Genomic DNA, 48198 nt, shown 5'->3' with positions numbered 1-48198 from the left:
GGTTACATTCCGAACCCGGAAGCTAAGCCTCACAGCGCCGATGGTACTGCAGGGGGGACCCTGTGGGAGAGTAGGACACCGCCGAACAAATATTGGGAAAAGGGTTGGATCCTGAACTTCGGTTCGGGGTCCAACCCTTTTTTGTTGTGCGTCACTTGACGTTCACGTCACGAGCCCAACATCCAGAGCATGGGTACTGCTGAAATGCTCAGGGCCGCCGGAGTCGGAATCGGCGACGAGGTCGTCGTGTCGGCCTTCGGGAACGTCGAAGTCACCGAGGCGGTGATCATGGCCGGTGGGACGCCGGTGTTCGCCGACATAGATCCTCTGACGTACTGCCTTGACCCGGCAGCTGTCGAGGCGGCCACAACTGCGCGGACCGCGGCGGTCGTTGTCGTACACCGCTTTGGCCGGCCGGCCGACATGGGACGGTTGCTCGAGGTCGGGCAGCGGCACGGGCTGTTGGTGTTGCAGCACGGGGAGTCCGAGGCGCCGTACGACGAGATCGCTCAGCGGCGGCAGCGCGCGGCGTTTCTCGATCTGCGGCTGCGGGGTGTGCGTACGCCTGATGACGGGGACGGGCACACCTATCAGCAGTACGTGGTGCGGGTGCCCGGCAATGGGCGGCCTGATCGGGATGCCTTCGCTCGTGCCTTGCGGGCCAGGGGAGTTGACTGCCGGGTGCCGGTGAAGGCGCCGGTGCATCGCATGCCGGTGTTCCGCTCCTGTGTCGCGCTGCCCGAGACCGAGCTGGCTGTCGACGAGACGCTGGCACTGCCGGTGGACGCCTCGTTGACCAAGCGGGAGATGCAGCGGATCGTGTCGGCGTGCAACTCTCTCGGGGGACTGTTGCAGCCCGCGTTCTGATTGCGCGGGCGTAGTTGGGAGCACGGGCCTGTTAGGGGTATGATCTATTTCGTTGCCGCGGGGGAAACCCCGAAGAGGTAACCGGCCCCCCTAGCTCAGTCGGCAGAGCGTCTCCATGGTAAGGAGAAGGTCAACGGTTCGATTCCGTTGGGGGGCTCCACACAGAAGGCCCCGCCCAATTGGGCGGGGCCTTCTGCATGTCCGCGGTCAGTTCTTCTGCAGGCCCGGCACGCGCATCGCGAGGATCGCCATGTCGTCGGACGGCGCGTCGGAGGCGAAGCGTTCGACTGCTCGCATGATGCGGGCCGCGACCGCGCCGGCCGTCAGACCCGTACATGTCGTCAGGACGTCCGTCAGGCCGTCGTCGCCCAGCATGCGGGTGCCCTCGCGGCGTTCCGTGACGCCGTCCGTGACGCAGAGGAGGACGTCGCCGGGGTCGAGGGTGATCGTCTGCTCGTACAGCTCCAGGTCCTCCAGAACACCCAGGAGCGGCTGGGGTTCGGCTGCCGGTTCCACCGTGCCGTCCTGGCGCAGGCGGAGCGGGAGGGGGTGACCGGCGCAGACGATCTTGAGTACGGCGCTGCCGTCCTCCTGCGGCCACAGTTCGCCGTACAGGAGGGTCAGGAAGCGGCTGCGGGCGCCCTCGTCGAGGATCGCCGAGTTCAGGCGCTCCAGGACCGCCGGGCCGCCGAAGCCCTCCCTGGCGAGCAGGCGGAGGGCGTGGCGGGCCAGGCCTGTCACCGCCGCGGCCTCCGGGCCCGTACCGCAGACGTCGCCGATGGCGAAGCCGTAGGCGCCGTCGCGGATGGGGAAGAGGTCGTAGAAGTCGCCGCCGACCTCGTTGCCCTCGCCGGCCGCTCGGTAGATGACCTCCACCTCCACGCCGTCGATCTCCGGCAACTCCGGGGGGAGGAGGCTGCGTTGGAGGGACTGGCTGATGGCGGTGCGTTCCGAGTAGAGGCGGGCGTTGTCCAGGGCGAGGGCTGCTCGGCGGCTCAGATCCTCGGCCAGTTCCAGGATTTCCTGGCGGAAGTGTTCGTCGGTCGGCTTGCCGAGGGTGAGCATGCCGATCACGCGGTTGCGGGCGACCAGGGGGAGGACGACCGTCTCGCCACCGACTGCCGCCGCCGTGGCGAGAGTCGTGCCGATGCCCGAGCTGACCGTGGTGGTGGGCGAGTTGAGGCCCAGGCTGCGCATGGACGTACGCAGGGCTGCCTGGTGGGCGGCTGCCGCGGGGGCCGACCAGACGCGGGCGCCCGGTGTGGGGACCGGGTCCGGCGGGGCGATCTTCGACAGGAGGGCCTTGAGGCCGTCGATGCGGTCCTCGTCCTCGTGCAGGACGTACGAGAGGTAGGGCTCCGAGGCCTGGTCGGCGATCGTGTAGACCGCGCACCAGGTGGCCAGGGTCGGGACGGTCATCTGGGCCATGAGGGCCAGGGTCTGGTCGCGGTCGAGCGTGCCCGCGAGGAGATCGGAGGCCTCCACCAGGAAGCTGAGGGAGCCTCGGCGCAGTCGTTCCAGTTCGCCCAGGCGGGCCGACTCCACCGCCAACGCGATGCGGTCGGCGGCGAACTGGAGACGGAGGGCCTCCTCGTTCGTGTAGCGGCCGGGGGACTCGGCGGCGACGCCCAGGGCGCCGGTGAGGCGGCCCTCCACCTTCAGGGGGACGGTGACGACCGAGCGCATGCCCGTGCCGCTCAGGAGAGGGACGGCACCGGGGACGGCCGAGAGGTCGTCGTGGACGGCCGGCATACGGGCCGAGCCGTAGCGGCCGGGGCCCGCCTCGACCGGGACGCGGGCGAAGCGCTGGCGGGCGGAGGGCAGGCCGGTGGAAGCCCGTACCTCCAGCTCTGTTTCGTCGTCGGTGGCGAGGAGGAGGAAGGCGGAGTCCGCGTCGAGCATGTCGCGGGCGCGCTCCACCGTGCGCTGGAGGAGGCCGTCGAGGTCGTCCGGTGCCGGGGAGCCGATGAACACCTCGAAGGGGTCGGTGTTCGGGCCCTCCGAGCTTGACGTCGTGTCGGACGAGCTGCCGCGCAGCGGGGTCTGCAGGACGGCCCGTTCGTGGTCGCGTACGAGGAGGCAGACCGTGGAGGGCTCGCCGTCCGTGTCGCGGACGCGGAGGTGGGAGGCGTACACCGGGGTGACGCGGCCGTTGGCGCCCCTTATGCCGTAGCTGCCTTCCCAGCGGGAGAGCTGGAGGGCTTCGGCGATGCCGGTGCTGGTGCCGGGGGTGTGCGGCCAGGCGGCGAGGTCGGTGAGGGGCTTGCCGATGACGGACTCGGGCGCGTACCCGAAGAGTTCCTCGGCGTCCTCGTTCCACGCGGCGATGGATCCGGTGCGGTCGATCTGGATGACCGCGACCCTGACGCGGCCGTCGGCCAGCGGGAGGAGCGCGGCCGGCAGGGAGGGGCCGGCGGAGCGGGTGCCCACCGCGCGTTCGGGAAGGTCGAGTTGGAACCAGACCTGTTTCTGTGTGGGCGTGTACTCGACGCCCCAGCGGCCGGCCAGCGCCGCGCACAGCTGGAGGCCGCGGCCTCCCTCCCGGTCGGGGCTGCCCATGTTGACGGGCGAACCCTGGAGGGGGATCTCCCGCTCCGGGTAGCGGTCGGCCACCTCGACACGTACGCCGTCGTCACTGCGTAGACACAGGACGTCCGCGGAGGTGCCCGCGTGGATCACCGCGTTGGTGACCAGTTCGCTCGTGAGGACCACGGCGTCGTCGACGATGTCGGCGAAGCCCCAGCCCTGCAGGGTGTCGCGGACGAAGGAGCGGGCGGTCGCGACCGATCGCCCCACGGGGTCGAAGCTGGCTGCCGCGCGCGCGGTGATCACAGAACTCCTCGTCCGGTTGTCGGCATGCGGCGTGCCGGGGCTGTTCCGCTCCTGCCTGGGCAGAGACGGGTTCCCCGTCGCCCGGGGATCCTGGGGGGATTCCCCGGGACGCAGTCCGGTGGTCATGGTGCGGTGCCCCTCCGATGCCTGCCCGCTCGTGGTCGTGCCACCGCCCAGACCGGACGGACCGGTGTGGCTGGACAGCCGTATGCAAGGTTACTTACCTTCGCGGTCCCTGAGGATGCAGGTCTGCAGTGTTTACGTCCCGAGAGTGTGCGGACGGTGTGCGAAGGTGCCGAACTGTTATGGCCGGGTTCGGACGGGGTGAAACACTGGGCAGGCTCCAGGAGAAGGTCCGAGCACGGCTGGCAGTATCCGGGTACGCCCGGGTGATGGCAGAGCACACAGAGCAGAAACGGTCGACCCCTTCGGGAGGGACACAGTGGAGTCTGGCGCAGCGACGCGGGGCACTAAGGCGCGCGCGAAAGGCGGACAGTCCCCCAGTAACCGGCGTAAACCACGCAATGGGACGATCGAGGTGGACACGGCCTCCCTGGATCGGTTGCTGTCGGCGCTGGAGTCGATGCGCGACGGGAACTTCCGGAAGCGGCTCACGGTGTCCGGCGACGGCGTCATGTCGGAGATCGCGGCGGTCTTCAACGAGGTTGCCGACCGCAATCTCCATGTGACGGGTGAACTGTCGCGCGTACGGCGCATGGTGGGGCGCGAGGGGAAGTTGACCGAGCGGCTGGAGGTGGGGGTCAGCGAGGGTTCGTGGGCCGCCGCGATCGAGGCCTCGAACGCGCTCGTGGACGATCTCGTGCGGCCGGTCTCCGAGGTCGGGCGGGTGCTGAGCGCCGTCGCGGAGGGGGACCTCTCCCCGCGTATGGAGCTGCGGACGCATGCCGCTGACGGCAACGGGCATCCGCTGCGCGGGGAGTTCCTCAAGGTCGGGCGTACGGTCAACAACCTGGTCGACCAGTTGTCGACGTTCACCGACGAGGTCACGCGTGTGGCCAGCGAGGTCGGTACGGAGGGCAAGCTGGGCGGGCAGGCCCAGGTGCGCGGGATGTCCGGTTCGTGGCGAGATCTCACGGATTCCGTCAACACGATGGCGTACCGGCTGACGGCGCAGGTGCGGGACATCGCGCTGGTGACGACCGCGGTCGCCAAGGGTGATCTGTCGCGGAAGGTCACGGTTCACGTGGCCGGCGAGATGCTGGAGCTGAAGAACACCGTCAACACGATGGTGGATCAGCTGTCCTCTTTCTCCTCCGAGGTGACGCGAGTCGCGCGCGAGGTGGGTACGGAGGGCGAGCTCGGCGGGCAGGCGCAGGTGCCCGGCGTGGACGGGGTGTGGAAGGACCTCACCGATTCGGTGAACCTCATGGCCGGCAACCTGACGGCCCAGGTGCGGGGGATCGCGCAGGTGACGACGGCGGTCGCCAATGGTGATCTGTCGCAGAAGGTGACCGTTTCGGCGCGCGGTGAGATGGCGCAGCTCGCCGAGACGATCAACCAGATGACCGAGACGCTGCGCACGTTCGCGGACGAGGTGACCCGGGTCGCCAACGAGGTCGGCGGCGAGGGGCGGCTCGGCGGTCAGGCGAATGTGCCGGGTGCGGCGGGAACGTGGAAGGACCTCACCGATTCGGTGAACACGGTTTTCCGCAACATCACCACCCAGGTGCGGGACATCGCGTCGGTGACGACGGCTGTGGCCAGCGGTGACCTGTCGCAGAAGGTCACCGTCGATGTGGCCGGCGAGATGCTGGAGATGAAGAACACCGTCAACACGATGGTGGACCAGTTGTCCTCCTTCGGTGACGAAGTCACGCGGGTGGCGCGGGAGATCGGTGTCGAGGGTGAGCTGGGCGGCCAGGCTCAGGTGCCCGGTGCGGCCGGTACCTGGAAGGACCTGACGGACTCCGTCAACACCGCGTTCCGCAACCTCACCGGTCAGGTGCGCAACATCGCGCAGGTGACGACGGCGGTGGCCAACGGTGATCTGTCGCAGAAGGTCACCGTGGACGTCTCCGGCGAGATGCTGGAGCTGAAGAACACCGTTAACACGATGGTGGACCAGCTGTCGACCTTCGCCGACCAGGTGACGCGTATGGCGCGTGACGTGGGTACGGAGGGCCGGCTCGGCGGTCAGGCGCGCGTGGACGGCGTCAGCGGCACCTGGAAGGACCTCACCGACTCCGTCAACTTCATGGCGGGCAACCTGACGTCCCAGGTGCGGCAGATCGCCCAGGTGACGACGGCGGTGGCGCGGGGCGACCTGTCGCAGAAGATCGAGGTCGACGCGCGCGGCGAGATCCTCGAACTGAAGAACACCATCAACACCATGGTCGATCAGCTCAGCGCCTTCGCCGAGCAGGTGACCCGGGTGGCCCGTGACGTGGGTACGGAGGGCCGGCTCGGCGGGCAGGCGCAGGTGCCCGGCGTCGCCGGTGTGTGGCGCGACCTGACCGACTCCGTGAACGGCATGGCGGGCAACCTCACCTCCCAGGTGCGCAACATCGCGCAGGTCGCGACGGCGGTGGCTCGGGGTGACCTGTCGCAGAAGATCGGTGTGGACGCGCGGGGCGAGATCCTGGAGCTGAAGAACACCCTCAACACGATGGTGGACCAGCTGTCGAACTTCGCCGAGCAGGTCACGCGGGTGGCGCGTGAGGTGGGTACGGAGGGCATCCTCGGCGGTCAGGCCGAGGTGCAGGGTGTCTCCGGCACCTGGAAGGACCTCACGCAGTCCGTGAACTTCATGGCGAACAACCTGACCATCCAGGTGCGCAACATCGCCGAGGTGACGACCGCCGTCGCCAAGGGCGATCTGTCGAAGAAGATCACTGTTGACGCGAAGGGCGAGATCCTCGAGCTCGTCACGACGGTCAACACAATGGTGGATCAGCTGTCGTCGTTCGCCGAGCAGGTGACCCGGGTGGCCCGCGAGGTGGGTACGGAGGGCATCCTCGGTGGTCAGGCCCATGCGTCGGGCGTGACGGGCATCTGGAAGGACCTCACCGACAACGTCAACTTGATGGCCAACAACCTGACCGTGCAGGTGCGGAACATCTCCCAGGTCGCGGCGGCCGTCGCCAACGGCGATCTGACGCGGACGGTGACCATCGAGGCGCGCGGCGAGGTCGCGCAGCTCGCCGACACCTTCAACACCATGGTGAAGACGCTGAGTTCGTTCGCCGACCAGGTCACCAAGGTGGCCCGTGAGGTGGGTACGGACGGCATCCTGGGCGGGCAGGCGCGGGTGCCGGGTGTGGCCGGCACCTGGAAGGACCTCACCGAGTCGGTGAACGGGATGGCGTCCAACCTGACCGGTCAGGTGCGGAACATCGCCATGGTGACGACGGCCATCGCCAAGGGTGACCTGACGAAGAAGATCGACATTGACGCTCGTGGCGAGATCCTTGAGCTCAAGACGACGATCAACACCATGGTCGACCAGCTGTCGTCCTTCGCCGAGGAGGTCACCCGGGTCGCCCGTGAGGTGGGTACGGAGGGTCAGCTCGGCGGCCAGGCACGCGTGCGTGACGTCGACGGCACCTGGCGCGACCTCACCGAGTCGGTGAACGAGATGGCCGGGAACCTCACCCGGCAGGTGCGTGCCATCGCGCGCGTGGCGACCGCGGTGACCCGCGGTGACCTCAACCTGAAGATCGACGTTGACGCGGCCGGCGAGATCCAGGAGCTGCAGGACTACATCAACAAGATGATCGCCAACCTGCGTGACACCACGATCGCCAACAAGGAACAGGACTGGCTCAAGGGCAACCTGGCCCGTATCTCGGCCCTGATGCAGGGCCGCCGGGACCTGGACGACGTGGCCTCGCTGATCATGAGCGAGCTGACGCCGGTGGTGACCGCCCAGCACGGCGCGTTCTTCCTGGCGATGCAGACGGTCGAGGGCAAGGACGCGGCCAGCGCTCCGGAGAACGCGTACGAACTGCGCATGCTCGGGTCGTACGGCTACTCCATGGGCTCCATGCCGACCTCGTTCAGGCCCGGTGAGGCGCTGGTCGGGACGGCCGCCCAGGAGAAGCGCACGATCCTGGTGGAGAACGCGCCGAGCGGTTATCTGAAGATCTCCTCGGGGCTCGGCGAGGCGCCGCCCGCGCAGGTGATCGTGCTGCCGCTGCTGTTCGAGGGCAAGGTGCTTGGGGTCATCGAACTGGCGTCGTTCACGCCGTTCACGCAGATCCAGAAGGACTTCCTCAACCAGATCGCCGAGATGATCGCGACCAGCGTCAACACGATCTCCGTCAACACCAAGACGGAGGTGCTGCTGAAGCAGTCGCAGGAGCTGACCGAGCAGCTCAGGGAGCGTTCGGCCGAGCTGGAGAACCGGCAGAAGGCGCTTCAGTCGTCCAACGCGGAGCTGGAGGAGAAGGCCGAACTGCTGGCGCAGCAGAACCGCGACATCGAGGTCAAGAACACGGAGATCGAGGAGGCGCGGCAGGTCCTGGAGGAGCGCGCCGAGCAACTCGCGGTGTCGATGCGCTACAAGAGCGAGTTCCTCGCCAACATGTCACACGAACTGCGTACGCCGCTCAACTCGCTGCTGATCCTGGCCAAACTGCTCGCCGACAACGCGGACACCAACCTCACCCCGAAGCAGGTGGAGTTCGCCGAGACGATCCACGGGGCGGGCTCGGACCTGCTCCAGCTGATCAACGACATCCTCGACCTGTCGAAGGTCGAGGCGGGCAAGATGGACGTCTCCCCGACGCGTATCGCCCTTGTCCAGCTTGTCGACTACGTGGAGGCCACCTTCCGGCCGCTGACCGCGGAGAAGCGCCTCGACTTCTCCGTGCGGGTCTCGCCGGATCTGCCCGCCACGCTGCACACCGACGAGCAGCGGCTGCTCCAGGTGCTGCGCAACCTGCTGTCCAACGCGGTGAAGTTCACCGACTCGGGAGCGGTGGAGCTGGTGATCCGGCCGGCCGGCGCGGAGGTTCCGGTGGCCATCCGGGAGCAGTTGCTCGAGGCGGGCTCGCTGCGGGACGCGGACGCGGACATGATCGCGTTCTCGGTGACCGACACCGGTATCGGGATCGCCGCGAGCAAGATGCGGGTGATCTTCGAGGCGTTCAAGCAGGCGGACGGCACGACCAGCCGCAAGTACGGCGGTACGGGCCTGGGGTTGTCCATCTCGCGGGAGATCGCGCGGCTGCTCGGCGGTGAGATCCATGCGCAGAGCGAGCCGGGCCGTGGCTCGACGTTCACGCTGTATTTGCCGCTGCACCCGAGTGAACTGCCCCCGCAGGGCTATGGGCAGCTGGCGCCCTCCCTCGAGGTCGGCGAGTTGCTGGCCTCCGACGCGGAGCTTGCCGGGGCGGACGTCGAGACGCCGGCCGAGGTGAAGTCGTACCAGGAGGCGCAGAACGGGCCCGCCGCGCTCTTCAGGCGGCGCCGCAGGGCGGTGTCGGTGGCTGATCTGAACGCTTCCTCCCGGGCGAACGGCCATTGGGCGGGCGGCGAGCAGGAGGTGGCGCAGCAGCCGCGCCCGGGGATCAGGTTCGAGGGCGAGAAGGTGCTGATCGTTGACGACGACATCCGTAACGTGTTCGCGCTGACGAGTGTTCTGGAGCAGCACGGGCTGTCGGTGCTGTACGCCGAGAACGGCCGGGAAGGCATCGAAGTCCTGGAACAGCACGACGATGTGACGGTCGTACTGATGGACATCATGATGCCCGAGATGGACGGCTACGCGACGACCACGGCGATCCGCAGGATGCCGCAGTTCGCCGGACTGCCGATCATCGCGCTGACGGCCAAGGCGATGAAGGGCGACCGGGAGAAGGCGATCGAGTCGGGCGCCTCCGACTATGTGACCAAGCCGGTCGATCCCGACCACCTGCTGACGGTGATGCAGCAGTGGATGCGGGCGGAGTGACGGTTGAGCTGGGTGTTTCCGTCCCGAGGACGGGAACCCCGGTGTTCACACGGAGTTGCTGACTCAGTGTGGCCGAAGCCGTGTAGAAGCACGGGATTCGGGGAACCTTCTGGTCTCCCGCTACGTTTCTGCTACGTGCACAGTGACATCGCGGTGACAGGGTGTGGCGACAGGCAGGGTGCGGCTACCATGACCGGCACGAGGACGGACGGCGCAAGGGAGCCGTCCGCTGGGGCGGTACCCGGTGGTGCCGCCTCAAGTCCTGAGGACAGGGGAGGCCCCAAGCCGGGGCGAGGAGGGCGGGCCATGGTGCAGAAGGCCAAGATCCTCCTGGTCGATGACCGGCCGGAGAATCTGCTGGCGCTGGAGGCCATCCTCTCTGCGTTGGATCAGACACTGGTGCGGGCATCGTCCGGGGAGGAAGCGCTCAAGGCGCTTCTGACGGACGACTTCGCGGTCATTCTGCTGGACGTGCAGATGCCGGGCATGGACGGTTTCGAGACGGCCGCGCACATCAAGCGGAGGGAGCGGACCCGGGACATCCCGATCATCTTCCTCACCGCGATCAACCACGGTCCGCACCACACCTTCCGGGGGTACGCGGCCGGTGCGGTGGACTACATCTCCAAGCCGTTCGACCCGTGGGTGCTGCGGGCGAAGGTCTCGGTGTTCGTCGAGCTGTATATGAAGAACTGCCAACTCCGTGAGCAGGCAGCCCTGTTGCGGCTCCAGCTGGAGGGCGGTGGAGGCAAGACGGCGGTCGGCGCGGCCAAGGAGCCGGCGGGTCTGCTCGCTGAGCTGTCCGCGCGGCTCGCGGCCGTCGAGGAACAGGCCGAGGCGCTGTCCAAGCAGCTGGACGACGAGTCGGCGGACGCGGCGGCGGTGGCCACGGCGGCCCATCTCGAACGCAAACTGACCGGTCTGCGCCGGGCACTGGACGCGCTCGAACCAGGCACCGGCAGCGGGGCGCCCGCGCTCCCGTCGCAGAACTGAGCCAGAACTCACCCGGACCTCGAACGTAGTTGCGCGTGAGCGCGCGTCAGTTTCGTGCTCACGCAACGGCGACACGAACGGGTGAAGCAGTAGGCACACGTGTCCGCTGTCGTCTCCACCGGTAACCTCACACCCATGGCCTCACGTCCTTCCGCAGCCAAGAAGCCGCCCGCGAAGAAGGCGGCCGCGCCCGCGAAGGCTCCGGCGAAGAAGGCCGCGGCGAAAAAAGCCCCCGCGAAGAAGGCCCCCGCGAAGAACGCGCCCGCCAGGAAGGCCGCGGCGAAGAAGGTCGCGCCCCCTCCGGCCCCCAGTCCCACCGGCGGTATCTACCGCCTCGTCCGCGCACTGTGGCTGGGCATCGCGCACGGCGTCGGTGCCGTGTTCCGGGGCATAGGACAAGGTGCGAAGAACCTCGACCCGGCCCATCGGAAGGACGGCGTGGCACTGCTGTTGCTCGCCCTCGCGCTGATCGTCGCCGCGGGTACCTGGTCCAGCCTGCGCGGGCCCGTGGGTGACCTCGTCGAGATGCTGGTCACCGGCGCGTTCGGACGGCTCGACCTGCTCGTGCCGATACTGCTGGCGGTCATCGCCGTCCGGTTCATCAGACATCCTGAGCAGCCGGATGCCAACGGCCGGATCGTGATCGGCCTGTCCGCGCTCGTCATCGGTGTGCTCGGGCAGGTCCACATCGCGTGCGGCGCCCCCGCGCGCAGCGACGGCATGCAGGCCATAAGGGACGCCGGCGGGCTCATCGGCTGGGGAGCGGCGACCCCGCTGACGTACACCATGGGCGAGGTCCTGGCCGTACCGCTGCTGGTGCTGCTCACCGTGTTCGGGCTGCTCGTCGTCACCGCGACGCCCGTCAACGCGATTCCGCAGCGGTTGCGGCAGCTCGGGATCCGGCTCGGGATCCTCCGCGACCCGGAGGAGGACGCTCTCTCCGAGGACGACGAGCGGTACGACGACCAGTGGCGCGAGTCGCTGCCCGCGGGCCCCCGCAGGCGCGGGCCCGCCCCCGAGGGGTACGACCCGGACGTGGCCGAGCAGGAGGCGCTCTCCAAGCGCCGGAGCCGCCCCAGGCGCTCCGCTGTGCGGCAGCCCGACCCCGGGCGGCCCATGGACGCCGTGGACGTCGCCGCGGCCGCCGCTGCGGCCCTCGACGGGGCCGTCCTGCACGGCATGCCGCCGTCGCCGATCGTCGCCGATCTCACCCAGGGGGTGACCTCGGCCGGAGACCGCGAGGAGACGGCCCAGACGCCCACTCCCGTTCCGGCGGCGCGGCCCAAGCAGGAGAAGCTCAAGGCGGAGCCGGTCAAGGCGGCCGTGCAGGACCTCACGAAGGCGCCGCCGGAGGTGATGCGCGACCTGCCGCCGCGTGCCGAGCAGCTGCAGCTCTCCGGGGACATCACCTACTCGTTGCCGTCCCTCGATCTGCTGGAGCGGGGTGGCCCGGGCAAGACCCGCAGCGCGGCCAACGACGCCGTGGTGGCCTCCCTCTCGAACGTGTTCATGGAGTTCAAGGTCGACGCCGCGGTCACCGGCTTCACCCGTGGCCCGACGGTCACGCGGTACGAGGTCGAACTGGGCCCCGCGGTGAAGGTCGAGCGCATCACCGCCCTCACCAAGAACATCGCGTACGCCGTCGCCAGCCCCGACGTCCGGATCATCAGCCCGATCCCCGGGAAGTCGGCGGTCGGCATCGAGATCCCCAACACCGACCGCGAGATGGTCAACCTGGGGGACGTGCTCCGGCTGGCCGACGCCGCCGAGGACGACCACCCGATGCTGGTCGCGCTCGGCAAGGACGTCGAGGGCGGCTATGTGATGGCCAACCTGGCGAAGATGCCGCACATGCTCGTCGCAGGTGCGACCGGTTCGGGTAAATCGTCCTGTATCAACTGTCTGATCACCTCGATCATGGTCAGGGCGACCCCGGAGGACGTCCGTATGGTCCTCGTCGACCCCAAGCGCGTCGAGCTGACCGCCTACGAGGGCATCCCGCACCTGATCACGCCGATCATCACCAACCCGAAGCGGGCCGCGGAGGCGCTCCAGTGGGTCGTACGGGAGATGGATCTGCGGTACGACGATCTGGCCGCGTTCGGATACCGGCACATCGACGACTTCAACGAGGCCATCAGGAACGGCAAGGTCAAGCTGCCCGAGGGCAGTGCGCGCGAACTCCAGCCGTACCCGTACCTGCTGGTGATCGTCGACGAGCTCGCCGACCTGATGATGGTGGCCCCGAGGGACGTGGAGGACGCCATCGTGCGCATCACGCAGCTCGCGCGCGCGGCCGGCATCCACCTCGTCCTCGCCACGCAGCGGCCGTCCGTCGACGTGGTGACCGGGTTGATCAAGGCGAACGTGCCGTCGAGGCTCGCCTTCGCCACCTCCTCCCTGGCCGACTCGCGGGTCATCCTCGACCAGCCCGGCGCCGAGAAGCTGATCGGCAAGGGAGACGGCCTGTTCCTGCCGATGGGCGCCAACAAGCCCACCCGTATGCAGGGTGCCTTCGTGACCGAGGACGAGGTCGCGGCGATCGTGCAGCACTGCAAGGACCAGATGGCGCCGGTCTTCCGGGACGACGTCACCGTGGGCACCAAGCAGAAGAAGGAGATCGACGAGGAGATCGGCGACGACCTCGAGCTGCTCTGTGCGGCGGCCGAACTGGTCGTCAGCAGTCAGTTCGGATCCACCTCGATGCTCCAGCGCAAGCTGCGGGTCGGGTTCGCCAAGGCGGGACGGCTGATGGACCTCATGGAGACGCGGGGGATCGTCGGGCCGAGCGAGGGGTCCAAGGCGCGTGACGTTCTTGTGAAGGCTGACGGGCTGGACGAGATGCTCGCGGTGATTCGTGGGGAGACTGAGGCGTAGGAGGCCGTCCGGCGTGTCGGCTTCCGTGTGTGCGGCAACCGGGTGGTCGAAAGTGACTCACTCGTAAGGGATCATTGAGCAACCGTTTCCCTTCCTCGTACGTCAAGTTGAGGGAGGCAACAGATCCTTGCCTCTCCAATGACCTCACCATCAGCGTGTCCTGGCCATTCTGATGGCGTACAAAGTCCCTCCGCCCGGTTGCCCGACCCCTCCCGAATCCCCCTAAACTGAACCTCCAGCACAGGTGGCTAAACGCTCGAAAGGCGCCCCCGTGTCCATCGGCAACTCTCCACAAGACGAGCGTCCGTTCGAAGAAGACCGTGACGATCGCGAGGAAGCAGCCCGCCCTTCGATCGGTCGCGCCCTCCAGCAGGCGCGTATCGCGGCCGGGCTGACCGTCGACGACGTCAGTTCCGCCACCCGGGTCCGCATCGCCATCGTGCACGCGATCGAGCAGGACGACTTCGCCCCCTGCGGCGGAGACGTCTACGCGCGCGGGCACATCCGGACCCTCGCCCGTGCCGTCCACCTCGACCCCGAGCCGCTGCTCGCGCAGTTCGCCGACGCCCACGGCGGGCGTCCGGCGCCGACTCCGGCCGCGCCCCTGTTCGAGGCGGAACGCATCCGCCCCGAGCGACGCGGACCGAACTGGACCGCGGCGATGGTCGCCGCGATCGTCGCGGTGATCGGCTTCGCCGGTTTCACGCTGGTCAAGGGCGACGACGGTGACGCGAACGCGCGGGCGCAGGCCGCCTCGCCCACGCCCAGCGGCCCGGCCTCGCCCACGCCCAAGAAGGACAAGCCCGCCGACCCGAAGCCGGAACCGTCGGACAGTGCGATCGCGGCGGCGCCGCGCGACAAGGTGACCGTCCAGGTGAGCGCCCCGGACGGACGCAGCTGGATCTCCGCCAAGGACCACAACGGGCGGCTGCTCTTCGACGGCCTGCTCAAGCAGGGCCAGTCCCAGACCTTCCAGGACAACGAGGAGATCAACCTCGTCCTGGGCGACGCGGGCGCCATCCAGCTGTACGTGAACGGCAAGAAGATCGAGGACGAGTTCAAGCCGGGGGCCGTCGAACGGCTCACCTACACGAAGGGCGACCCCGAGGTCGGCTGAGCGGTACCGCACGCGCGGGGTTGACACAAACGGGGCTGGCCGGCAACGGCCAGCCCCGTCGACGTGGGGTGTCAGTGGGACGAAGTAGTCTTGAGCCCATGCCTGAACGCCGTACCGTCGCACTCGTCACCCTTGGCTGCGCCCGTAACGAGGTGGACTCGGAGGAGCTCGCAGGCCGCTTGGAGGCGGACGGCTGGCAACTCGTGGAGGACGCCGAGGACGCGGACGTCGCCGTCGTCAACACCTGTGGCTTCGTCGAGGCCGCCAAGAAGGACTCCGTCGACGCCCTCCTGGAGGCCAACGACCTCAAGGGGCACGGCAGAACCCAGGCCGTCGTGGCGGTGGGCTGCATGGCCGAGCGGTACGGCAAGGAACTCGCCGAGGCCCTGCCCGAGGCCGACGGCGTGCTCGGCTTCGACGACTACGCCGACATCTCCGACCGCCTCCGGACCATCCTGAACGGCGGCATCCACGCCTCGCACACCCCGCGCGACCGGCGCAAGCTGCTGCCGATCAGCCCGGCGGAGCGGCAGGGCGCCGGTGCCGGGGTCGCTCTTCCGGGGCACGGCACGGGCGCGGAGGCTGACGCCGGCTCGGTCGCCGGGCCGGTGGAACCGGTCGAGGCGCCCGCCGATCTGCCCGAGGGTGTCGCCCCGGTCTCCGGCCCCCGCGCTCCGCTGCGCCGGCGCCTCGACGGCGCGCCCGTCGCCTCGGTGAAGCTCGCCTCCGGCTGCGACCGGCGGTGCACCTTCTGCGCCATCCCCTCCTTCCGCGGCTCCTTCATCTCGCGTCGCCCGAGCGACGTGCTGAACGAGACCAGGTGGCTCGCCGAGCAGGGCGTCAAGGAGGTCATGCTGGTCTCCGAGAACAACACCTCGTACGGCAAGGACCTGGGCGACATCCGGCTGCTGGAGTCGCTGCTGCCCGAGCTCGCGGACGTCGACGGCATCGAGCGCGTGCGCGTGAGTTATCTCCAGCCCGCCGAGATGCGCCCCGGACTCATCGACGTACTGACGTCGACCCCGAAGGTCGCCCCCTACTTCGACCTCTCCTTCCAGCACTCCGCGCCCGACGTGCTGCGCGCGATGCGGCGCTTCGGTGACACCGACCGCTTCCTGGAGCTGCTCGACACCATTCGGAGCAAGGCGCCGCAGGCCGGTGTGCGGTCCAACTTCATCGTGGGCTTCCCCGGTGAGTCCGAGGCCGACCTTGCGGAGCTGGAGCGGTTCCTGAGCAACGCGCGCCTGGACGCCATCGGTGTCTTCGGGTACTCCGACGAGGACGGCACGGAAGCGGCGACGTACGAGAACAAGCTGGACGAGGACGTCGTCGCCGCCCGGCTCGCCCGGGTCTCGCGGCTGGCCGAGGAACTGGTCTCGCAGCGCGCGGAGGAGCGGGTCGGCGAGACGGTCCAGGTCCTGGTCGAGTCGGTGGGCGGCGAGGAGGGCGCGTACGGCCGTGCCGCGCACCAGGCCCCCGAGACGGACGGGCAGGTGCTGTTCACCAACCTCGCCGAGTTCGAGGGCTTCACGAGCGGCGAGGAGCTGACTGTCGGCCGTATGGTCGAGGCCAAGGTGGTCGGTACGGAAGGTGTCGACCTGGTGGCCGAGCTGCTTCCGGGCTCGCTCGGCTCGCACGCGTGTTCGGCGTCAGAGGAGGCGGCCAGATGACCGGAGTCCCGGCATCCGCAGCGGGCGGCCCCTCCAGTGCGCGGAACGCCAAGAGCGTGCCGGGTGCGGTGGGTGTGCCGGGCACGGTGGGGGCTGCCGGCGCTCCGGTCGCCCCCGGGTCTGCCGGCTCCGCTGGGGGCTCCGGCGACTCCCGGGTCTCCGGTGATCAGGGGGGCACCAAGGCGGTGCGCGGCGGGAAGCTGGGGGCCGCGGCCGTCAACCAGGCCAGCCTCTGGAACATCGCGAACATTCTGACGATGATCCGTCTGCTGCTGGTGCCGGGTTTTGTGGCCCTGATGCTGACGGACGGCGGGTACGACCCGGCGTGGCGCTCGCTCGCCTGGGCGGCCTTCGCCATCGCCATGATCACCGACATCTTCGACGGCCACCTGGCGCGTACGTACGACCTCGTCACCGACTTCGGGAAGATCGCCGACCCCATCGCCGACAAGGCGATCATGGGCTCGGCGCTGATCTGTCTCTCCGCGCTCGGTGATCTGCCGTGGTGGGTGACCGGTGTGATCCTCGGACGTGAACTCGGGATCACCCTGCTGCGCTTCGTCGTGATCCGCTACGGCGTGATCCCCGCGAGCCGCGGCGGCAAGCTCAAGACGCTCACGCAGGGCGTGGCGGTCGGGATGTACGTGCTGGCGCTGACGGGCCCGCTGGCGACTCTGAGGTTCTGGGTGATGGCCGCGGCGGTCGTACTGACCGTCGTGACCGGCCTCGACTATGTAAGACAGGCCATTGTGCTGCGCAGCCAGGGAATCGCCGAGCGCGAGGCCGCGTCGGCGGAGGCGGAACGGTGAGTTCCACGGCCGCCGACGTGGTGAGACTACTGACGGTGAGGGGCGAGACGCTCGCTGTCGCGGAATCCCTCACGGGCGGACTGGTTGCGGCGGAGATCACATCGGTGCCCGGAGCCTCGAAGGCGTTCCGCGGCGCGGTGACGGCCTACGCGACCGAACTGAAGCACCAGGTCCTCGGTGTCGACGCCGCTCTGCTGGCCGGTCGAGGAGCGGTGGATCCGCAGGTCGCGGCCCAGATGGCGGCCGGCGCGCGCAGAATTCTCGGTGCCGACTGGGGCGTCGCGACGACCGGTGTCGCCGGCCCGGATCCGCAGGACGGGCAGCCCGTCGGGACGGTTTTCGTCGCCGTGGCCGGCCCCTTCGCAGCGGAAGCCGGGGCCGAATCTGGCGGAAAAGTGGCGTCGCTGCGGTTGAACGGCTCCCGGGCGGAAATTCGTATGGAGAGTGTACGGAGCGTACTCGCACTCCTCCTGGAGGAGATCGCGGGCGAACAGACCGGGAACGAGCGGGCACAGGATACGGAACAGAACGGGGGGACCTGATGTTTGCAGCCCTGAGTGAACACGACATCGCTCCCCGCACGGCCGCGGCGCAAGGCGGTACGGTGGGGCGTGAAGGATGCGGCTACGCGGTCCGAGGAGGGAGCCACCGATGATTCTGCTCCGTCGCCTGCTGGGTGACGTGCTGCGTCGGCAGCGCCAGCGCCAGGGCCGTACTCTGCGCGAAGTCTCCTCGTCCGCCCGAGTCTCACTCGGCTATCTCTCCGAGGTGGAGCGGGGGCAGAAGGAGGCATCCTCCGAACTGCTGTCCGCTATCTGCGACGCGCTGGACGTACGGATGTCCGAGCTCATGCGGGAAGTGAGCGACGAGCTCGCCCTCGCGGAGCTGGCCCAGTCTGCTGCGGCCAACGAGCCTGTACCCACACCGGTGCGTCCCATGCTGGGTTCCGTATCGGTGGCCGGTGTGCCACCGGAACGGGTGACCATCAAGGCGCCCGCCGAGGCGGTGGATGTCGTCGCCGCCTGAGGGTGCACGAGTGGTGAGTGTGTGAGAGCCCCGGCCGGGGCTTCTCCGGGGAGACCCGGAGGGGCGCGGTCGGGGCTCTCGCGTTGTGCGCACTCTTCGGGCGCTTTCCGGGTCCGTTTGCCGGTGGGTCCCGGGGCGGTCATGGTGGGGGAGGAGTCGGCCGCGTCCGGGTACGCCGGGCCGCCGGCTCCGTGAAGGCGGTGCGCCTCTGTGCCGGTGATGCGCCCTGGTTGCGGGTGAGCGTGGCGTCCTAGCGTGGTGCTGGAGGTGAGAGCCATGGCGGTGCGGACAGTGCGCTGGGGGGTGCTGCTGGGGCTCGGAGCCGTGTGGTGGTGGGCCGTTCTGCGGCTCGTGCTGGCCCCCGGCGCGGGAGTGCTGGAGGGGGCGGTCGCGGCCGGGGGGTGGGGGCTGAGCCTGCTGCCGGTGCACTGTGCGCCGAAGGGGCGGGTGGTCAGGCCCTCGGGGGCCGTGGGCGCGGTGGGGCCAGGGATGGTCGGCGGGGGCGTTCGTGTGGGTGCCGGAGCTACCAGGGCATCGCCACGCCGCCGTTCGGGCGGAGGATCTGGCCTGTTGTGAAGGCCGACGCGTCGGACGCCAGATGCAGCACCGTGTGGGCGACCTCCTCCGGTTCGCCGACCCTGCCCAGCGGAGCCATCCGGGCCATCAGGGCCTCGGTGTGCGCTTGTGCCTCGTCGTCGTGGCGGTCGGTCATGGGTGTGCGGATCCAGCCCGGCGCGACGGCGTTCACGCGGATGCCGTGGCGTCCGATCTCGGCGGCGAGCGTCTTCGTCAACTGCACGACCGCTGCCTTCGCCACGCCGTAGCAGAGCAGGCCGGGACTGCCGGTGTCGACGGCGCCCGAGGCCATGGTGATGATGCTGCCCCTCGTGTTCCGGGAGATCATCAGACGGGCCGCCTCCTGGCAGGCGTACAGGACGCCCTTGAAGTTGACGCCCAGGACGCGGTCGAGGTCCTCGTCGCGGGTGTCCAGCACGGGGCTGCTGTGTATGATCCCGGCCACCGCCGCCATGACGTCCAGCCGCTCGCACGCGACCACGGCCTGCCGGACCTGGGCCCGGTCGGTGACGTCCAGGTGGTGGGTACGGGCCGTGCCGCCCATGCCCTTGATCAGCGTCGCCGTCTCGTGCAGTCCCTGCGCGTCCCGGTCGGCGCAGTGCACTGCGGCGCCGGCTTCGGCGAGCAGTACGGCGGATGCGCGTCCGATGCCGCTGGCGGCCCCGGTGACGAATGCGGTGCGTCCGGTGAGGTCGTACGCCTGTACGGGCATGGTGGGACGGTACGAGGATTTCTGACGGGTCGTCAATTGCCGTGCGGGGTTCGGTTGCGAGCTCTGGTGCCGCCAGGGGCGGGGGTCGGGCCCAGTTGGCAGGTCGGGCACCAGTAGGTGGGGCGTTCGCGGGAGCCGTCGCCCTGGTCGGCGACGCGGATCGGCGTGCCGCAGCGCAGACAGGGACGGGGGGCCCGGCCGTACACGAACAGGTCCTGGCCACGGCGTCCTGTCGTGCTGCGGATCGGGCGGTCCCGGTTGGCTTCGAGGAGTTTCTTCGCCAGCGCGGGCACCACCGTGGCGCGGGCGGCGGGCAGACCGCCGACGGGGAGCCATGGTGTGGCGCCCAGGATGAAGCACAGCTCGCTCTTGTAGACGTTGCCGATGCCGGCGAGATTGCGTTGGTCGAGCAGCGCTTCGCCGAGGGAGCGGGCGGGGTCCGAGAGGAGGTTCGCGAGAGCCTGGCCGGGATCCCAGTCCGGGCCCAGGAGGTCGGGGCCGAGGTGGCCGACGACCCGGTGCTCGTCGGTGGTCCGGAGCAGTTCGAGTACGGGGAGGCGGTAGCCGACGGCGGTGCGGTCCGTGGTGGCGAGGATCGCGCGGATCTGGTGCGACGGGCCGCCGCTCCAGCGTCGGCCGTTCTCGTACACCTTCCAGGAACCGTCCATCCGTAGATGGGAGTGGAGGGTCAGGCCGCCTTCGATGCGGGTGAGAAGGTGCTTGCCGCGCGGGGTGACCTCGAGGACGGCGCGGCCGGTGAGGTCGGCCGTGGCGTACTTGGGCACCCGGAGGTCGGAACGGGTCAGCGTTTTGCCGGCGAGCGCGTCGTGCAGTCGCCTCGCGGCTTGCCAGACCGTGTCACCTTCGGGCATGCGTCCAGGGTGGCATGTCGTGGGGCACAGCGGGCTGGGGCGGGGACTCGGTCAGGCGCGCAGGCGCAGTCCGCGAGGGGTCGCGATGAAGCCCGCTCCTTCCAGGAGGGCCCCGATGGGCGAGGTCAGGGCTGAGGCACCGTTGACGCGCTCCACCGTGACCGTGCCGAGGGAACCCGCGCGGGCCGCTGCGGAGAGGGCGTCCGCCGCCGCGCGCAGCCGGGGGTCCTCGATGGGTCTGCCGTCCGGTTCGGAGGGCCAGGCCAGCAGGGTTTTGCCGCCCCGTTCCATGTACAGCGTCAGCTCTCCGTCCACGAGTACCACCAGTGAACCGGCCTTGCGGCCCGGCTTGTGGCCGGCGCCGGTCGGGGGTTCGGGCCAGGGGAGCGCGGCACCGTACGCGTTCGCCGGATCGGCGGCTGCGAGGACGACGGCACGGGCGGCGTCGGAGGAGGCAGCTCCGGACCCGGTGCTTCCGGGGAAACCCTGGGCCGAGGCGGGCCTGGTCTGCGCGGCGGGGGTGTGCGGGAAGGCGGAGGTGAAATCGAGGTCGAAGTCCTCTGCGAAGCCGTGGTCAGCGGGGAACGCGACGCCGTGGGCATCGGCCGGGGCGGTGCCAGTTCCAATGCCGGTGCCCGGGACGGGTCGGGAGTCGCCGCGATCACGCGCGTTCGCTGTTGCCCGGAGGCGGTCCACGGCACCGTCCATGGCGAACTGGGCGGCGCCGAGGCCCTCCACCACGTAACCGCGCCGAGCCTGACCGCTGTCCTCGAAGGCGGAGAGGACGCGGTACACGGCCGAGAAGCCGCCCTCGACGCCCTCCGCGGAGACGGCACCTCTGGTCACCACCCCGTGGCGGTCGAGCAGGGCGCGGGCCAGGGCGTGGGCGCGGACGGTGGGGTCGGGCTCATGCCCGGGGAGCAGGGACCAGCGGCCGGCGACGGTCGGGGGGCCGCCGCGAGAGGCGGGGCGGGCGGCGGCCGTCAGCGAGCCGTACCGGCCGCGCGGCACGGCACGTTTGGCCCGGTGCGCCGTCGAGCCCGCTGTGCGGCCGGAGCCGAGGAGGGAGCGCATCGGGGTGAGTGTGTCGTTGGTGAGCCGGCCCGACCAGGCCAGGTCCCAGACGGCGTCGGCCAGTTGCGGATCCGTGGCGTCCGGGTGCGTGGTGGCGCGGACCTGGTCGGCGATCTGGCGGAAGAAGAGCCCGTACCCCCCGCTCAGGGCGTCGAGGACGGACTGGTGGAGCGCGGTGGGCTCCAGGGGGTGAGGCGGTGGCAGGAGCAGCGGGGCGGCCTCCGCCAGGTACAGGGACACCCAGCCGTCCTTGCCGGGGAGGGCGCCCGCCCCGGCCCAGACGATCTCCCCGGCTGCTGTGAGCTCGTCGAGCATCGCGGGGGCGTAGTTCGACACCCGGGACGGCAGGACCAGCTTCTCCAGGGCGGACGCCGGCACGGAGGCGCCCTGCAACTGCTCGACGGCGCGCACCAGTCCGTCGATGCCGCGCAGCCTGTGGCCCTTGCCGATGTGCTGCCACTGCGGCAGGAACTGCGCGAGCGCCGCGGGCGGCACCGGTTCCAGCTCGTGCCGCAGGGCGGCCAGGGAACGGCGTCGCAGACGGCGCAGCACCGTCGCGTCGCACCACTCCTGGCCGATGCCCGCCGGATGGAACTCCCCCTGCACGACGCGGCCGTTCGCCGCCAGACGCTGAAGCGCGCCCTCGGTGACCGCCACGCCCAGGCCGAAACGGGCTGCCGCCGTGGCAGAGGTGAACGGGCCGTGCGTACGCGCGTGGCGGGCGAGGAGGTCGCCGAGGGGGTCCTTGACCGGCTCGGTGAAGGCCTCCGGGACACCGACCGGCAGTGCTGTGCCGAGCGCGTCGCGCAGGCGGCCCGCGTCCTCGATCGCCGCCCAGTGGTCGGCGCCGCCGATGCGGACCCGGATCGCGCGGCGGGCCTCCGCCAGTTCCCGGGCCCACTGCGGATCGGCGCCGCGCGCGGCCAACTCGACGTCGGTGAGCGGGCCGAGCAGACGCAGCAGGTCCGCGACGCTCTCGGTGTCCTTCGCGCGTCGGTCCTCGGTGAGCCACTGGAGCTCTCGCTCCAGTTCGGTCAGTACCTCGGCGTCCAGCAGTTCGCGCAGCTCCGCCTGGCCGAGCAGTTCGGCCAGCAGCCGCGAGTCCAGCGACAGGGCGGCGGCGCGCCGCTCGGCCAGCGGTGAGTCGCCCTCGTACAGGAACTGTGCGACGTACCCGAAGAGGAGGGAGCGGGCGAAGGGAGAGGGCTCCGGGGTGGCGACCTCCACCAGGCGCACCTTGCGGGACTCGATGTCGCCCATCAGCTCCACGAGCCCGGGCACGTCGAAGACGTCCTGGAGGCACTCGCGGACCGCTTCGAGGACGATGGGGAAGGAACCGAACTCGCTTGCCACCTGAAGCAGTTGGGAGGCCCGCTGGCGCTGCTGCCAGAGCGGGGTGCGCTTGCCGGGATTGCGGCGCGGCAGGAGCAGGGCCCGGGCGGCGCACTCGCGGAAACGGGCCGCGAACAGAGCCGAGCCGCCCACCTGGTCGGTGACGATCTGGTTGACGTCGCCCTTGTCGAAGGCGACGTCCGCCGCGCCCACGGGGGCCTGCTCGGCGTCGTACTCCGTGCTCAGGGGGGCGCCCGTCCTCATCGGCTCCTGGTCGAGGAGGTCCAGGCTCATCAGGTCGGCGTCCGGCAGACGCAGCACGATTCCGTCGTCGGCGTGCATGACCTGGGCGTCCATGCCGTACCGCTCGGAGAGGCGGGCGCCGAGGGCGAGTGCCCACGGGGCGTGGACCTGGGCGCCGAAGGGGGAGTGGACGACGACCCGCCAGTCCCCCAGTTCGTCCCGGAACTGTTCCACGACGATGGTCCGGTCGTCCGGGATGTGGCCGCAGGCCTCCCGCTGTTCGGCCAGGTAGGAGAGCACGTTGCCGGCCGCGTAGGTGTCGAGCCCGGCGGCGAGGAGCCTGAGGCGGGCGTCGTCCTCGGGCAGGGAACCGACCTCGCGCAGGAACGCGCCCACCGCGCGGCCCAGTTCGAGCGGGCGGCCCAGCTGGTCGCCCTTCCAGAACGGGAGGCGGCCGGGAACACCGGGCGCCGGAGACACCAGGACGCGGTCGCGGGTGATGTCCTCGATACGCCAGGAGCTCGTACCGAGGGTGAAGACGTCCCCCACGCGGGACTCGTACACCATTTCCTCGTCCAGCTCGCCGACCCGGCCGCCGCCCTTCTTCGGGTCGGAGCCGGCGAGGAAGACCCCGAAGAGCCCCCGGTCGGGAATCGTGCCCCCGGAGGTCACGGCGAGCCGCTGCGCGCCGGGGCGGCCGGTGACCGTACCGGCGACGCGGTCCCACACCACGCGCGGGCGCAACTCCGCGAACGCGTCGGACGGATAGCGGCCCGCGAGCATGTCCAGGACCGCCGTGAACGCCGACTCCGGGAGGGAGGCGAAGGGCGCCGCTCGGCGGACGGTGGCCAGCAGATCGTCGACCTGCCAGGTGTCCAGCGCCACCATCGCGACGAGCTGCTGGGCGAGGACGTCCAGGGGGTTGGCGGGGACCCGCAGGGACTCGATTGAACCGGTGCGCATGCGCTCGGTGACCACGGCCGCCTGGACGAGGTCGCCCCGGTACTTGGGGAAGACGACGCCCGTCGAGACCGCGCCCACCTGGTGTCCGGCGCGGCCCACGCGCTGGAGACCGGAGGCCACGGACGGGGGCGACTCGACCTGGACGACCAGGTCCACGGCTCCCATGTCGATGCCCAGTTCGAGGCTGGAGGTGGCCACCACGGCAGGCAGCCGGCCCGCCTTGAGGTCCTCCTCGACGAGCGCGCGCTGCTCCTTGGAGACCGAGCCGTGGTGGGCCCTGGCGATGACCGGAGGGGCGCCCTGGGCCGCGCCCGAGCCGCCCATCAGCTCGGCGGGAGCGTGGTGCTCGGCGAGGGGCTCACCGGTGGCCCGCTCGTAGGCGATCTCGTTGAGCCGGTTGCACAGGCGCTCCGCCAGGCGGCGCGAGTTGGCGAACACGATCGTCGAGCGGTGCGCCTGGACGAGATCGGCGATCCGCTCCTCGACATGCGGCCAGATGGACGGCCGTTCGGCCCCGTCGTTCGCGTCGGTCACCGGGGAGCCGCCCAGCTCGCCCAGATCCTCGACCGGGACGACGACCGAGAGGTCGAACTCCTTGTCGGACTTGGGCTGGACGATCTCCACCTTGCGACGGGGGGACAGATACCGCGCGATCTCGTCGACCGGGCGGACGGTGGCGGAGAGCCCGATGCGCCGGGCGGGTTTCGGCAGCAACTCGTCCAGGCGCTCCAGGGAGAGCGCGAGATGCGCGCCGCGCTTGGTGCCCGCGACCGCGTGCACCTCGTCCAGGATCACCGTCTCCACGCCCGTCAACGCGTCGCGCGTGGCCGACGTCAGCATCAGGAACAGCGACTCCGGGGTGGTGATCAGGATGTCCGGCGGGCGGGTGGCCAGGGCGCGGCGCTCGGCCGGCGGGGTGTCGCCGGAGCGGATGCCCACCTTGACCTCCGGCTCGGGCAGGCCCAGACGTACGGACTCCTGGCGGATGCCCGTGAGGGGGCTGCGCAGGTTGCGTTCCACATCGACCGCGAGGGCCTTGAGCGGTGACACGTAGAGCACGCGGCAGCGTTTGTGGGGGTCGGCGGGCGGGGGCGTGGAGGTGAGCTGGTCGAGTGCGGCGAGGAACGCCGCCAGGGTCTTGCCGGAGCCGGTCGGGGCGACCACCAGCACGTCCGAGCCCTCACCGATGGCCCGCCACGCCCCGGCCTGGGCGGCGGTGGGCGCGGAGAAGGCCCCCGTGAACCAGCCACTGGTCGCGGGGGAGAAGCCGTCGAGGGCTCGGTGTGCGGAGCTGACCATGCGTCCATCCTGCACCCCACCACTGACAATCGCGCTGACCTGCGCGTTTGCCTCCGGCGGTCGGGCGGTGCCGTGAGGCGGCGGGGTCATGGACGAGCCGGGGGTGTCCGTCCTCGGCCGGAGCGGAAGCGGACACCCCCGATCGTGGTGGCGTCAGCCGATGGGGCGGCCGTACGCCCTCAGGGTGCGCAGTGCCTCGACCGTCACCATGGGGCGTGCCTCGAGGGCGGTGCCCGGTGCCCACGCGAGCCAGCGGATGGGCCAGCCGCCGTCCTCGCACTGCTCGCCGGCGAGGAAGTCCAGGGAGCGTGCCATCTCCTCGTCCGTGAACCACGCGCGCGCGAGCGAGCCCGGCGTTTTCGCGTAGTCGTACGGGAAGTGGTGCTCACCCGGGGCGTAGCCGGACGCCACCGGGGAGGCGTCGAGTCGCTCCGGGTCGAGCGCCACGAGCCGCTGCTCGCGTACCAGGCGGCCCAGCCGGTCGGCCGTCGCCTCCGCGCGCGAGCGGTCGGGAACCGAGTCCAGGAAGGCCACGGCGGCCTCGACCTCGTACGGATGGGACTTCTCCAGCGAGTCGACCGCCTGCCAGCAGAAATCCGTGGCCCGGAACAGCCAGGCGTGCCACACCTCGTTGCGGTGCAGCAGGCCCACCACCGGGCCGGTGGCGAGGAGTTCGCTGGGCGGGTCGTCCACGATCGGGACGAACGGCGCCGCCGGATAGCCGCGCTGGCTGGGATGGACGGCCGGCAGCGCGCCGTCCGTGGTGGAGATGGACGTCAGATACCGGCACACACGCTCGACCCGCTGCCCGCCGCAGCGCCCGATGGCGTCCAGGACGCGCAGCGCGTGTCCGGCGTGCAGGGGCTGGCTGACGGGGCCGCGCAGGTCGGGTTCCAGCGCGTGGCCGTATCCGCCGTCCTCGTTGCGATAGGCCTCCAGCGCGGTCTCGACCGCGTCGGCGCCTCCGTTCAGGAAGTGGTACGCGAAGCGGCGCTGTTCCAGCACGCGCGCGGTGAGCCACATGAAGTGCTCGGCACGGAAGAGCGGGGAACGCGCCGGAGGCGTCGGGGGAAGTGGGGGATCTCCTGTTTCGGCCATGCGTCAGACCGTAGGGCGCAAAGCACCCGCAGTGAGCGGTCCCGGCGCGGGCCCACCCTCAGGGGCGGGATACTGAAGTCATGCGGTTGACGGTCTTCTGGCAGCGGATGGCGGAACACTTCGGTTCGGGCTACGCCGACACCTTCGCGCGCGATCATGTGATGACGGAGCTCGGCGGCCGGACCGTGCACCAGGCCCTGGACGCCGGCTGGGAGGCGAAGGACGTGTGGCGTGTGGTGTGCGTGGCGATGAACGTTCCGTCTGAGAACCGGTGAAATCGCACTGAAACGGCGCCTGCGGGCCGCAAAGACCGACAGGGCGGCGACTGATTGTCGGCGGCGTGGGCGAGACTTGGACCGTGGCATCCACAGACGAGACCGGACAGCTCGGACAGCAGAAGTCCCAGTTCGGCGCGCAGCCGCCCGCACCCCCGGCCGGGCATGACGCCGGGCAGGGCGCGCGCATGCCACGCTGGCTGCCGCGCGCCATGATGCTGGCGCTTGCCCTCGTCGGCCTGTTCCAGCTGGGCAGTTGGGCCTTTCACCAGCTCACGGGCCTGTTGATCAACATCCTCATCGCGTTCTTCGCGGCGCTCGCGATCGAACCAGCGGTGAGCCGTATGGCGTCGCGCGGTATGCGCCGGGGGCTGGCCACCTTCCTGGTCTTCATCGGTCTGCTCATCGCGATCGCCGGATTCGTCACCCTGCTCGGATCCATGCTCGCGGGCCAGATCATCAAGATCGTCGAGGACTTCCCGAACTATCTCGACTCCGTCATCAGCTGGGTCAACGCGCACTTCAACACCGACCTGAAGCGGGTGGACGTCCAGGAGGGCCTGCTCCGTTCCGACTGGCTGCGCAGTTACGTCCAGAACAGCGCCACCGGGGTCCTGGATGTCTCCGCCCAGGTACTGGGCGGCCTCTTCCAGCTGCTGATGATCACACTGTTCGCGTTCTACTTCGCCGCCGACGGGCCGCGACTGCGCCGTGCGCTGTGCTCCGTACTGCCGCCCGCCCGGCAGGCCGAGGTGCTGCGCGCGTGGGAGATCGCCGTCGACAAGACCGGCGGCTATCTGTACTCGCGCGGCCTGATGGCGCTCATCTCCGGGGTGGCCCACTATGTGCTGCTGGAGATCCTCAACGTGCCGTACGCGCCCGTGCTCGCTGTCTGGGTGGGACTGGTGTCGCAGTTCATCCCGACCATCGGCACCTATCTCGCGGGCGCCCTGCCGATGCTGATCGCCTTCACGGTCGATCCCTGGTACGCGCTGTGGGTGCTGGTCTTCGTCGTGCTCTACCAGCAGTTCGAGAACTATGTGCTGCAGCCCAAGCTGACCGCGAAGACGGTCGACATCCACCCCGCGGTCGCCTTCGGCTCGGTCATCGCCGGTACCGCCCTCCTCGGCGCCGTGGGCGCACTGATCGCCATCCCGGCGGTCGCCACGCTCCAGGCGTTCCTGGGGGCGTATGTGAAGCGGTACGACGTCACGGACGATCCTCGTGTCCAGGGGCACCCCAAGCGGGGTGCGGGCCTCCTCACGCGGTTGCGGGGTCTGCTGGAGGGGCGGCGCGGTGGCTCCGGACCCGTGTGAACGGGCTGTCCGTGACGCGGTGCCGCTGATGAGCGTCGGGTAGTCGTCCGACCGTGTGGCAGAGGTGTCCCCGAGGGTGTCGAACCCGACATCCCGGCCGTTGACGTACCGCGAACCCGGTCTCGGATGTGCTGGGTGTTGCGCTTGACACGAAAATCGAACATCCATTCTGATTGGGGTTCCGGCGAGGCTCTCGACGGGGATTTCGTCAGGGTTTTCATGGAGATGTCCCCGAGTTATCCACAGGCTGGACGGGCGTCGGGGCGCATTGTCAGTGGCAGGCGTTAGCGTCTTTGACGTGAAGCGATCGACACAAGCAAATCGGGTGGAACCCATGGCAGGAACCGACCGCGAGAAGGCGCTCGACGCCGCGCTCGCACAGATTGAACGACAGTTCGGCAAGGGCGCGGTGATGCGCCTGGGCGAGCGGCCGAACGAGCCCATCGAGGTCATCCCCACCGGGTCGACCGCGCTCGACGTAGCCCTCGGCGTCGGCGGCCTGCCGCGCGGCCGAGTGGTGGAGGTGTACGGCCCGGAGTCCTCCGGTAAGACGACCCTGACCCTGCACGCGGTGGCTAACGCGCAGCGGGCCGGCGGCCAGGTCGCGTTCGTGGACGCGGAGCACGCCCTCGACCCCGAGTACGCGAAGAAGCTCGGCGTCGACATCGACAACCTGATCCTGTCCCAGCCGGACAACGGCGAACAGGCGCTGGAGATCGTGGACATGCTGGTCCGCTCCGGTGCCCTCGACCTCATCGTCATCGACTCCGTCGCCGCACTCGTCCCGCGCGCGGAGATCGAGGGCGAGATGGGCGACAGCCACGTCGGCCTCCAGGCCCGTCTGATGAGCCAGGCGCTGCGAAAGATCACCAGTGCGCTCAACCAGTCCAAGACCACCGCGATCTTCATCAACCAGCTCCGCGAGAAGATCGGCGTGATGTTCGGCTCCCCGGAGACCACGACCGGTGGCCGGGCGCTGAAGTTCTACGCCTCGGTGCGGCTCGACATCCGTCGCATCGAGACCCTGAAGGACGGCACCGACGCGGTCGGCAACCGCACCCGCGTCAAGGTCGTCAAGAACAAGGTCGCGCCGCCCTTCAAGCAGGCCGAGTTCGACATCCTCTACGGGCAGGGCATCAGCCGCGAGGGCGGTCTGATCGACATGGGCGTGGAGCACGGCTTCGTCCGCAAGGCCGGTGCCTGGTACACGTACGAGGGCGACCAGCTCGGCCAGGGCAAGGAGAACGCCCGCAACTTCCTGAAGGACAACCCCGATCTCGCCAACGAGATCGAGAAGAAGATCCTCGAGAAGCTGGGCGTCGGCGGGCGGTCGGAGAAGCCCGCCGAGGAGCCGGGCGCGGACGGGGCGGTCACGGCCGGCTCGGACGATCCCGCGAAGACGGTGCCCGCTCCGGCGGCCAAGACCACCAAGGCCAAGGCCACGGCGGTCAAGAGCTAGCCCGTGACACGACGAACCGACTGGGCCGAGTACGCGGACCCCGGTGCCTCGGAAGACCGGGGCCACGGGGGCACTGCCGGGGGCGGCCACAGCGGCCACGGCGAGGCCTGGCCATACGGAGGTGGCCACGGAGCCCGCACGGGCGCCGGGTCGTACGAGGGTGACGGCGAAGGTGACTTCGGCGCCGGCGCGCGTCGCGGAGAGGATCCGCCGGGGGACGGCCGACGCCGGGGCGACGGTTCTCCGGGCGGCAGAAGGCGCCGTGGCGCTGGTGGCCCGAGCGGCGAAGGCGGCCCGTACGGCGAGGGCGGCCTGTACGGCGAGGGCGGCTCACGCGGTGACGGCTCGCGTGGTGGACGTGGACGACGTCGGCAGCGCGGCTTCGGTGAGGCGGGCGGCGACCCACAGGACGGAGGTTCCGTTTCCTCGTCGAGGGCCGAGACCTCGGAACCCCCGGCGGACCCGGCTGAGCGGGCGCGGGCGATCTGTCTGCGCCTGCTCACCGGGACCCCGCGTACGCGTAAGCAGCTCGCGGACGCCCTGCACAAGCGCGAGATCCCGGACGAGGTGGCCGAGGAGGTGCTGTCGCGGTTCGAGGAGGTCGGACTGATCAACGACAGCGCGTTCGCGGACGCCTGGGTCGAGTCCCGGCACCACAGCCGGGGACTGGCCCGGCGGGCGCTCGTCCAGGAACTGCGTACCAAGGGCGTGGACCCGACACTCATCGACGAGGCCGTCGGACAGCTCGACTCCGAGCAGGAGGAGACGACCGCGCGAGAACTCGTCGCCCGCAAACTGCGTGCGACCCGCGGTCTCGACCGCGACAAACGGCTGCGGCGCCTGGCGGGCATGCTCGCCCGCAAGGGCTACTCCCAGGGCATGGCCCTGCGGGTGGTCCGGCAGGCACTGGAGGAGGAGGGCGAGGACATCGAGGACACCGAGTTCCTCGCCGACGACGGGTACTGAGCCCTGCTGGGCCGAGATTTGGCCGTCCCGAGCGGCAGGCGGGCGCTCAGGAGGTCAACGTCCCGGCCCTGAACACGGTGGACGCGCGGGGGCGCCGACCGCGTTCAGGGCCGGGCGGACGGAACGACGACAAAGACAACGACGGCAACGGCAACGACGGCAACGACGACTTCGCGCACTCGGATTTCGGTATGCCTACGAGGTCACCGGAAGTCCGGCCGCCCGCCACGCCTGGAACCCGCCGACCAGGTCGGTCGCCCGACGCAGCCCCAACTGGTGCAGCGACGAGACCGCGAGGCTCGACGCGTATCCCTCGTTGCAGATCACCACGATCCGCAGGTCATGGCCGGTCGCCTGCGGGGCGTGATGGCTGCCCTGGGGGTCCAGGCGCCACTCCAGCTCGTTGCGCTCGATGACGAGCGCGCCGGGGATCAGACCGTCGCGCTCCCGCAGGGCCGCGTACCGGATGTCCACCAGCAGGGCCTCGCCGGCCTGCGCGGCCTCGTACGCCTCGGCTGTCTCCACGCGCGCGTAGGTGTCGCGGACGCGGTCGAGCAACTCGTCGATGCCGACCGGCTGTTCGCTCACTGCCAGTCCTGCGGGCGCTCCACGTGCTCCAGGCGCAGCACCGGTCCCGTACGGCTGTAGCGGCGGATCTGGGGCAGCGGCGGGTAGTAGGCGTGGACCGAGATCGCGTGCTCGTCGCGGGACTCGTTGAGCACCTCGTGCACATGGTGGCGGCCGAAGCTCCGGCCCTGGCCGGCCGCCAGTCGTCGCTCCCGGTCGACGTCCTCGGTGAGTTCGAGGGTCTTCCAGCCGTCGGTGGGCAGCCGGGCGGCGAGCGAGTTCTCCTTGAGCTCGCCGGCCGCGGTGAGGAAGGCACCGACCGAGTCGGCGTGGTCGTGCCAGCCGGTACCGGTGCCGGGCGGCCACCCGATCAGCCAGGCCTCGCTGCCACCGGGACCCTCAAGACGCACCCATGTACGCCCTTCCGGGTCGAGCGGCAGGGAGGAGATCAGCTCGGCGTCGGCGGCCGTACGCCGTACGAAGTCGAGAAGTTCCGCCTGGGTCGGGGTCCTGGGCGCACCGGCGGCCTGAGCGGGTGCGGGTGCGGATACAGAGGGTGACACGGACACGGGTACCGTCCTGGTGACGTTCGCGGGGAGCGCGCGACAGCGTGGATGAGTGGCGCGCGCGGGAAAGTGGGATGCGAATCAGCAGGACGGACGACACACGCAGCCCGCGTAGCGGACGAGGTCCATGTGGACCCTCCGCCACAGGCGCACATCAGTGTCGATTTTGGTCACGTTCCGGAGTACAGCATGACGGTGCGGAGCGGTCAACTCCGCCTCACCATGTGGACTCGCGCGAGGAGAGGGGCGTAAGGGCGCGAAGGGGGGGAGGTGTCAGCGCCTGCCCGCCGCGGCTTCCGTGTTCGATGTCGTGTCGGATGGCGGGTTCGACTCGCCGGCTTCGCTCGTCTCCTCGGCCCTGGCCTTTGCCCTGTCCTGCACGGGGCCGCCCAGGGTCGCCTCGGCCGCCGCGTACAGGTCTGCGGGCCGTACCCCGTTCAGGGCCGTGACCAGATGCCCGTCCGGGCGGATCAGCAGCACGGTGTGGGCGGCCGCGCCCGGATAGCTCTCGGTGACCAGCAGTTCGGCGGGATGCGGCAACGCCGCCACCGCGGCCGCCAGCCGGGGCATGATCCCCGCGCTCACCCAGTGCTTGCGCTCCCACACCCCCGTACCCGGCGCGACCAGCAGCACCAGCAGCGCGCCCCGGCCCAGCCGTTCCCGCAGTTGTACGAAGGAACCGTCCTCCGCGGTGACCCGTACGTCCGTCACCTGGGAGCCGGGCGGGGTGTCCACCGAGATCTCCGCCTCGATGTGCTGGGGCGCCAGCGGTGAAAGGGCGTACGCCCCCGGCGCGCCGAGGATGCCGCGCCCCAGGTGACCGTCCGTGAGGAGCCCGTCGTGTCCGCGGGCCGACCCGGGGACGTACGACCGCAGCCCTCCGCCGCCGCGCAGCAGCGGCAGTGCCTGGTCGGCGGCGCGCAGTCGGGCGGAGACGGCGGCGCGCCGCTCGGCCTGATAGCTGTCGAGCAGTGCCTCGTGCGGGCCGTGGTGCCAGGCCAGGGCCAGTTTCCAGGCGAGGTTGTCGGAGTCCCGCAGCCCCTCGTCCAACCCCTGGGTGCCGAGCGTGCCGAGCAGGTGGGCGGCGTCCCCGGCGAGGAAGACCCGCCCGGCCCGCCAGCGTCGGGCGAGCCGGTGGTGGACGATGTGGACACCGGTGTCGAGCAGGTCGTACGGCGGTGTGGAACCGTCGCTCCAGCCCGCGAGGGTCTCCCGGACGCGGGTCACGAGGAGTTCGGGCGTGACCAGGTCCTTGCCGGGCGGCATCAGCCAGTCCAGGCGCCACACACCGTCGGGAAGCGGACGGGCGGTGATCTCCCCGGCCGAGGGGCCGGACGTCCGCCACGGAGGCATCCGGTGCAACAACGCCTCGCCGGGCCACGGAAGTTCCGTACGCAGCGCGGCCACGGCGTGTCGTTCCACGGCGGTACGTCCGGGGAAGCGGATGTCCTGGAGTTTGCGCACCGTGGAGCGGGGGCCGTCGCAGCCGACGAGGTAACTGCCGCGCCACCAGGTGCCGGCCGGGCCGCGGGTGTGTGCGGTGATGCCGGATGGTTCCTGCTCGATGGAATCGAGACGGCTGTTGACTGCGACCTCGACGAGCCGCTCGCGCGCGATGGCGGCACGCAGGGCACCGGTCACGATGTGCTGGGCGATGTGCAGGGGGGCGTCGGACTCGGTGACAGGCTGCGGTGTCGAGCCTGGCGGGGGCGTGTCGGCCGGCCCGTCCGGCTCCTCGCCGCCGAAGGAGATCCGGCGCATCACCTGCTTGCGCCGCATCGACCGCCATCCGGCCCAGCGGAAACCGGCGTCGGTGATCGGCACACCGGTCAGCCGCTCCAGCAGCGCGGCGGTGTCCTCGCGCAGCACGACCGTGCGCGCGGGGCGCTGGTCGTCCTTGCCCGGCCCCTCGTCGAGAACGACCGAGGGGACCTCCTGACGCGCCAGCGCAAGCGCCAGCGTGAGCCCGACCGGCCCCGCGCCGACGATGATCACCGGGTCCATGGCGCGGCGCCCCCTGCCCAGAGCGACGTTTTCATCGAAACAAGTGAACAGGAAGTTGGAGCGGGGTGCACGATCACAGAACGTATGCAACAGATTGCGGGTGCTTGCGTCAAGTGACGGAGGGCAGTGGCGATCATGCCACTGCCCTCCGTGTGATGCGCAGTGATTGACTGAGCGTCAGACGCCGGCCGCTCCGGTTCCCGCAGCGCCCGCGATCGACGCGTCGTTCGGGTCGAGAACCGCGCCGGTGCTCTTCTTGCCGCGCCTGAGGCGCCCCTCCAGCCAGCTCGCGAAGGTCGTGAGAGCGAAGTTGATCGCGATGAAGATCAGAGCGACGACGGTGAAGCTGGCGATGGTGTTGGCACCGTAATACGCGCTCATCGGGCTCACCGCGGCGATCAGGTCGGAGAAGGTGAGGACGCCGCCGCCGAGGGCGGTGTCCTTCACGATCACGACCATCTGGCTGACGATCGCCGGCAGCATCGCGGTGACCGCCTGCGGCAGCAGGATCGACCGCATGACCTGGCCCTTGCGCAGACCGATCGCCATGGCGGCCTCGGACTGGCCCTTGGGCAGCGACAGGATGCCCGCCCGGACGATCTCCGCGAGGACCGCCGCGTTGTACAGCACCAGGCCCGTGACGACCGCGTACAGCGGACGGTCGTCGCTGTTGATGTCGGTGTACTCGGAATAGAGCGCGAGCCCGAAGATCATCAGGACCAGCACCGGGATGGCCCGGAAGAACTCCACGATGATCGCGGCCGGTACCCGGACCCAGACGTGGTCGGAGAGCCGTGAGATGCCCAGTACGGCGCCCAGCGGCAGTGCGATGACCATGGCAAGCGCCGCGGCCTTCAGCGTGTTCTGCAGACCGGGCCAGAGATACGTGGACCAGGCCTCGGTGCCGAAGAAGGGCTTCCACTTCACCCACTCCAGCTGCCCCATGTCCTGGAGGGCGTTGAAAACCCACCACAGGAGCGCCGCGACGGCGACCAGGAAGACCACGGTGAAGATGACGTTGCGCCGCTTGGCACGGGGGCCCTGGGCGTCGTAGAGAACGGAGCTCATCGCTTCACCGCCACCTTCTTGCCAACCCAGCCCAGGATCAGGCCGGTCGGCAGCGTCAGACACACGAAACCGAAGGCGAAGACCGCGGAGATCGCGATCAGTTGGGCCTCGTTCTCGATCATCTTCTTCATCAGCAGGGCTGCCTCGGCGACGCCGATCGCCGCGGCCACCGTGGTGTTCTTGGTGAGGGCGATCAGGACGTTCGCCATGGGGCCGACCACCGCACGGAACGCCTGTGGCAGCACCACCAGGGTCAGCACCTGGGTGAAGTTCAGGCCGATGGCACGTGCCGCCTCCGCCTGGCCGGTCGGCACCGTGTTGATGCCGGAGCGCAGGGCCTCGCACACGAAGGCCGAGGTGTAGAGGATCAGGCCCAGCACGGCGAGCCGGAAGTTCCGGGTCGCGACGTCATCCGGGGCGCCCATGGTGGCGCCGAGAGTCTGGTTCAAGCCCAGTGAGGTGAACAGGATGATCACGGTCAGCGGGATGTTCCGCACGATGTTCACGTAGGCGGTGCCGAAGCCGCGCATCAGCGGCACCGGACCGACGCGCATGGCGGCCAGCAGGGTTCCCCACACAAGTGATCCGACGGCCGAGAGCAGGGTGAGCTGGATGGTCACCCAGAAGGCACCCAGCAGGTCGTAACCTTCAAGAAAATCGAACACGATCTCCCGCGCTTCCGCGTGTCGAGGGGCCCGGTGCGCCGGTTCGGGAACCGGCGCACCCGTCAGCCGTTAGCTCAGGACTTGATGTCGCCGATCTTCGGCGCGGGCTCGTTCTTGTAGCCGGCCGGGCCGAGGTTCGCGTCCACGGCCTTCTGCCAGGAGTTGTCGGCGACCATCTTCTCGAGGGCGGTGTTGATCTTCGCCTTCAGATCGCTGCCCTTCTTGACGCCGATGCCGTAGTTCTCGTTGGTCATCTTGAAGCCGCCGAGCTTGAACTTGCCCTTGAAGGCTTCCTGCGCGGCGTAGCCCGCGAGGATCGAGTCGTCCGTGGTCAGCGCGTCGATGGCCTTGTTCTCCAGACCGGTCAGACACGCCGAGTACGTCGGGTACTCCTGGAGCTGGGCCTTGGGCGCCAGCTTGTCCTTGACGTTCTGCGCCGAGGTCGAGCCGGTCACCGAACACAGCTTCTTGCTGTTGAGGTCCGCCGGCGACTTGATCGAGTCGTCGTCGGAACGGACCAGGACGTCCTGGTGGGCCAGCAGGTACGGACCCGCGAAGTCGACCTTCGCCAGACGCTTGTCGTTGATCGAGTACGAGGCGGCGATGAAGTCGACGTCACCGCGCTCCAGCATGGTCTCGCGGTCGGCGCTCTTCGACTCCTTCCACTCGATCTGGTCCTCGTTGTAGCCGAGCTCCTTGGCGATGTACTTGGCGACGTCGACGTCGAAGCCCGAGTAGCCCTGCGGAGTCTTCTGGCCGATGCCCGGCTGGTCGAACTTGATGCCTACGGTGATCGTCTTGCCGTCGCCCGAGCCGCCGGAGTCCTTCTTGTCGGAACCGCACGCCGTGGCGGTGACGGCGAGCGCGAGCACGACGGCCGAGGCGGCGGTGACCTTGCGGAGCTTCATGGTGAACATCCTTTGCGTGGTGAAGAGGTGCAGGTCTTCAGTGCTGGGTGCGCGGGTCGTCAGTGGTGCAGGATCTTGGACAGGAAGTCCTTGGCGCGGTCGCTGCGCGGGTTGCTGAAGAACTGGTCCGGCACAGCCTCTTCGACGATGCGGCCGTCCGCCATGAACACCACCCGGTTGGCGGCCGAACGGGCGAACCCCATCTCGTGGGTGACGACGATCATGGTCATGCCGTCGCGGGCGAGCTGCTGCATGACCTCGAGGACCTCGTTGATCATCTCCGGGTCGAGCGCCGACGTGGGCTCGTCGAAGAGCATGACCTTGGGGTCCATGGCCAGGGCACGGGCGATGGCGACACGCTGCTGCTGGCCGCCGGAGAGCTGCGCCGGGTACTTGTCCGCCTGGGTCGCGACGCCCACCCGGTCGAGCAGGGTGCGGGCCTTCTCCTCGGCCACCTTCTTGTCGGCCTTGCGGACCTTGACCTGGCCCAGCATCACGTTCTCGAGGACCGTCTTGTGCGCGAAAAGATTGAAGGACTGGAAGACCATGCCGACGTCGGCGCGCAGCCGGGCCAGCTCCTTGCCCTCCTGGGGCAGTGGCTTGCCGTCGATCGAGATGGCTCCCGAATCGATGGTCTCCAGGCGGTTGATGGCGCGGCACAGGGTGGACTTACCGGACCCGGAGGGTCCGATCACCACGACCACCTCGCCACGGGTGATGGTCAGGTCGATGTCCTGGAGAACATGCAACGCGCCAAAATGCTTGTTGACACTCTTCAGGACAACCAGATCGCCGGTCGCGGCCGCGTCGTCCTTGGCAACCGATACTTCCGTCATCGCTTACTGGCTCCGTCCACCTCGGTTTCGGAGGACAGTAGTGACCCCCCGAGACCAGCGTCATTACATCTGAGGGGAACTTGAGGATAACGATCCGATGTCAGGTCAACACCGTTTGTGGCGCCATTCGAAAGATATGCAGCGGCTGGATAAACAGGCGTACCGGCTGGATAACGGATGCGGTCCGCAACCGGAACGAGGCACGCGCGCGTGTGGGTCCACGTGGTGTACTCCGCTTGACGCACGGTTGCACCATGACCGAATCCGACGAAACCGAAAGGGGTCGCGATGAGACTGCTCCTCGTCGAGGACGACAACCACGTCGCCGCCGCGCTCTCCGCGGTCCTGGCGCGGCACGGTTTCGACGTCACGCACGCCCGCAGTGGCGAGGAGGCCCTCCAGGCGCTCGTCCCGGAGGGCAACGGCTTCGGCGTGGTGCTGCTCGACCTGGGCCTGCCCGACCAGGACGGCTACGAGGTGTGCGGCAAGATCCGCAAGCGCACCAGCACCCCCGTGATCATGGTCACCGCGCGCTCCGACGTCCGCTCCCGCATCCACGGTCTCAACCTCGGCGCCGACGACTACGTGGTGAAGCCGTACGACACCGGGGAGTTGCTCGCCCGGATCCACGCCGTCAGCCGGCGCAACGTCCACGAGGACAGCGCCGACGCCGGTGAGAACGGGCTGGTCCTGGGGTTGGTGCGCATCGAACTGTCCACCCGGCAGGTCCTCGTGGACGGTTCGGTCGTCCAACTGACCCGCAAGGAGTTCGATCTGCTCGCCCTCCTCGCGCAGCGTCCCGGAGTGGTGTTCCGCCGGGAGCAGATCATCAGCGAGGTATGGCGCACCAGCTGGGAGGGGACCGGCCGCACCCTGGAGGTGCATGTCGCGTCCCTGCGCGCCAAGTTGCGCATGCCGGCGCTGATCGAGACCGTTCGCGGCGTGGGCTACCGGCTCGTCGCCCCGACGCAGTAGCGGGCACGGGTGCGCACACGTCTTCTTCCGCTGCTCATCGTCCTGATGGCCGCCGTCCTGCTCGCGCTCGGCATCCCGCTCGCGATCAGCGTGGCCGGCGCACAGCAGCAGACGGTCGTCGTCGACCGGATCGACGACACCGCGCGCTTCGCCGCGCTCGCGCAGTTCGTCACCGACCGGCCCGTGGGCTCCCGGGTCAAGGACGCCGTCACCGACGAGCGCGGCGAGACCCTCCAGCGCGAACTCGAGAGCTACTACGACGTCTACGGCATCCGTGCCGGGGTCTTCTACCGCAACGACGCTCCCATGGCCAACGCGCCGGCCGACTGGTACCTGCCCAAAACGGGCGAGGTGCGCGACGCGTTCGCCGAAGCGCTCCTTTCGCGCCGCAGTCACGACCCCCAACAGGTCTGGCCCTGGCAGGACCACCGGCTCGTCGTCGCCTCACCGGTCATCCGGGACGGCGATGTCGTGGCCGTCGTGGTCACCGACTCGCCCACCGGGCAGATGCGTTCCCGGACGCTGCACGGCTGGCTCGTCGTCGGCGCCGGTGAGATCGCCGCGATGCTGCTCGCCGTGGGCGCCGCGCTGCGCCTCACCGGCTGGGTGCTCAAGCCCGTACGCGTTCTCGACGCCACCACGCACCACATCGCGACCGGCAGTCTGAAGTCCAGGGTGGCGGTGGCCGGCGGGCCGCCGGAACTCAGACGGCTGGCCCGGTCGTTCAATGAAATGGCGGACAACGTCGAGGACGTGCTCGAGCAGCAGCGCGCTTTCGTCGCCGACGCCTCGCACCAGCTGCGCAACCCGCTCTCGGCGCTGCTGCTGCGCATCGAACTGCTCGCACTCGAACTGCCGGAGGGAAACGAGGAGATCGCATCGGTCCGCACCGAGGGCAAGCGCCTGGCCGAGGTCCTGGACGACCTCCTCGACCTGGCGCTGGCCGAACACGCCGAGGCGGACCTCGTACTCACCGACATCGGCGCGCTGACGGCCGAGCGGGTCGCCGCCTGGACCCCGCTCGCCGAGGCCAAGGGGGTTCGCCTGGTCGGCGACTGTCCGGCCACCACCGCGTGGGCCGACCCGGTCACGCTGTCCAGCGCCCTGGACGCGGTGATCGACAACGCGGTGAAGTTCACGCCCGGGGAAGAGTGCGTGCGGGTGTCGGTCGCGTCGAACGGCGAGACCTCGACGGTCGTGGTCACCGACGGCGGCCCTGGCCTCACCGACGACGAACTCGCCCGTATCGGCGACCGCTTCTGGCGCAGCGGCCGGCACCAGAACGTCAAGGGCTCCGGCCTCGGCCTGTCCATCTCGCGCGTCCTGTTGGCAGCGGGCGGCGGCACGATCTCGTACGGGCATCACGAGCCGCACGGTCTGAAGGTGACGGTGCGGGTGCCGAGGTCGGGCCCGGCGTCCTGAGGTCCGGCGCCGCCGCGAGCCCTACGGCTTGACCGAGCGGTAGTAGCGCTTGGCGCCGTCGTGCAGGGTCAGCGGGTCGGTGTAGATGGCGGTCCGCAGGTCCACGAGCTGCGCCGAGTGGACGTGGGCGCCGATGCGGTCCCGGCTGTTGATCACCGACCGGGTGAGCCACTCGGTGAGCCTCGGGTCCACGTCCTCGCGTGTCATGAGCAGGTTGGCCACCGCGAGCGTCGCCACGGTCGAGCCGCCCTGGATGGACGGGTAGGCCGACTCGGGCATGTTGGTCGCCCGGTAGTAGCGCGAGGCTCCGCCCTGTTCGTGCAGCTTGGTGACCAGGTCCCCGTCGATCGGGACGAAGCGGAAGGGGAAGCTCTTCGCCAGCTGCACCAGACCGTTCGTGGGCAGCCCGCCCGACCAGAAGAAGGCGTCGATCTGGCCCCGCTGGAGCCGTCCGGGCCCGGTGCTGATGCCGTCGGCGAAGGGTTTGATGTCCGTGGCGGGGTCGAGACCGGCGGCGCTGAGTATCTTGTCGGCGATCAGCCGTACGCCCGATCTCTCCGGCCCTATCGAGACGCGTTTGCCCCGCAGATCCTCCACGGTGTTGATCTGCGAGTCGCGCGGAACGACCAGCTGCATGTAGTCGTCGTACAGGCGTGCGACCCCGCGCAGCTTGTCGGCCCCCGGGAGCCCCTGCAGCTTGTACGTCTCCACGGCGTCGGCCGCCGCGATGGTGAAGTCCGCCTCGCCCGTCGCCACACGTCTGACGTTCTCCTGGGACCCCTGGCTGTCCATCATCTCGACGTCCAGGTTCGGCATGTCCTTGGCGAAGGCCGTGCTGAGCCTCGATCCGTACTGCTGGTAGACGCCGGCGGGCGTTCCGGTGCTGAACCTGATCGTCCCGCCCGGGGGTGCCTCGTCCAGCGGCAGCAGCCACCACAGCAGCAGCCCGAAGACCACGAAACCGGCGGCCGACCCCATGAGGGCGTGTCGCCTGCGGATCCGGAGCACCGTGAACATGCGCGAGATCCTGCCAGGAGGGCCCCGGTGCTGGCCAGGAGAAAGGGCGAGATCGCTAGAGTCCCCGCATGCGCCCCGGTATCCCTGCACCGTCGACCTCCGCCACCCCATTGACGCCCGCCCCTCCCACGACCCCCTCCACAGCCCCCTCTCCCACTTCGCCCGCCGCCCTCGTCCGGGAATTCCACCTGGCCTTCGGACTCGACACCCGCAGTACGCCCACCGAGGTCTCCCCACAGCTCGCGGCGCACCGGGGTGAGCTGCTCGCGGAGGAGGCGGCGGAGGTCGCCGAGGTCGCGGTCACCGGCCCCCTGGACCGGCTCGCGCACGAACTGGCGGACGTCGTGTACGTCGCGTACGGCACGGCTCTGGTCCACGGCATCGACCTCGACGCGGTGATCGCGGAGATCCACCGCGCCAACATGACCAAGCTGGGCCCTGACGGCCTGGTCGCCCGCAGGGCCGACGGCAAGGTCCTCAAGGGCGACCACTACCGGGCCCCGGACGTCGGAGCGGTCCTGCGCGGCCAGGGGTGGAAGGCGGGCGAAAGGTAACCCGTACGGCCCTGCCTCACGTACCGCCTACCCTTGTCGCATGAGCAGCAGTGACCGGAGCCAAGCCGTGGACGTCAAGACATATGAAGTGCGCACCTACGGGTGCCAGATGAACGTCCACGATTCCGAGCGATTGTCCGGACTGCTCGAGAACGCCGGTTATGTTCGAGCGCCCGAGGGTGCGGACGGTGACGCGGACGTCGTCGTCTTCAACACCTGCGCCGTCCGTGAGAACGCCGACAACCGGCTGTACGGCAACCTCGGCCGGCTCGCGCCGATGAAGACGAAGCGTCCCGGGATGCAGATCGCCGTGGGCGGCTGCCTCGCGCAGAAGGACCGCGACACCATCGTGAAGCGGGCGCCCTGGGTGGACGTCGTCTTCGGTACGCACAACATCGGCAAGCTGCCCGTCCTGCTGGAACGCGCGCGCGTGCAGGAAGAGGCACAGGTCGAGATCGCCGAGTCGCTGGAGGCGTTCCCGTCGACGCTGCCGACGCGGCGCGAGAGCGCGTACGCGGCCTGGGTGTCGATCTCCGTCGGCTGCAACAACACGTGCACCTTCTGCATCGTCCCGGCCCTGCGCGGCAAGGAGAAGGACCGCCGAACCGGCGACATCCTCGCGGAGATCGAGGCGCTGGTCGGCGAGGGCGTCTCCGAGATCACGCTGCTCGGCCAGAACGTCAACGCGTACGGCTCCGACATCGGTGACCGGGAGGCGTTCAGCAAGCTGCTGCGGGCCTGCGGGAAGATCGAGGGCCTGGAGCGCGTCCGGTTCACCTCCCCGCACCCGCGCGACTTCACCGACGACGTCATCGCCGCCATGGCCGAGACACCGAACGTGATGCCGCAGCTGCACATGCCCATGCAGTCAGGCTCGGACACCATCCTGAAGGCGATGCGCCGCTCGTACCGCCAGGAGCGCTACCTGGGCATCATCGAGAAGGTGCGGGCCGCCATCCCGCACGCGGCGATCACCAGCGACATCATCGTGGGCTTCCCCGGCGAGACCGAGGAGGACTTCGAGCAGACGATGCACGCGGTGCGCGAGGCACGCTTCGCGCAGGCGTTCACCTTCCAGTACTCCAAGCGGCCCGGCACCCCCGCCGCCACGATGGACGACCAGATCCCCAAGGAGGTCGTCCAGGCGCGCTACGAGCGGCTCGCCGCCCTCCAGGAGGAGATCTCCTGGGACGAGAACAAGAAGCAGGTCGGCCGCACCCTGGAGCTGATGGTCGCCGAGGGCGAGGGCCGCAAGGACGGCGCCACCCACCGCCTCTCCGGTCGTGCCCCCGACAACCGGCTGGTCCACTTCACCAAACCGGACACCGCGGTGCGCCCCGGGGACGTGGTCACGGTCGAGATCACCTACGCCGCCCCGCACCACCTGCTCGCCGAGGGCGCCGTGCTCGACGTGCGTCCCACGCGCGCGGGTGACGCCTGGGAGAAGCGCAACGCGGCGGAGGCCGCGAAACCGGCCGGCGTCATGCTGGGCCTGCCGGGGATCGGGGCACCGGCTCCGCAGCCGGTGGCCGCGGGGAGCGGCTGCGGCTGCGACTGACGGCCCGCCGCAGCGCGGCAAGCCGGTCGTGCCCGGTGCACGCTCCTCGACCCGGCGATGCGCTGAGCAAGGACTGACACCGGGTCGTCCTGCGGGGCTACGCTGCCGATCATGCTTGTCGCCGCCGCAGTCTGCCCCTGTCCGCCGCTCCTCGTGCCCGAGGTGGCCTCGGGCGCCGCACCGGAACTGGACGCGGCGCGCGCGGCCTGTACGGAAGCGCTGGGTGTGCTCGCGGCCGCCCGCCCCCACCTGCTGCTGGTCGTCGGGCCCGCCGAACAGAGCGGGCGCGGGCCGCACCCGGAGGGCACCCGGGGCTCGTTCCGGGGCTTCGGGGTGGACCTCGACGTACGCCTGGGCACCGGAAGCGACGAGCAGGCGGAACGGGAGCTGCCGACGTCACTGGCCGTCGCCGCCTGGCTGCTGGAGCGGACCGGCTGGTCGCACGCGCCCGTCGAGGGCCTCGGCGTGGGGGAACCCCTGGCGGCCGAGCGGTGCGTCGCGGTCGGGCGGGAGATCGCCGGGCGGGTGGCGAGGGTGGCCCTGCTGGTGATGGGTGACGCCAGCGCCTGTCGCACGCTCAAGGCGCCCGGGTACCTGGACGAGCGGGCGGCGGGGTTCGACGAGGCAGCCGGACGCGCGCTGGGGGCGGCGGACGTGCCGGCGCTCAAGGCGCTGGACGCGGAACTGGCGTACGAGCTGAAGGTCTCGGGCCGGGCGCCCTGGCAGGTCCTCGCGGGCGCGGCCGAGGGCGCCGACCTGACGGGCACGCTGCTGTACGAGGACGCGCCCTACGGGGTGGGATACGTGGTCGCGGCCTGGTCGTAGCCGTGGCGCTGCCGTTGCCGTCGTCGTGACACGGCGGACGGCCGGGAGCGAGTGCTCCGCAGCCGTCCGTCGATGTGTCGTGCTGTTGTTCGTCCCTGCGTGCCCGTCAGGAAGCAGGCCCAGGCGCGTCCGGCGGCGGGGTGAACATGTCGTCCCGCGAGCCACCTTCCTTGTGGGCCATGCGCTCCACGGCGCCCTTCGCCTTGTCGGTGCCCGTGTGGATCTTGTCGCTGTACTTGCCCTTGGTCTTCTCGTCGGCCGTTTTCGCGGCCTTGTCGAGACCCCGTTCGATCCTGTCCCCGTGCTGCTGCGCGAGGTCGGAGACCTTCTCCTTGGCCGGGGTGAGCTTTGCCCTCAGATTGTCCAGCAGACCCATGGTTCACCTTCCCTGCGCGGGCAGTTACTTGCGGGCGCCCTCGCCGGCCTCGCTGTCGGCGGCCTCCTCGGCGGACTGCTGCTTGGGGATCTCGACGCCCTCGGTGGCGACCACGGCCACGGCTTCCGACTTCTCCGCCGTGATCTCCGTCTCGGCACCGCTGCCGGTCTCGGGCGACCCCTTCGCCGCTTCCGTCTCCTCCGCCGCGGGCTCCTCCGTCACGGCGACGGACTGCTCGTCGGCGGTCGACGCCTCCTCCGTGGTCTTCGATCGTCCGAGAAGCCGTGCAAAAACGCCCATATCCACTCCATACGTTACTCGTGCGGGCGAAATCCCGCGTCGCCCGGTGCGTCCGTTTGCGTCGCCCCCGTCACCGCCTCCCGAATCCGGCGGCGCGAACCTCGCAACTGGGAACGACCCCGGGCCCGTGCCGTCACGTAACTCGTTCGAGGAGGGGTCCGGGGTTTGGGAGACTGGGGCGGTGAGCAGCGCAGCCCCCACCCCCCGAGTCATCGCCGTCGTCGGCCCCACCGCAGCCGGAAAGTCCGATCTGGGCGTCTTTCTGGCCCAGCGTCTCGACGGAGAGGTCGTCAACGCCGACTCGATGCAGCTTTACCGGGGGATGGACATCGGCACCGCCAAGTTGACGCCCGAGGAACGCGGCGGCATCCCGCACCACCTGCTGGACATCTGGGACGTGACCGTCGCGGCGAGCGTCGCCGAATACCAGCGCCTCGCGCGCGAGCGGATCGACGCGCTGCTCGCCGAGGGACGTTGGCCGATCCTGGTCGGCGGCTCCGGTCTGTACGTCCGTGGAGCCGTCGACAACCTCGAGTTCCCCGGCACCGACCCGGAGGTGCGGGCCCGCCTCGAGGAGGAGCTCGCCCTGCGCGGCTCCGGCGCCCTGCACGCCCGTCTGGCCGCCGCCGACCCCGAGGCCGCGCTGGCGATCCTGCCCAGCAACGGCCGCCGAATCGTCCGGGCGCTGGAGGTCATCGAGATCACCGGCAAGCCCTTCACCGCCAACCTGCCGGGCCATGACTCCGTGTACGACACCGTGCAGATCGGCGTCGACGTGTCCCGCCCCGAGCTGGACGAGCGCATCGCCCGCCGGGTCGACCGGATGTGGGCGGCGGGGCTCGTGGACGAGGTGCGCGCGCTGGAGGCGCACGGCCTGCGCGAGGGGCTCACGGCATCGCGCGCGCTGGGCTACCAGCAGGTGCTCGCGGCGCTCGCCGGGGAGTGCGGCGAGGACGACGCGCGCGCCGAGACCGTACGTGCCACCAAGCGCTTCGCGCGCCGTCAGGATTCGTGGTTCAGGCGCGATCCCCGGGTGCACTGGTTGAGTGGGGCTGCGGCGGATCTCACGGAACTTCCTCACCTCGCACTGGCGTTGGTCGAACGACCGGTCACAGCCTGATCACGTCATGGCATCGGGACGCTCAGGCCGTCATCCAGGCCTCCGGCGCCATGCCATCATCGAGCTTCGATCGACCAAGTGGAGTCCGAGTTGGGAGGGCGCGTGGCGATGGAGGCCGGCCCTCGCGACACCGCACAAGGCGCGGGAAACGTCACCGGTGACGGTGGCGAAACGGAACAGGGCGAGGACCGTCTGAGCCCGGACGGGCCGGACGAGACACAGGATGGTGTGACCGACGACGGTCCCGAACCGGACGAGATGTTCCTCGGGCCCGAGGTCGAGGTCGAACTGCGACCGCAGCGCAGGCTGCGCATCTGGCAGCTCGCCCCGATCGTGGTCCTGGCCGCGGTCGGCTCCCTGATGTTCGCCTTCCCGCTCGCCTTCGACTTCGGCGACAGCGGAGCCGTCATCGCCATGCTGGGGCTGCTCATCTGCTCCTGCGCCGCCGGGTGGGGCATGATGGCCGCCCGCCGGGTCGGCTACACGGCACCGGGACTCGGTGAGGAGCGCCGCCGGGACTGGCGGGTCGTACTGGCGTACGTCGTGACAGTGGTCGTGGTCATCGCGCTCGCCGTCCTCAGAGTGGCCCGTCTGCGCTAGAGCGGACGCCGTACGATCGAGGAATGAGCACGCGGATCGCCTTCCTCAAGGGCCACGGGACCGAGAACGACTTCGTGATCGTCCCCGACCCCGAGAACGTCATCGACCTCTCCCCGGCCGCCGTCGCCGCCCTGTGCGACCGGCGTGCGGGCATCGGGGGCGACGGACTGCTGCACGTCGTGCGGTCCGCCGCGCACCCCGAGGCCAAGGGCATGGCGGCCGAGGCGGAGTGGTTCATGGACTACCGCAACGGCGACGGCTCGATCGCGGAGATGTGCGGCAACGGCGTGCGGGTCTTCGCGCGCTACCTCCAGCGGGCCGGACTGGTCACCGAGGGGGACATCGCGGTCGCCACCCGCGGGGGCGTGAAGCGCGTGCACATCGCCAAGGACGGTGACGTCACCGTCGGCATGGGCAGGGCACTCCTCCCCGAGGGCGAGGTCACCGTGCGCGTGGACGAGCGCAGCTGGCCCGCGCGGAACGTGAACATGGGCAACCCGCACGCGGTCGCCTTCGTGGACGATCTCGCGCACGCGGGGAACCTGCTCACTCCGCCGCCGTTCAGCCCGGCCGAGGCCTATCCGGACGGCGTCAACGTCGAGTTCGTCGTCGACCGGGGCCCGCGGCACGTAGCGCTGCGCGTCCACGAGCGCGGCTCCGGTGAGACGCGGTCGTGCGGCACGGGCGCGTGTGCCGTCGCCGTGGCCGCCGCGCGCCGTGACGGCGCCGATCCGGCGGTGACCGGAACCCCGGTGACGTACACCGTCGATGTGCCCGGTGGGCGCCTGGTGATCACCGAGAGGGCCGATGGGGAGATCGAGATGACCGGGCCCGCGGTGATCGTCGCCGAGGGCGAGATCGACGCGGAGTGGCTGGAAACCGTGCGGAGCTGAAGTGGGCGATGGTTGGATATCGCAGGCCGATAGCCCGTTGGAGAGTGGAAACATAGCCACTGGGCCGGGTCTGACTTGAGAACAGGGTCGATCGCCGGACAGGTGGCTCGAATGCACAGACCCTCGAACCATCGCTCGAATGGGTGATCCGTTTCACGCTCGACGAGAGGTGGTCAGTCGCGCGTGATGGGCTCGGTAGCATCAAGCACCGGCCCGGACGGGGGAACGACACCATCCCCTGAGCCGTCGTCCGCCATGGGGCATCCCGTCCGCCGGTCCAGGTAGCCGGAGGTGCCCATGAGTGCGGAGGCCACGAATCCCGCGAGCCCAGGTGCTGTGACGCCCTCGCACAAGCTCGCGGCCTCGCTGGAACAGGACGGGCCCCCGTCGCCCCGCCGGCGGACCCGCCCCCGGATCGACCTGCGCCGACTGGGCAGAGCGGCGTTCCTCGGCTCCGCGACCCGCGACCGGCTGCCCGACGCCATCGGCCATGTCGTCGAGGCGCACCGGGCCCATCACCCCGACGCCGACCTCGAACCGCTGCGCCGGGCCTACGTACTTGCCGAGTCCTCGCACCGCGGCCAGATGCGCAAGAGCGGCGAGCCGTACATCACGCACCCGCTCGCCGTGACCCTGATCCTCGCCGAACTCGGCGCGGAGACCACGACCCTGACGGCGTCTCTGCTCCACGACACCGTCGAGGACACCGATGTGACGCTGGATCAGGTCGGCCAGGAGTTCGGTGCCGAGGTCTGCTACATCGTCGACGGCGTGACCAAGCTCGAGAAGGTCGACTACGGCGCCGCCGCCGAGCCCGAGACCTTCCGCAAGATGCTCGTCGCCACCGGGAACGACGTCCGCGTGATGTCGATCAAACTCGCCGACCGGCTGCACAACATGCGCACCCTGGGCGTGATGCGCCCCGAGAAACAGGAACGCATCGCCAAGGTGACCCGGGACGTGCTCATCCCGCTCGCCGAACGGCTCGGCGTCCAGGCGCTCAAGACCGAACTGGAAGACCTCGTCTTCGCGATCCTGCACCCCGAGGAGTACCAGCACACCCGGCAGCTGATTCTCGACAACGCCTCCCGCGCGGACGACCCGCTCGCCGAGATCGCCGACGAGGTACGCGTGGTGCTCCGCGACTCGGGGATCCAGGCCGAAGTCCTCATCCGGCCACGGCACTTCGTGTCCCTGCACCGGGCCGCACGCAAACGCGGCCGGCTGCGCGGCTCCGACTTCGGGCGGGTCCTGGTACTCGTCAACGAGGACGCCGACTGCTACGGCGTACTGGGCGAGCTCCACACCTGTATGACGCCCGTCGTCTCGGAGTTCAAGGACTTCATCGCCGTTCCCAAGTTCAACCTCTACCAGTCGCTGCACACCGCCGTCGCCCGCGCGGACGGCCAGGTCGCCGAAGTCCTCATCCGCACCCACCAGATGCACAAGGCCGCCGAGGCCGGTGTCATCGCGCTCGGCAATCCCTACGCTCCTCCTTCGGAGGAGCAGACGGACGGAGACAGAGCGCGGGCCGACCTCGACGGCGAGCGCGTCGACCCCACCCGGCCCGGCTGGCTGTCCCGCCTCCTCGACTGGCAGGAGGCCGCGCCCGACCCCGACACCTTCTGGTCGACGCTGCGCGAGGACCTGGCCC

General features: G+C 69.9%; 39 protein-coding genes, 1 tRNA gene and 1 rRNA gene (1 of these 41 cut by a window edge). 25 read left to right on the top strand and 16 right to left on the bottom strand.

The genetic code is table 11. The features are described from left to right. The 3 genes from rrf to ABZ855_RS22675 form a co-directional block, all read left to right on the top strand. A 5S ribosomal RNA gene (gene rrf, locus ABZ855_RS22685) occupies positions 1–87 on the top strand; the annotation flags it as partial. A gap of 117 nt (positions 88–204) precedes the next feature. Continuing rightward, on the top strand, positions 205–867 hold the full coding sequence (locus ABZ855_RS22680) for a DegT/DnrJ/EryC1/StrS family aminotransferase (RefSeq protein ID WP_360809475.1): 663 nt from the start codon (positions 205–207) through the stop codon (positions 865–867). An 84-nt stretch (positions 868–951) separates the two neighbouring features. After that, a tRNA-Thr gene (locus ABZ855_RS22675) sits at positions 952–1027 on the top strand. 47 nt (positions 1028–1074) lie between these two features. Here the strand turns inward: ABZ855_RS22675 and ABZ855_RS22670 are convergent. Beyond that, on the bottom strand, positions 1075–3825 hold the full coding sequence (locus ABZ855_RS22670) for a SpoIIE family protein phosphatase (protein WP_360809461.1): 2751 nt from the start codon (positions 3823–3825) through the stop codon (positions 1075–1077). 316 nt (positions 3826–4141) lie between these two features. Here ABZ855_RS22670 and ABZ855_RS22665 point away from each other — a divergent pair, with 316 nt between their 5' ends. From ABZ855_RS22665 to ABZ855_RS22625, 9 genes are all read left to right on the top strand, one after another. Further along, positions 4142–9613, top strand: a complete 5472-nt coding sequence (locus tag ABZ855_RS22665) for a HAMP domain-containing protein (RefSeq protein WP_360809459.1) — start codon at positions 4142–4144, stop codon at positions 9611–9613. Between the two features lie 306 nt (positions 9614–9919). Next, positions 9920–10606: a response regulator gene (locus tag ABZ855_RS22660; protein WP_360809457.1), complete on the top strand. Its 687-nt coding sequence runs from the start codon at positions 9920–9922 to the stop codon at positions 10604–10606. Between the two features lie 135 nt (positions 10607–10741). Next, positions 10742–13483 carry a DNA translocase FtsK gene (locus ABZ855_RS22655; RefSeq protein ID WP_360809455.1) on the top strand — a complete coding sequence of 914 codons (2742 nt, stop codon included), beginning with the start codon at positions 10742–10744 and terminating at the stop codon, positions 13481–13483. Between the two features lie 271 nt (positions 13484–13754). Further along, positions 13755–14600 (top strand): RodZ domain-containing protein, encoded by an 846-nt coding sequence (locus ABZ855_RS22650; protein WP_360809453.1) that lies wholly within the window; start codon positions 13755–13757, stop codon positions 14598–14600. 98 nt (positions 14601–14698) lie between these two features. Beyond that, on the top strand, positions 14699–16270 hold the full coding sequence (gene rimO / locus ABZ855_RS22645; RefSeq protein ID WP_360809451.1) for a 30S ribosomal protein S12 methylthiotransferase RimO: 1572 nt from the start codon (positions 14699–14701) through the stop codon (positions 16268–16270). Next, complete coding sequence (pgsA, locus tag ABZ855_RS22640; protein WP_360809449.1) at positions 16267–17079, top strand: CDP-diacylglycerol--glycerol-3-phosphate 3-phosphatidyltransferase; 813 nt, start codon at positions 16267–16269, stop codon at positions 17077–17079. The genes rimO and pgsA overlap by 4 nt, the downstream gene beginning before the upstream one ends. Beyond that, positions 17076–17621, top strand: a complete 546-nt coding sequence (locus ABZ855_RS22635) for a CinA family protein (protein ID WP_360809447.1) — start codon at positions 17076–17078, stop codon at positions 17619–17621. Before pgsA ends, ABZ855_RS22635 begins: the two co-directional genes overlap by 4 nt. Before the next feature lie 109 nt (positions 17622–17730). Next, the gene (locus ABZ855_RS22630) at positions 17731–18105 is read left to right on the top strand and encodes a helix-turn-helix transcriptional regulator (RefSeq protein ID WP_235474452.1); all 375 of its coding nucleotides are present in this window, start codon (positions 17731–17733) and stop codon (positions 18103–18105) included. 276 nt (positions 18106–18381) lie between these two features. Continuing rightward, on the top strand, positions 18382–18681 hold the full coding sequence (locus ABZ855_RS22625) for a hypothetical protein (RefSeq protein ID WP_360809445.1): 300 nt from the start codon (positions 18382–18384) through the stop codon (positions 18679–18681). On the opposite strand, the gene ABZ855_RS22620 is transcribed toward ABZ855_RS22625, so the two are convergent. The 4 genes from ABZ855_RS22620 to ABZ855_RS22605 all read right to left on the bottom strand — a co-directional run bounded on the left by ABZ855_RS22620 (position 18629) and on the right by ABZ855_RS22605 (position 26274). Further along, positions 18629–19393 (bottom strand): SDR family NAD(P)-dependent oxidoreductase, encoded by a 765-nt coding sequence (locus tag ABZ855_RS22620; RefSeq protein WP_360809443.1) that lies wholly within the window; start codon positions 19391–19393, stop codon positions 18629–18631. The two genes, ABZ855_RS22625 and ABZ855_RS22620, sit on opposite strands and share 53 nt — an antisense overlap. 32 nt (positions 19394–19425) lie before the next feature. Continuing rightward, positions 19426–20265 carry a DNA-formamidopyrimidine glycosylase family protein gene (locus tag ABZ855_RS22615; protein WP_360809441.1) on the bottom strand — a complete coding sequence of 280 codons (840 nt, stop codon included), beginning with the start codon at positions 20263–20265 and terminating at the stop codon, positions 19426–19428. A gap of 51 nt (positions 20266–20316) precedes the next feature. Further along, positions 20317–25176 carry a DEAD/DEAH box helicase gene (locus ABZ855_RS22610; protein ID WP_360809439.1) on the bottom strand — a complete coding sequence of 1620 codons (4860 nt, stop codon included), beginning with the start codon at positions 25174–25176 and terminating at the stop codon, positions 20317–20319. A gap of 153 nt (positions 25177–25329) precedes the next feature. Then, positions 25330–26274, bottom strand: coding sequence for a hypothetical protein (locus ABZ855_RS22605; protein ID WP_360809437.1), 945 nt, complete (start codon positions 26272–26274; stop codon positions 25330–25332). Between the two features lie 80 nt (positions 26275–26354). Between ABZ855_RS22605 and ABZ855_RS22600 the strand changes: the two genes are divergently transcribed. The 4 genes from ABZ855_RS22600 (at position 26355) to recX (ending at position 30290) form a co-directional block, all read left to right on the top strand. Next, positions 26355–26549 (top strand): DUF3046 domain-containing protein, encoded by a 195-nt coding sequence (locus tag ABZ855_RS22600; RefSeq protein ID WP_360809435.1) that lies wholly within the window; start codon positions 26355–26357, stop codon positions 26547–26549. 83 nt (positions 26550–26632) lie between these two features. Continuing rightward, a complete protein-coding gene (locus ABZ855_RS22595) occupies positions 26633–27865 on the top strand; it encodes an AI-2E family transporter (RefSeq protein WP_360809433.1) in 1233 nt (410 codons plus the stop codon). A 334-nt stretch (positions 27866–28199) separates the two neighbouring features. Beyond that, a complete protein-coding gene (gene recA, locus ABZ855_RS22590) occupies positions 28200–29324 on the top strand; it encodes a recombinase RecA (protein ID WP_360809431.1) in 1125 nt (374 codons plus the stop codon). Positions 29325–29327: 3 nt separating this feature from the next. After that, positions 29328–30290, top strand: coding sequence for a recombination regulator RecX (gene recX, locus ABZ855_RS22585; protein WP_360809429.1), 963 nt, complete (start codon positions 29328–29330; stop codon positions 30288–30290). A gap of 195 nt (positions 30291–30485) precedes the next feature. Here the strand turns inward: recX and ABZ855_RS22580 are convergent, their stop codons facing one another. The 8 genes from ABZ855_RS22580 to ABZ855_RS22545 form a co-directional block, all read right to left on the bottom strand. Continuing rightward, the gene (locus ABZ855_RS22580; RefSeq protein WP_360809473.1) at positions 30486–30884 is read right to left on the bottom strand and encodes a rhodanese-like domain-containing protein; all 399 of its coding nucleotides are present in this window, start codon (positions 30882–30884) and stop codon (positions 30486–30488) included. Beyond that, complete coding sequence (locus ABZ855_RS22575) at positions 30875–31426, bottom strand: cysteine dioxygenase (protein WP_360809427.1); 552 nt, start codon at positions 31424–31426, stop codon at positions 30875–30877. Before ABZ855_RS22575 ends, ABZ855_RS22580 begins: the two co-directional genes overlap by 10 nt. Positions 31427–31504: 78 nt before the next feature. Next, the gene (locus ABZ855_RS22570; protein WP_309544753.1) at positions 31505–31576 is read right to left on the bottom strand and encodes a putative leader peptide; all 72 of its coding nucleotides are present in this window, start codon (positions 31574–31576) and stop codon (positions 31505–31507) included. Between the two features lie 120 nt (positions 31577–31696). Then, positions 31697–33427, bottom strand: a complete 1731-nt coding sequence (locus ABZ855_RS22565; RefSeq protein WP_360809425.1) for an FAD-dependent monooxygenase — start codon at positions 33425–33427, stop codon at positions 31697–31699. 177 nt (positions 33428–33604) lie between these two features. Then, entirely contained in the window at positions 33605–34495 is an 891-nt protein-coding gene (locus ABZ855_RS22560) for an amino acid ABC transporter permease (RefSeq protein WP_360809423.1), read from the bottom strand. Then, positions 34492–35160: an amino acid ABC transporter permease gene (locus ABZ855_RS22555; protein WP_360809421.1), complete on the bottom strand. Its 669-nt coding sequence runs from the start codon at positions 35158–35160 to the stop codon at positions 34492–34494. Before ABZ855_RS22555 ends, ABZ855_RS22560 begins: the two co-directional genes overlap by 4 nt. Positions 35161–35234: 74 nt before the next feature. Continuing rightward, positions 35235–36068 carry a glutamate ABC transporter substrate-binding protein gene (locus tag ABZ855_RS22550; RefSeq protein ID WP_360809419.1) on the bottom strand — a complete coding sequence of 278 codons (834 nt, stop codon included), beginning with the start codon at positions 36066–36068 and terminating at the stop codon, positions 35235–35237. A gap of 59 nt (positions 36069–36127) precedes the next feature. After that, positions 36128–36904, bottom strand: a complete 777-nt coding sequence (locus ABZ855_RS22545) for an amino acid ABC transporter ATP-binding protein (RefSeq protein ID WP_319199843.1) — start codon at positions 36902–36904, stop codon at positions 36128–36130. Positions 36905–37192: 288 nt separating this feature from the next. On the opposite strand from ABZ855_RS22545, the gene ABZ855_RS22540 reads away from it, so the two are divergent. Then, a complete protein-coding gene (locus ABZ855_RS22540) occupies positions 37193–37879 on the top strand; it encodes a response regulator transcription factor (protein ID WP_360809417.1) in 687 nt (228 codons plus the stop codon). Positions 37880–37888: 9 nt separating this feature from the next. Beyond that, complete coding sequence (locus tag ABZ855_RS22535; RefSeq protein ID WP_360809415.1) at positions 37889–39301, top strand: HAMP domain-containing sensor histidine kinase; 1413 nt, start codon at positions 37889–37891, stop codon at positions 39299–39301. A 21-nt stretch (positions 39302–39322) separates the two neighbouring features. Here ABZ855_RS22535 and ABZ855_RS22530 read toward each other — a convergent pair whose 3' ends face one another. Continuing rightward, on the bottom strand, positions 39323–40318 hold the full coding sequence (locus ABZ855_RS22530) for a TAXI family TRAP transporter solute-binding subunit (RefSeq protein ID WP_360809413.1): 996 nt from the start codon (positions 40316–40318) through the stop codon (positions 39323–39325). A gap of 68 nt (positions 40319–40386) precedes the next feature. On the opposite strand from ABZ855_RS22530, the gene ABZ855_RS22525 reads away from it, so the two are divergent. From ABZ855_RS22525 to ABZ855_RS22515, 3 genes are all read left to right on the top strand, one after another. Then, complete coding sequence (locus ABZ855_RS22525) at positions 40387–40872, top strand: MazG nucleotide pyrophosphohydrolase domain-containing protein (protein WP_360809411.1); 486 nt, start codon at positions 40387–40389, stop codon at positions 40870–40872. Between the two features lie 40 nt (positions 40873–40912). Then, positions 40913–42430 (top strand): tRNA (N6-isopentenyl adenosine(37)-C2)-methylthiotransferase MiaB, encoded by a 1518-nt coding sequence (gene miaB, locus ABZ855_RS22520; protein ID WP_360809409.1) that lies wholly within the window; start codon positions 40913–40915, stop codon positions 42428–42430. A 111-nt stretch (positions 42431–42541) separates the two neighbouring features. After that, a complete protein-coding gene (locus ABZ855_RS22515) occupies positions 42542–43255 on the top strand; it encodes a class III extradiol dioxygenase subunit B-like domain-containing protein (protein ID WP_360809407.1) in 714 nt (237 codons plus the stop codon). 106 nt (positions 43256–43361) lie between these two features. Here the strand turns inward: ABZ855_RS22515 and ABZ855_RS22510 are convergent, their stop codons facing one another. After that, the gene (locus ABZ855_RS22510; protein ID WP_360809405.1) at positions 43362–43631 is read right to left on the bottom strand and encodes an antitoxin; all 270 of its coding nucleotides are present in this window, start codon (positions 43629–43631) and stop codon (positions 43362–43364) included. Positions 43632–43655: 24 nt separating this feature from the next. After that, positions 43656–43931, bottom strand: a complete 276-nt coding sequence (locus tag ABZ855_RS22505) for a hypothetical protein (RefSeq protein ID WP_360809404.1) — start codon at positions 43929–43931, stop codon at positions 43656–43658. A 181-nt stretch (positions 43932–44112) separates the two neighbouring features. Here ABZ855_RS22505 and miaA point away from each other — a divergent pair, with 181 nt between their 5' ends. The 4 genes from miaA to ABZ855_RS22485 all read left to right on the top strand — a co-directional run. Continuing rightward, a complete protein-coding gene (gene miaA / locus ABZ855_RS22500) occupies positions 44113–45051 on the top strand; it encodes a tRNA (adenosine(37)-N6)-dimethylallyltransferase MiaA (RefSeq protein ID WP_360809402.1) in 939 nt (312 codons plus the stop codon). Positions 45052–45159: 108 nt separating this feature from the next. Next, positions 45160–45651 carry a hypothetical protein gene (locus tag ABZ855_RS22495; RefSeq protein WP_360809471.1) on the top strand — a complete coding sequence of 164 codons (492 nt, stop codon included), beginning with the start codon at positions 45160–45162 and terminating at the stop codon, positions 45649–45651. Between the two features lie 23 nt (positions 45652–45674). Continuing rightward, the gene (dapF, locus tag ABZ855_RS22490) at positions 45675–46544 is read left to right on the top strand and encodes a diaminopimelate epimerase (RefSeq protein ID WP_360809400.1); all 870 of its coding nucleotides are present in this window, start codon (positions 45675–45677) and stop codon (positions 46542–46544) included. Between the two features lie 297 nt (positions 46545–46841). Beyond that, positions 46842–48198 carry the 5' portion of an HD domain-containing protein gene (locus tag ABZ855_RS22485; RefSeq protein WP_360809398.1) on the top strand. Its footprint extends 860 nt past the window's final position, so the window shows 1357 of its 2217 coding nt (coding positions 1–1357); its start codon is at positions 46842–46844; its stop codon lies off the right edge, out of view.

Origin of the sequence: Streptomyces sp. NPDC047042, from assembly GCF_040644035.1 — a bacterium.
GTDB lineage: Bacteria > Actinomycetota > Actinomycetes > Streptomycetales > Streptomycetaceae > Streptomyces.
Note: the sequence above shows the minus strand (reverse complement) of the source record. Positions and strands in the feature narration are given on the sequence as shown.

Excerpts from the sequence above, each read along its gene's own strand:
- pgsA (WP_360809449.1), top strand. The coding sequence starts at position 16,267 with ATGACCGGAGTCCCGGCATCCGCAGCGGGCGGCCCCTCCAGTGCGCGG.
- ABZ855_RS22655 (WP_360809455.1), top strand. The coding sequence starts at position 10,742 with ATGGCCTCACGTCCTTCCGCAGCCAAGAAGCCGCCCGCGAAGAAGGCG.
- ABZ855_RS22630 (WP_235474452.1), top strand. The coding sequence starts at position 17,731 with ATGATTCTGCTCCGTCGCCTGCTGGGTGACGTGCTGCGTCGGCAGCGC.
- ABZ855_RS22550 (WP_360809419.1), bottom strand. The coding sequence starts at position 36,068 with ATGAAGCTCCGCAAGGTCACCGCCGCCTCGGCCGTCGTGCTCGCGCTC.
- dapF (WP_360809400.1), top strand. The coding sequence starts at position 45,675 with ATGAGCACGCGGATCGCCTTCCTCAAGGGCCACGGGACCGAGAACGAC.
- ABZ855_RS22530 (WP_360809413.1), bottom strand. The coding sequence starts at position 40,318 with ATGTTCACGGTGCTCCGGATCCGCAGGCGACACGCCCTCATGGGGTCG.
- ABZ855_RS22540 (WP_360809417.1), top strand. The coding sequence starts at position 37,193 with ATGAGACTGCTCCTCGTCGAGGACGACAACCACGTCGCCGCCGCGCTC.
- ABZ855_RS22560 (WP_360809423.1), bottom strand. The coding sequence starts at position 34,495 with ATGAGCTCCGTTCTCTACGACGCCCAGGGCCCCCGTGCCAAGCGGCGC.
- ABZ855_RS22515 (WP_360809407.1), top strand. The coding sequence starts at position 42,542 with ATGCTTGTCGCCGCCGCAGTCTGCCCCTGTCCGCCGCTCCTCGTGCCC.
- ABZ855_RS22660 (WP_360809457.1), top strand. The coding sequence starts at position 9,920 with ATGGTGCAGAAGGCCAAGATCCTCCTGGTCGATGACCGGCCGGAGAAT.
- ABZ855_RS22620 (WP_360809443.1), bottom strand. The coding sequence starts at position 19,393 with ATGCCCGTACAGGCGTACGACCTCACCGGACGCACCGCATTCGTCACC.
- ABZ855_RS22495 (WP_360809471.1), top strand. The coding sequence starts at position 45,160 with ATGGAGGCCGGCCCTCGCGACACCGCACAAGGCGCGGGAAACGTCACC.
- ABZ855_RS22615 (WP_360809441.1), bottom strand. The coding sequence starts at position 20,265 with ATGCCCGAAGGTGACACGGTCTGGCAAGCCGCGAGGCGACTGCACGAC.
- ABZ855_RS22610 (WP_360809439.1), bottom strand. The coding sequence starts at position 25,176 with ATGGTCAGCTCCGCACACCGAGCCCTCGACGGCTTCTCCCCCGCGACC.
- recA (WP_360809431.1), top strand. The coding sequence starts at position 28,200 with ATGGCAGGAACCGACCGCGAGAAGGCGCTCGACGCCGCGCTCGCACAG.
- ABZ855_RS22510 (WP_360809405.1), bottom strand. The coding sequence starts at position 43,631 with ATGGGTCTGCTGGACAATCTGAGGGCAAAGCTCACCCCGGCCAAGGAG.
- ABZ855_RS22525 (WP_360809411.1), top strand. The coding sequence starts at position 40,387 with ATGCGCCCCGGTATCCCTGCACCGTCGACCTCCGCCACCCCATTGACG.
- ABZ855_RS22565 (WP_360809425.1), bottom strand. The coding sequence starts at position 33,427 with ATGGACCCGGTGATCATCGTCGGCGCGGGGCCGGTCGGGCTCACGCTG.
- miaB (WP_360809409.1), top strand. The coding sequence starts at position 40,913 with ATGAGCAGCAGTGACCGGAGCCAAGCCGTGGACGTCAAGACATATGAA.
- ABZ855_RS22680 (WP_360809475.1), top strand. The coding sequence starts at position 205 with ATGCTCAGGGCCGCCGGAGTCGGAATCGGCGACGAGGTCGTCGTGTCG.
- ABZ855_RS22605 (WP_360809437.1), bottom strand. The coding sequence starts at position 26,274 with ATGGCCGAAACAGGAGATCCCCCACTTCCCCCGACGCCTCCGGCGCGT.
- rimO (WP_360809451.1), top strand. The coding sequence starts at position 14,699 with ATGCCTGAACGCCGTACCGTCGCACTCGTCACCCTTGGCTGCGCCCGT.
- ABZ855_RS22505 (WP_360809404.1), bottom strand. The coding sequence starts at position 43,931 with ATGGGCGTTTTTGCACGGCTTCTCGGACGATCGAAGACCACGGAGGAG.
- ABZ855_RS22545 (WP_319199843.1), bottom strand. The coding sequence starts at position 36,904 with ATGACGGAAGTATCGGTTGCCAAGGACGACGCGGCCGCGACCGGCGAT.
- ABZ855_RS22600 (WP_360809435.1), top strand. The coding sequence starts at position 26,355 with ATGCGGTTGACGGTCTTCTGGCAGCGGATGGCGGAACACTTCGGTTCG.
- ABZ855_RS22625 (WP_360809445.1), top strand. The coding sequence starts at position 18,382 with ATGGCGGTGCGGACAGTGCGCTGGGGGGTGCTGCTGGGGCTCGGAGCC.
- ABZ855_RS22670 (WP_360809461.1), bottom strand. The coding sequence starts at position 3,825 with ATGACCACCGGACTGCGTCCCGGGGAATCCCCCCAGGATCCCCGGGCG.